At 41.7% G+C, this 52,210-nt stretch carries 39 protein-coding genes and 1 pseudogene (1 of these 40 running past the window's edge); 21 read left to right on the top strand and 19 right to left on the bottom strand.

Going from position 1 to position 52,210, the window contains the following annotated elements; all coding sequences use genetic code 11:
* Window positions 1-223: 223 nt before the first annotated feature.
* Window positions 224-754 carry a hypothetical protein gene (locus V7L31_RS03560; RefSeq protein ID WP_334694974.1) on the bottom strand — a complete coding sequence of 177 codons (531 nt, stop codon included), beginning with the start codon at window positions 752-754 and terminating at the stop codon, window positions 224-226.
* 484 nt (window positions 755-1,238) lie between these two features.
* Between V7L31_RS03560 and V7L31_RS03555 the strand changes: the two genes are divergently transcribed.
* The 3 genes from V7L31_RS03555 (at window position 1,239) to V7L31_RS03545 (ending at window position 3,674) form a co-directional block, all read left to right on the top strand.
* Window positions 1,239-1,592 (top strand): hypothetical protein, encoded by a 354-nt coding sequence (locus tag V7L31_RS03555; RefSeq protein ID WP_334694973.1) that lies wholly within the window; start codon window positions 1,239-1,241, stop codon window positions 1,590-1,592.
* A 78-nt stretch (window positions 1,593-1,670) separates the two neighbouring features.
* Window positions 1,671-3,182, top strand: a complete 1,512-nt coding sequence (gene ycf46, locus V7L31_RS03550; protein ID WP_292853888.1) for a stress-responsive protein Ycf46 — start codon at window positions 1,671-1,673, stop codon at window positions 3,180-3,182.
* 141 nt (window positions 3,183-3,323) lie between these two features.
* Window positions 3,324-3,674 (top strand): DUF1257 domain-containing protein, encoded by a 351-nt coding sequence (locus V7L31_RS03545; RefSeq protein ID WP_015136553.1) that lies wholly within the window; start codon window positions 3,324-3,326, stop codon window positions 3,672-3,674.
* 407 nt (window positions 3,675-4,081) lie between these two features.
* Here V7L31_RS03545 and V7L31_RS03540 read toward each other — a convergent pair whose 3' ends face one another.
* Entirely contained in the window at window positions 4,082-5,179 is a 1,098-nt protein-coding gene (locus V7L31_RS03540) for a hypothetical protein (protein ID WP_334694972.1), read from the bottom strand.
* Window positions 5,176-5,421, bottom strand: coding sequence for a helix-turn-helix domain-containing protein (locus tag V7L31_RS03535; protein WP_334694971.1), 246 nt, complete (start codon window positions 5,419-5,421; stop codon window positions 5,176-5,178). Before V7L31_RS03535 ends, V7L31_RS03540 begins: the two co-directional genes overlap by 4 nt.
* A gap of 324 nt (window positions 5,422-5,745) precedes the next feature.
* Here V7L31_RS03535 and V7L31_RS03530 point away from each other — a divergent pair, with 324 nt between their 5' ends.
* Window positions 5,746-7,782: an N-6 DNA methylase gene (locus V7L31_RS03530; protein ID WP_334694970.1), complete on the top strand. Its 2,037-nt coding sequence runs from the start codon at window positions 5,746-5,748 to the stop codon at window positions 7,780-7,782.
* A 141-nt stretch (window positions 7,783-7,923) separates the two neighbouring features.
* Here V7L31_RS03530 and V7L31_RS03525 read toward each other — a convergent pair whose 3' ends face one another.
* The 5 genes from V7L31_RS03525 to V7L31_RS03505 all read right to left on the bottom strand — a co-directional run bounded on the left by V7L31_RS03525 (window position 7,924) and on the right by V7L31_RS03505 (window position 13,755).
* On the bottom strand, window positions 7,924-9,300 hold the full coding sequence (locus tag V7L31_RS03525) for an alkaline phosphatase family protein (protein WP_334694969.1): 1,377 nt from the start codon (window positions 9,298-9,300) through the stop codon (window positions 7,924-7,926).
* Window positions 9,301-9,315: 15 nt separating this feature from the next.
* Window positions 9,316-10,542 carry a metabolite traffic protein EboE gene (gene eboE, locus V7L31_RS03520; RefSeq protein WP_334694968.1) on the bottom strand — a complete coding sequence of 409 codons (1,227 nt, stop codon included), beginning with the start codon at window positions 10,540-10,542 and terminating at the stop codon, window positions 9,316-9,318.
* A gap of 242 nt (window positions 10,543-10,784) precedes the next feature.
* Window positions 10,785-11,717 carry a UbiA-like protein EboC gene (gene eboC / locus V7L31_RS03515; RefSeq protein ID WP_334694967.1) on the bottom strand — a complete coding sequence of 311 codons (933 nt, stop codon included), beginning with the start codon at window positions 11,715-11,717 and terminating at the stop codon, window positions 10,785-10,787.
* A gap of 89 nt (window positions 11,718-11,806) precedes the next feature.
* Window positions 11,807-12,808 (bottom strand): TatD family hydrolase, encoded by a 1,002-nt coding sequence (locus V7L31_RS03510; RefSeq protein WP_334694966.1) that lies wholly within the window; start codon window positions 12,806-12,808, stop codon window positions 11,807-11,809.
* Window positions 12,809-12,873: 65 nt separating this feature from the next.
* On the bottom strand, window positions 12,874-13,755 hold the full coding sequence (locus V7L31_RS03505) for an EboA family metabolite traffic protein (RefSeq protein WP_334694965.1): 882 nt from the start codon (window positions 13,753-13,755) through the stop codon (window positions 12,874-12,876).
* A 492-nt stretch (window positions 13,756-14,247) separates the two neighbouring features.
* Here V7L31_RS03505 and V7L31_RS03500 point away from each other — a divergent pair, with 492 nt between their 5' ends.
* From V7L31_RS03500 to V7L31_RS03490, 3 genes and pseudogenes are all read left to right on the top strand, one after another.
* Entirely contained in the window at window positions 14,248-15,450 is a 1,203-nt protein-coding gene (locus V7L31_RS03500; protein WP_334694964.1) for a 3-dehydroquinate synthase, read from the top strand.
* 150 nt (window positions 15,451-15,600) lie between these two features.
* Window positions 15,601-15,843 carry a type II toxin-antitoxin system Phd/YefM family antitoxin gene (locus V7L31_RS03495; protein WP_334694963.1) on the top strand — a complete coding sequence of 81 codons (243 nt, stop codon included), beginning with the start codon at window positions 15,601-15,603 and terminating at the stop codon, window positions 15,841-15,843.
* A gap of 49 nt (window positions 15,844-15,892) precedes the next feature.
* Window positions 15,893-16,084, top strand: a pseudogene (locus tag V7L31_RS03490) (Txe/YoeB family addiction module toxin); the annotation flags it as partial.
* A 1-nt stretch (window position 16,085) separates the two neighbouring features.
* Here the strand turns inward: V7L31_RS03490 and V7L31_RS03485 are convergent.
* The gene (locus V7L31_RS03485) at window positions 16,086-16,784 is read right to left on the bottom strand and encodes a YdcF family protein (protein ID WP_334694962.1); all 699 of its coding nucleotides are present in this window, start codon (window positions 16,782-16,784) and stop codon (window positions 16,086-16,088) included.
* Between the two features lie 311 nt (window positions 16,785-17,095).
* Here V7L31_RS03485 and ctpB point away from each other — a divergent pair, with 311 nt between their 5' ends.
* The 3 genes from ctpB to V7L31_RS03470 all read left to right on the top strand — a co-directional run bounded on the left by ctpB (window position 17,096) and on the right by V7L31_RS03470 (window position 22,320).
* A complete protein-coding gene (gene ctpB, locus V7L31_RS03480) occupies window positions 17,096-18,436 on the top strand; it encodes a carboxyl-terminal processing protease CtpB (RefSeq protein ID WP_334694961.1) in 1,341 nt (446 codons plus the stop codon).
* 95 nt (window positions 18,437-18,531) lie between these two features.
* Window positions 18,532-19,521, top strand: a complete 990-nt coding sequence (locus V7L31_RS03475) for a glycosyltransferase (RefSeq protein WP_334694960.1) — start codon at window positions 18,532-18,534, stop codon at window positions 19,519-19,521.
* Between the two features lie 813 nt (window positions 19,522-20,334).
* The gene (locus V7L31_RS03470) at window positions 20,335-22,320 is read left to right on the top strand and encodes a sensor domain-containing protein (RefSeq protein ID WP_334694959.1); all 1,986 of its coding nucleotides are present in this window, start codon (window positions 20,335-20,337) and stop codon (window positions 22,318-22,320) included.
* 82 nt (window positions 22,321-22,402) lie between these two features.
* Here the strand turns inward: V7L31_RS03470 and V7L31_RS03465 are convergent, their stop codons facing one another.
* Complete coding sequence (locus V7L31_RS03465; protein WP_334694958.1) at window positions 22,403-23,482, bottom strand: lipase family protein; 1,080 nt, start codon at window positions 23,480-23,482, stop codon at window positions 22,403-22,405.
* 309 nt (window positions 23,483-23,791) lie between these two features.
* Here V7L31_RS03465 and V7L31_RS03460 point away from each other — a divergent pair, with 309 nt between their 5' ends.
* Entirely contained in the window at window positions 23,792-27,445 is a 3,654-nt protein-coding gene (locus tag V7L31_RS03460; protein WP_334694957.1) for an NB-ARC domain-containing protein, read from the top strand.
* Here V7L31_RS03460 and V7L31_RS03455 read toward each other — a convergent pair.
* Window positions 27,428-28,003, bottom strand: a complete 576-nt coding sequence (locus V7L31_RS03455) for a Uma2 family endonuclease (protein WP_334694956.1) — start codon at window positions 28,001-28,003, stop codon at window positions 27,428-27,430. The genes V7L31_RS03460 and V7L31_RS03455 overlap by 18 nt on opposite strands.
* A gap of 163 nt (window positions 28,004-28,166) precedes the next feature.
* Between V7L31_RS03455 and V7L31_RS03450 the strand changes: the two genes are divergently transcribed.
* Window positions 28,167-28,862: a response regulator transcription factor gene (locus V7L31_RS03450; RefSeq protein ID WP_179065030.1), complete on the top strand. Its 696-nt coding sequence runs from the start codon at window positions 28,167-28,169 to the stop codon at window positions 28,860-28,862.
* A 558-nt stretch (window positions 28,863-29,420) separates the two neighbouring features.
* On the opposite strand, the gene V7L31_RS03445 is transcribed toward V7L31_RS03450, so the two are convergent.
* Window positions 29,421-29,705 (bottom strand): Npun_R1517 family heterocyst differentiation transcriptional regulator, encoded by a 285-nt coding sequence (locus V7L31_RS03445; protein WP_334694955.1) that lies wholly within the window; start codon window positions 29,703-29,705, stop codon window positions 29,421-29,423.
* 868 nt (window positions 29,706-30,573) lie between these two features.
* Between V7L31_RS03445 and V7L31_RS03440 the strand changes: the two genes are divergently transcribed.
* The 4 genes from V7L31_RS03440 to V7L31_RS03425 all read left to right on the top strand — a co-directional run bounded on the left by V7L31_RS03440 (window position 30,574) and on the right by V7L31_RS03425 (window position 36,598).
* Window positions 30,574-30,933: an NAD(P)H-quinone oxidoreductase subunit M gene (locus V7L31_RS03440; RefSeq protein WP_334694954.1), complete on the top strand. Its 360-nt coding sequence runs from the start codon at window positions 30,574-30,576 to the stop codon at window positions 30,931-30,933.
* Window positions 30,934-31,641: 708 nt separating this feature from the next.
* Window positions 31,642-33,906 (top strand): protein phosphatase 2C domain-containing protein, encoded by a 2,265-nt coding sequence (locus V7L31_RS03435; protein ID WP_334694953.1) that lies wholly within the window; start codon window positions 31,642-31,644, stop codon window positions 33,904-33,906.
* Window positions 33,907-34,228: 322 nt separating this feature from the next.
* Window positions 34,229-35,803: a CHAT domain-containing protein gene (locus V7L31_RS03430; protein ID WP_334694952.1), complete on the top strand. Its 1,575-nt coding sequence runs from the start codon at window positions 34,229-34,231 to the stop codon at window positions 35,801-35,803.
* 147 nt (window positions 35,804-35,950) lie between these two features.
* A complete protein-coding gene (locus V7L31_RS03425) occupies window positions 35,951-36,598 on the top strand; it encodes a hypothetical protein (protein ID WP_334694951.1) in 648 nt (215 codons plus the stop codon).
* 618 nt (window positions 36,599-37,216) lie between these two features.
* On the opposite strand, the gene V7L31_RS03420 is transcribed toward V7L31_RS03425, so the two are convergent.
* The 5 genes from V7L31_RS03420 to V7L31_RS03400 form a co-directional block, all read right to left on the bottom strand.
* Entirely contained in the window at window positions 37,217-38,599 is a 1,383-nt protein-coding gene (locus tag V7L31_RS03420; RefSeq protein ID WP_334694950.1) for a PrsW family glutamic-type intramembrane protease, read from the bottom strand.
* A 493-nt stretch (window positions 38,600-39,092) separates the two neighbouring features.
* Window positions 39,093-39,545 (bottom strand): nitrate reductase associated protein, encoded by a 453-nt coding sequence (locus tag V7L31_RS03415; protein ID WP_334694949.1) that lies wholly within the window; start codon window positions 39,543-39,545, stop codon window positions 39,093-39,095.
* A gap of 42 nt (window positions 39,546-39,587) precedes the next feature.
* The gene (locus tag V7L31_RS03410) at window positions 39,588-40,046 is read right to left on the bottom strand and encodes a phosphate-starvation-inducible PsiE family protein (RefSeq protein WP_334694948.1); all 459 of its coding nucleotides are present in this window, start codon (window positions 40,044-40,046) and stop codon (window positions 39,588-39,590) included.
* Window positions 40,047-40,332: 286 nt separating this feature from the next.
* Window positions 40,333-42,546: a molybdopterin oxidoreductase family protein gene (locus tag V7L31_RS03405; protein WP_334694947.1), complete on the bottom strand. Its 2,214-nt coding sequence runs from the start codon at window positions 42,544-42,546 to the stop codon at window positions 40,333-40,335.
* Between the two features lie 147 nt (window positions 42,547-42,693).
* Window positions 42,694-44,190 carry a NarK family nitrate/nitrite MFS transporter gene (locus V7L31_RS03400; protein ID WP_334694946.1) on the bottom strand — a complete coding sequence of 499 codons (1,497 nt, stop codon included), beginning with the start codon at window positions 44,188-44,190 and terminating at the stop codon, window positions 42,694-42,696.
* A 63-nt stretch (window positions 44,191-44,253) separates the two neighbouring features.
* Between V7L31_RS03400 and V7L31_RS03395 the strand changes: the two genes are divergently transcribed.
* The gene (locus V7L31_RS03395; RefSeq protein ID WP_334694945.1) at window positions 44,254-44,529 is read left to right on the top strand and encodes a hypothetical protein; all 276 of its coding nucleotides are present in this window, start codon (window positions 44,254-44,256) and stop codon (window positions 44,527-44,529) included.
* A 32-nt stretch (window positions 44,530-44,561) separates the two neighbouring features.
* On the opposite strand, the gene V7L31_RS03390 is transcribed toward V7L31_RS03395, so the two are convergent.
* Window positions 44,562-46,178, bottom strand: a complete 1,617-nt coding sequence (locus V7L31_RS03390; RefSeq protein WP_334694944.1) for a ferredoxin--nitrite reductase — start codon at window positions 46,176-46,178, stop codon at window positions 44,562-44,564.
* 727 nt (window positions 46,179-46,905) lie between these two features.
* On the opposite strand from V7L31_RS03390, the gene V7L31_RS03385 reads away from it, so the two are divergent.
* From V7L31_RS03385 to V7L31_RS03370, 4 genes are all read left to right on the top strand, one after another.
* Complete coding sequence (locus tag V7L31_RS03385) at window positions 46,906-47,319, top strand: QcrA and Rieske domain-containing protein (RefSeq protein WP_334694943.1); 414 nt, start codon at window positions 46,906-46,908, stop codon at window positions 47,317-47,319.
* Between the two features lie 45 nt (window positions 47,320-47,364).
* A complete protein-coding gene (locus V7L31_RS03380) occupies window positions 47,365-48,687 on the top strand; it encodes a HEAT repeat domain-containing protein (protein WP_334694976.1) in 1,323 nt (440 codons plus the stop codon).
* A 729-nt stretch (window positions 48,688-49,416) separates the two neighbouring features.
* Window positions 49,417-50,268, top strand: coding sequence for a WGxxGxxG-CTERM domain-containing protein (locus V7L31_RS03375; protein ID WP_334694942.1), 852 nt, complete (start codon window positions 49,417-49,419; stop codon window positions 50,266-50,268).
* Between the two features lie 514 nt (window positions 50,269-50,782).
* Window positions 50,783-51,760 (top strand): LysR family transcriptional regulator, encoded by a 978-nt coding sequence (locus V7L31_RS03370; protein WP_334694941.1) that lies wholly within the window; start codon window positions 50,783-50,785, stop codon window positions 51,758-51,760.
* On the opposite strand, the gene V7L31_RS03365 is transcribed toward V7L31_RS03370, so the two are convergent.
* On the bottom strand, window positions 51,728-52,210 hold the 3' portion of the coding sequence (locus V7L31_RS03365) for an eCIS core domain-containing protein (protein ID WP_334694940.1). The gene runs 333 nt beyond the window's last position; only the last 483 of its 816 coding nucleotides appear in the window; its start codon lies beyond the right edge, outside the window — the gene reads right to left on this strand; its stop codon occupies window positions 51,728-51,730. The two genes, V7L31_RS03370 and V7L31_RS03365, sit on opposite strands and share 33 nt — an antisense overlap.

The following is a 52,210-nucleotide window of genomic DNA, read 5'->3' as shown; positions in this document are numbered from 1 at the left end:
TAAGCTTTTGCTTTGTTCGTATTGCATATTCTCTCAAAATAGGTACTGGCAAACCCTTAAACATACCATAAAATATTTCTGCAAGAGGTCTATTGAGTAAGGAGTAATGAGTGGATGAAAAATGGGTATTTACTCATTACTTATTACTTATTACTCATTACTCTAGAATCACCGTGCGTTCACGGTGGTGAGGATGTCAACCCCATGCCCCATGCCCCATAACTTAAGACTTCGTAATCCGATACTGTTGGGCAATGTAATAAAACAAACGATAGTAATCTTGAAATTTTTGGCTCTTGCTTCGTCCCCGCAAATAGTATTTCACTTGACCCTGAGTTAGTGTCAGTGTCATGGAACCTACTTGTTGATCAACTTCTACAACTACCACCCCAGACACTCCTTGGGTGGTTTGAAAGTTGGGTTTTATCTTTTTCACAGACTCTTGATCTGTAACAATCGAATTTGGTAACTGATGACTTGCCCATCCCCGAATTTCCACTGAATTATCCTGTGCTGAAATAAACGCAATTCCATCATCATTTGCTGGGGCTGCTAAAGGAGTCCAGTTACTCGGATATAGAAATTCAAAGCCATAACGAGAGTTAGTATAAGTCTTCCAAGTGATCGCTCCGGCGTTAAAATCATTTGCAGTACAACCCCACAGGATTATTAGCAGGGCAATGACTCCGCTAACGCTGGCGGCAAACCGATAAATTCTTCGCCCCAAACTACAGGTTTTATTAGCAGTAGCCATTTATATTACACATTTTGCCAAGATCAATACCTCGCACTAAAAAAGCACTCATTAAAAGTTCAATATTCTTTCAGGATATTTACCATTCTCTTTTAAGCTCTCAGTAGAGAAGCTTATAAAGAGTGCTTTATCAGACAGCTTATGTACAGCGCATCTCAGACAGCCGAGCTAACTTTAGAGCTTTTTCACTTCCAAACCAACACATCTTTCAATTTCCAGCCATGTTTATAACCGGAAAGGTGTTCAACTTTAATCCGCTGAGGCTCCAAATCACTAGAAAATAAGCCAAGTCCGGCAATCATTACTTTATTGTTGTTGGTTTAGCGATCGCTAATTCCCAGTTTCAACCTGATTCATTAGCATCTCATCTCCACATGTAAATAAATGTAACGAAACTGCCGTTAAAACGTTTTACTGTCTTGACAAGCAAGAAAAGAACCGATAAATTGATATACATACCCGGGTAAGACCGTTAAAGAGTTATATGCAAACGCAAACTAAGCAAAAGGTCACTTTGTATTTATCGTCAGAGTTGCACAGAAAACTGAAGATTCGTTCAGCAATCGATTCCGAGCCAATGTCAGAACTTGCCGAGCGTGCCCTTGGTTTTTACCTGTCTAATCAAGAATTAGTTGAAGAGTTAGAAGATTCTAGTTATGGGCGGACTCATAGAGTTTATTCATGCCCGACTTGTGATAGCTCACTAGTATTACGTGATGGGGAACTGGTTACTTTAGGCAATCAACCAGGAGTAGTTGGTCAAGAGCATCTTTCTATTGATGAAATGGATGAAGATGAAACCAATCCCAAGGGCGAGGAAGAGTTAGTTCCTTGCTAAATAGATATTCATGATTTGGTTGTCTTTACCAGAAGCAATGTCTCTACTGTCTCTATAAGGTCTCAAGTAGGTCGAAGTATGAAAGAAGAGCTCAGTATCCTAATTCAAGCTCAATACCCTTTAATCTACCTTGTGACCTCCGAGGAAGAGCGGGCCGAGCTAGCAGTTTCCACAATCGCCCAGGATTTAAAGCCCCAGCGCCGAGTATTTATTTGGACAGTAACACACGGGATTGTCGAGTATGGTCAACCCCGAAATGTCACCCAACATAATACCGTGTCTCCAGAGGCAGCGATTGAGTGGATAATTCGGCAGAAAGAACCAAGTATATTTATTCTTAAAGATTTACACCCCTTTATAGATGCGCCTGCAACAAACAGATCGTTACGTGATGCGATCGCTAGCTTTAAAGGTATGCAAAAGAACATCATTTTGATGTCACCGATGCAACAAGTACCAATAGAGTTGGAAAAAGAAGTTGTTGTTATCGATTTTACACTGCCAGATATGGCAGACTTGAATAAAGTACTGACTTATCATATAGACCAAAATCGTGGTCGGCGGTTAACAACAGAAGCCAGAGAAAAACTTCTCAGAGCAGCTTTGGGTCTAACTAAAGATGAAGCTGAGAAAGTCTACCGTAAGGCACAGGTAACTAAAGGGCGTTTGACGGAAGATGAAGTAGACATCGTTTTATCTGAGAAAAAGCAACTAATTCGGCGCAATGGAATCTTAGAATACATCGAAGAAGATGAAACCATTGATGCTGTAGGTGGCTTAGAAGAGTTAAAAAGATGGCTCAAGCAACGCTCTAACGCTTTTACAGAAAGAGCGAGAGAGTATGGTTTGCCTCAACCAAAGGGGATGTTAATTTTAGGAGTTCCTGGTTGCGGTAAATCATTAATAGCCAAAACTACTTCCCGACTGTGGGGTTTACCACTGTTGCGGTTGGATATGGGGCGAGTTTACGACGGCTCAATGGTAGGACGAAGTGAAGCAAATCTGCGAAACGCCCTGAAAACAGCAGAATCTATTTCCCCAGCCATTTTATTTATCGATGAATTGGATAAATCCTTTGCTGGTAGTGGAGGTTCATCTGATTCTGATGGGGGGACTTCAAGTAGAATCTTCGGCTCCTTCCTTACATGGATGCAGGATAAGAAATCACCAGTGTTCGTGATGGCAACCGCCAACCGAGTCGAACGCTTACCTGGCGAATTCTTGAGGAAAGGACGCTTTGATGAAATATTCTTTGTCGATCTGCCAACACCGGAAGAACGGCAACACATTTTCAATATTCACCTGACGAAACGCCGTGAAGACATCTCTCGATTCGATCTTGAGCAACTAGCCAAGATGTCTGATGGCTTTTCTGGGGCAGAAGTTGAGCAAGCGATCGTTGCGGCAATGTACGAAGCTTTTGCCCAAGATCGGGAGTTCACCCAACTAGATATTATTGCTGCACTGAAGGCAACATTGCCGCTGTCTCGAACGATGCAAGAACAAGTAACGGCTCTGAGAGATTGGGCCAGACAGCGCGCCCGCCCCGCAGCATCCTCCGTAGCTGAATATCAGCGAATGGAGTTTTAAAAGCTTTCCTCTGCCATCCCAGGGGGAAAGGCTAGCTGAAAATGCTAGCAGTTATAAGAAAAGCCGCATCCTGTTAAGCGCGGCTTCGCCCAAAACAAACCGTTGTCGTTTTTCTCAATCTTCTCATTGGAGGAAACCCAAATGTCTCACTTTAGCACCCTGCGTACCAAAATCACCGATGCCGAAATCCTCAAGGCTTCCTTGCGCGACCTCGGTATCAGCGTAAAGACTGAAGCTGATGTCCGTGGTTATAACGGTCAGCGTGTCCGTTCGGACATCGTTGCCGTGTTGGAAGGCGAATATGACCTCGGCTGGTCTCGCAACAGCGATGGTTCTTTTGACCTAATTGCTGACTTGTGGGGCGTTGCTAAGAAGCACAACCAAACCGAGTTGATCAACTCAATCAACCAAAAGTATGCTGTTAACAAAACTTTGGCTGAAGTAAAACAGCGCGGTTTGCAAAACGCCAATGTGAAGTTGGTATTGCAATAACAATTTCTCTGCGCGTTCCCAAAGCTGCACGGGTTAACCATATAAATAGCGGTTAGCCCGCTTTTTTATCGGGACTGAGATTTATTTCTCAGTCCCGATTTTTGATGAGTCTAGTCAATACTAATTTCAAATTAGTAATTTTATTTCATCGTAGTAACATTGATGTATTCAGCATGACAACCAAGCTTATTTTTAATTAACTTAAGAAGTTCTGCTTTATGGTGAAGCAACCATTCAGGATTGTTACTAGGGTACAAATATATGTTGTAAGTGTAAGTATAATACGCACTAACATAACCCCTTTTCGGTGGCGGAGAGGGGTTATGTTTTTACAAGAGCATGAGTTGCAAATGCTTAACCGCACTCATCTAGCAATAAATGTATTTTGGCACTAAGCTAATTTTTAGCTAATGAAGTTTAAGTTTTTGATAGTTATCTGCGATTTGCTTAAGCAGCTTTCGGATGCTGTCCAGACTTTTGCTTCCTTGAATGCGGTTCCCGTCGTCTGAAATCCAGCTTATGTTGTCAGCAGTATGTCCAGATGTAGCGCTTGCAGGATCGTCAAGTTTCAACGGGTTAAGATGACCAACTTGGAAGCTTGATTTGCCGTGCGTTCGGGTTGTTAGCTCCGCCTCAAATTTTTCAAAGGACATAGGAATAAGTGTGATCGGGCATTGAAATACTGGCTGTGTATTAAAGAGAACTTTCTCTTTTTCAAGTGCTTGTCTTGATGTAGCTGGAAAACCATCAAAAGTACAAAGTTGTTCAATTAAAACGTACTCAATTTCCATGCAAGTTCGGCGATTAGCAAATTGAACTGAGTGCGGATGTGTTTCCCATCGCTTTTCTCTGTTGGTTTTGAAATTCCCAGTTAAAGCACGGTCAGTCAGATAAGTTTTAATTTTGATCTTATCGCTCAGAACCAATTTGAAAAATTTTGCATCCGGGCTGGTTTCGCCTTGAGTCAGAAATTTTCGCAGCTTTAACGTGCGTAGAATTGTCTCAGTGTATGTCCAAGCAACATTACCAAGTCGATGTATCCTTGTAGTTTTGTCGGATATGTCAGGCTTTACAAGATAGTCGATAGGTGCTTCGTAGGGAAGTTGTGGGTGTTTGAAAAACAGTTCCAGGGTTTCTCTATGTTCTGGCGTTTGTAACCACTGATCTAATTTTGAAATAAGGTCTATGGCAATTTCAAGACATTCATCAAAAGAGCAATATCGTTGATCGCCATTCAGTTGCTCGAACCAGCGTGTTCGGAATTTAGTGGAATCTATTGTTGGAACCTTGACAAGTTCAATGAGGAACACATGTCGTAAAATCGCCCCACTGACAAAAGAGAGATACTTTTCACTGCCCAACTGTGCAGTCATAGGAATCATAAGCTGTGATATTCTGGAATCACTGCTGAACAATGGCAATGCAGCCTGATACAGATTCGTCATATTGAAGCGCTCTGCATTACAAGCCTGCTCAATAGACGTTTGAAGAGGATGCCTATTCATTCGGTCAAACGTTCCTCGAAGTCAACAATGAAGTTGAGCAATCCAATCCCAACTGCGCTGCACCACCGACGCAATTCAACAATATCCAATCTTCTTTCACCACGTTCACACTTACTAATGACCGATTGAGTTGTGCCAAGGCGTTCGGCTAGTTGTTCTTGCGTCAACCCAGCTTTTTTCCTGCTTTCTATGAGAACTTCTAGAAAAACTGCGTAATCCTTGGAAAACAAAGACTTTGGCATGTTTTGAAATACATTGCCTCATATCTTAAAGTCTGATTGTGAATAGTCCAAAATCGACTTTTTTAACGGTCTTAGTATCAGAATTATCTGCACTCGTTTTCAGAGCCAGTAAATTCGAGTGGTCATGGCTTACAGCAAATTGCAATCAAACGTGCCACAAATAAAAGCAATACTGGGCTTTGTTTTATGATTTATTTTTGTGGCGGGTTTGATCGAAAACTGCTGTAAAAATACAAATATTTTATGAAGACTTGTTGAATAACAGTATCTGTTTTATTATTTAATTCAATCAGAATATGAAAATCAAAAGCTTTATCACATAAAATGAAAAATAGGCTTCAAAACCATGAGCAGTTGTCATTTCTAGCATCAGAAGCCAGTGAGGGCTTGGATTACAAAGAAGCTTACCGCCAAATCCGCAACTACCTTGCTGGTCAATATGTAGGAGCAACTCGTGATGAAGCATTGCTAACAGAGGTGATTAAGTGCCTCTTTTGCAAGTTGTATCTTATAAAACAACAAGTGCAGTTTGATAATAACGATGCCTTTTTAGTTGCCAAGCAGTATAGAAAAGCATTCTCAGAGCTACGTGATTTATTACCCAACTTGTTTGGTATACAGGCTATTTTTAGCCATGAAGAAGAATTATTGCTCGACCCCGCAAGCATCACGTATATCGATCAGAAACTAGATAAAATCCACCTCAATAACTGGAGTCGTGACCCTTTTGGAGATGCTTACGAAATTTTTATTGGTTCTACCATCAGAGGACAAGAGGGACAGTTTTTTACACCTCAGAATGCCGTTGAACTTTTGGTTTCGCTTGTAGCTCCCAAGTCAGGGGAAAGATTCATTGACCCAGCTTGTGGAGCAGGCGGGTTTCTCAATGCCATAGCACGTAGTCTAGTTACTGCTGGTGTTTCTCCAAAAGATGTCTCTAACAGTGTTTTTGGAGTAGATAAAGATAGCTATCTTGTTAATCTCGCAGCAGCTCGCTTATCGCTAGTTACGCTCTCACCCGCCAATGTTTTCTGTGCAGACTCGCTTGCTTGGGTAGCAGAAAGAGAGAAAAATTTCGTATTGAAAGACAGTTTGGGTACTTTTGATGGTATAGTAACCAATCCTCCCTTTGGCTCTCGTATTGTGTCGGTGATCAGCAATGTACAGAAAGTGTTTGATCTGGGTTATAAGTGGAAAACAGATAAGAAAACATCTAAATTTGTCAAATCTGATATACTTCAAAACTCCGTTCCACCACAAGTACTCTTTGTTGAACGCTGCCTCTCTCTGGTAAGAGCTAATGGACGCATCGGTATGGTTGTTCCAGAAAGCCTTATATCCAGTAAAAACTATCGGTATGTTATTAATTACATTAGAGAATATGCACACATCAAAGCAGTATTGGGGATGCCAGAGTCTCTTTTTAAAATCTCAGGGAAGGGAGGAACTCACACTAAAACCTGCTTAGTTCTTTTTCAAAAGAAGTCCGAGAGGGAATTAGATAGTGGCAAGATCAGAATCTTCATGGCAGAAGCCAAATGGTGCGGACATGATAGCAGGGGACGACAACTTGGATGTGATGAACTACCTGAAATTGGTAGGAAATACCATGAATTTTTAAGCAATATACCAAAAGAGTATACTCATCTGGGATATTGCATCTCTGATACTCAAATCGTAGATAACGTTTTAGCTCCTAGATATTACAACCCCGAAGTTAATGATTCGCTGCAACTGCTTAAGGATACTCATCACTTAATAAAGTTTGGAGATCTAGTATTATCAGGAGTAATAAAAATTAGTACAGGAGACGAAGTAGGTAAGCTCGCTTACGGAAATGGAGATATACCTTTTATTCGCACCTCTGACATATCTAATTGGGAAATAAAAGTAGATCCAAAGCATTGTATTAGTGAAGAAATTTATACGAATTATGCCAAAAAACAAGATGTTCAAGAAGGGGACATCTTGATGGTGCGAGATGGAACTTACCTGATTGGCACTTGTGCATTTGTGACAAAATATGACACTCGTATTATTTACCAAAGTCACCTATACAAACTCCGTGTAACTGATCTTTCTAAACTATCTCCTTATCTACTGCTTGCGGCATTAAGTTCTGTTCCTGTTCAACAGCAGATTAAATCGAAGAGATTTACTCAAGACATTATTGATTCTTTAGGAGATCGGATTAATGAACTCATATTACCTATTCCAAAAGACAAATTGTTGCAGGAGAAAGTAACAAAAATGGTGCAGCAGGCTATTCATGAAAGAATTGAAGCACGAGAGCTAACAAGGAGAGCATGCTTAGAGTTACTAGGTAACAATGCTATTAATTTTGATATCAGTGATGATTAGTGCGTAGGCGTAGGCCGTCGTAGACATTGCTGGACTTCTCTAAAACTCTAAAATCTAGCTAATCCCCACATTCCGCCCAGAAGTTAACTTCTGGGCTAATAGATCCATCTGCAAATTATAGATTCTTACCAAGATATGTCCCTACTTCTGATTTAAATGTTTGAGAATCAACGAGAAAACATCTGTCGCCTCAATTCGATTTTCATCAACTAGGTCAGTTTGATGGGTGATAAATAGAGGCCCTTCATTGGGAGAGGTGCTAATAGTACCATGAGAGCCACGCACCAGGGAAGCATCCAAAGGAATCACGTCCATGAGGTAGCGAAAACCTAGTTGTTTCTGAAGTAACTTGAGAGCAACTTTTACTTGAGGAAATTTAATTTGCGGATCGAGGAAAAGTTCTACAGGATCGTAACCAGGTTTGCGGTGAATATCTACAGTTTTAGCAAAATCAGGCGCTTTTGCATCATCTAGCCAATAATAATAGGTAAACCAAGCATCAGATTGTGCGATCGCTACCAACTCTCCCGATCTAGGATGATCGAGATGGTAGGCTTGTTTACCTTCGTCATCTAATACTTGGGCTATACCTTCAGTCGCTTCTAAAAGCGATCGCACTTTCGAGATATATGCTGGATCGTTCACATATACATGAGCAATTTGGTGATCGGCAACAGCAAAGGCAGTACTAGCACCAAAATCGAGTAATTCTCGCCCCAATTCTTCTCTTACAGCAATTAAACCATTTTCCCGTAATACACGGTTCAAATCTACAGCTTGAGAAACTGGCGTAATGCCATACTCCGAAAGAATAATTACCTGAATATTACGTGCTTGATAATATTCAATTAAATCGCCACAAACAGCATCAATTTCTCGCAAATCTGCTTGAATCTGTGTTTGATTATTACCAAATTTTTGCAGACAGTAATCTAAATGTGGTAAATAAACTAGTGATAGTGTCGGGCTATAACGTTCCTCAATCCATTTTGCAGAATTGGCAATCCATTGGCTAGAACTAATGGAAGTTTTTGGCCCCCAGAAATCGAACAGAGGGAAGTTTCCTAAGTCAGATTGAATTTGCGATCGCACATCACTAGGATGGGTATAAATATCAGGTAATTTTCTCCCATCGGCGGGATACATTGGGCGCGGCGTAATGGCATAATCTACAGACGAATACATGTTGTACCACCAAAAAAGGTTGGCACAAGTGAAGTTTGGATCGATTGATTTAGCGATTTCCCAAACTTTGGGAGCCTGCACTAGTTTATTAGATTGTCGCCAAAACTTCACTTCACATTCGTCGCGGAAGTACCAACCATTAGCGACAATCCCATGTTCATCAGGCAATTTTCCTGTTAAATAAGTAGCCTGAACAGAACAAGTTACAGCAGGTAACACTGTTGCGATCGGAACTACTTGCCCTTTCGCAGCCCAAGAAGACAAAAACGGTGTGTTTTCTCCTATTAAGTTAGGTGTTAATCCTACAACATTTAGAATAACTGTTTTTTTCATAAACTTAGTTCCTTATTAATTTGCAGCGAGTTCTTTTAATACCCACTCATATTCACGCTGAATAGAAGTCAGCAAATCTATCTTCATTTCTGATGGCAATACATCCCAAGTGTAAGTCTCAATTTCTAAATGTGAGCAAGCATTGTTTGTCTGAAGTAGATGCAAAACAGTAGCAATGTCATCTTGGGTAGATTGCAAAATTTGATAATCATGAATAAAAATTGGGACATGAAAGTGAGTGCGCCATTCTTCAGCTAGAGATTGCTCTAAATGTGGTAATGCAGTTATTAAGTCAGGATAGTGATGGAGTGTACCATCGCTGCGACGTTCTATTACCTGGTGAAGATAGGTAGATTCAGCAAAAGGACGTAAACGTTCAACTATCAAACTACGCTTCTCAACATCAGCAGGTATTTTTACTTGAATTGCAGCGCTGATTTGAATCTTGCCAATCTTAATTCCTGCCGATTGCAAACGTGTAAATACAGACTTGGGCTGCTCATATTCCACTGAAAAATGACAGGTATCATAGCAAATACGAACATGTTCTAGCAATTTAATCTCTGCTAAACTCTGTTCAATATTTAGCTTTTCTGATAAATAATTACCACCAATTGGCAATAACCAATTTTGATAGAAATCAATTATTTCTGAGGTATTTTCAATTAAACCATCAGGCTCAGGTTCTAAATCAATATGGAGTATCTTTCCTGTTTCTTCGCAGATGCGAATCATTTCTACAACAACTAGTGCTATATTCAAACAACTCTTTTTCAAAACTATCTCGAAAGTTGCTTGGTCTTTTTCCCACCAAGGTTTATAAGATAATGGTAGTGTGGAAATTCCACCGTCAAGTTCTTCTGGTAATAGAGTAGCTAAAATTTGTGCCAAGTTTAATGTATAATTAACCCGTTCTTCGCTAGACCAATCTGGTAGATAAACTTGGTCTTTTACTACCTGTCGATGAAATCCGCCAAAAGGGAATCCGTTTAAAGTAAAAACATATAAATCTTGTTGAATCAACCAAGTTTGGAATTGATCTAAGTTATTACTTTCTAAAAGTTGTTTTGCGGCTATATCTGCTAACCTCAAGCCAATACCAAAAGGTTCTGTAGGCGATAAACGCGATTTTAGTTCGGGAATATACTTTTCTAAATTAGCGAAAACTTCTAGCCAACTTTCACCAGGATGAATATTACTGCAATAAGTTAAGTGAAAATTATTGTTCTTTGTAACTTTCATTTTTTAGCTCTATCCCTTGTATACATAATCTATTTTCTCTGGCTTAAACTATTTCACAAAATACTTGCTATATATTTATGGGTAGTGATTTAACAGGAAACGGGCGGTTAGAAACCGCGTCTATACAAACAGAACCCACCTCCGTGGGTTTCAAACCCTTAATTTGACTTTAGTCCGCGGAGGCGGACTTTGCCTGTGTAGCCGTGAATTATATTCGCTTAATTGGATGTGTACATTCAAGTTTAAGTAACAGCAAATACTTGTGCTAATTTCATCGAAATTGGTAACAAGATTAGCACTAATAAACCGTAATAGAAACCAGCAAAGCCAGATGCAACAGTTGCATCCAAAACTATTAGAGATAAAACACCTATTTTCACTGCATTTCTAATATTTTCGGCTATTGGTTCACGTGCAGCTTTGAGAAAATTTGGCAAGATTCTGATAGCTAAGAAAACAGCAAATGGTAGTGCTGCGATCGCTGTATACTCTCCTAATAATCCTAAAGCTAAAACTGCTGTCAAAACTATTGCGATTAGCAGTAGTGCTAGTACTCCCGTAATCTTCTTGCCTCCGTGAACTTCACCCTGACTAATTGCGGTGATTGCAGCAATATAAAGAACAGGAATCAGCGCTAAATACCAACGTTCTCCGACGATTTCGGGTACAGCACTGACACCTAATAATAAGTTACTACCACGGCATAAACCCATATTTAAAGGGCCAAAAAAAGGATGATGTTTGGCGAGTGAGTTATAGAGTAGGCATGAAAGAGTGATAAAAATAGCGATCGCAGCACTCAACAACGATACTTGAAAAGCAGCTATAATCCCGATCGCAAACAGTATACTCCCCAACAAAGCAGCATTTTGACGAGATACACGACCACTCGGAATTGCTCTATTTGGTCGCTCTTTTGCATCTAATTCTGCATCAAAAACATCATTAAAAACTATACCACCGCCGTATAAACCAGTTGTAACTAATAACAACCAACCTAATGGAGTTAGTACGGCAAAACTTGCTTCTCCGTTAATTAATTTAGCAAAAATAACCCCAGAGCCAGAAGCAGCAAAACCAACAAGAATATCTGCCCAAGCAGTAACAATATTAGCAGGACGCATCAATTCTAGATAACCCCGCCAGCCTTGCAAATTTAAGCTTGCAACATTCACTTATCTGCCTCCTTATCTAGTAATTTCTCAAAATAAACTGCATATTACAGATAAATCAGATATTTATGCAATTCACGACTCCCTACTCCCTACTCAATCAATACAAAATCTGAAACTGATTTGATTCCTGGTTCCTGTCCCCGCAGCACAGAATTACCACTGAACATTTGACGCTGATCGACAGATTGGGGATTGAGCCAATCTGAAGCTTTCATCTGCCCAGTTTGACTGTAAGCAGCTAGGGCATTTTCATAACAAACTGCTCGGACATGTTCTTCTGGAATGCCTCTATCTAGCATCAACTGAGCCGTTTTTGGAACTGCTAAAGGATCGCTAATACCCCAATCAGCACTACTATCTACGATGATGCGACGAACGTTCTCACGTCCCGCTACGCTATCGCGTCCATACTTACGAACAACTTCTACCATTCTGGCGTTACCCATTTTCGTCTGTGGGTAAATCGTGAAAGCTGCCCAAAAACCGCGTCCTAATACTTCTTCAACGGTTTCTTCGTTGTTGTGATCGATAATTACTTGTGAAGGATCTAAGCCATATTCAATGCAGCGATCCATACTCCGACTAGCACCCGCCTTTTTATTGCGGTGAGGAGTATGAATTAGTACTAACATATCGAGTTCTTTAGCTAGTTCTAACTGCTGACAAAAGTACTTATCCTCTGCTTCTGTCATATCGTCATAGCCAATTTCGCCAATGGCAACAACTCCTTCTTTACAGGCATAAAGTGGTAGCAGTTCCATAACTTCTTTTGCTAGTGCTTCATTGTTAGCTTCTTTCGGATTTAGTCCGATTGTGCAGTAGTGCTGGATGCCAAACTGACTAGCACGAAATCGTTCCCAACCCACAAGGCTACTGAAGTAGTCTTTAAATGAGCCGGCGTTGGTTCGGGGTTGTCCTAACCAAAAGGCTGGTTCAATGACAGCGACAATACCATATTCCCGCATTACTAAGTAATCGTAAGTAGTACGGGAACACATGTGAATGTGAGGATCGATAAACATCATGGTTTTAATGATTGGGAATTGGGCATTGGGCATTGGGCGCATTGGAAATTGGGTATGGGACATCATTGTTTATTTTCCTTGTCCTCTTCGTCCCCAGTCCCCAGTCCCCTCTATTTGTAGACAAAGAGTCGTTAGCGCAGATCGCCGCAAGCATCGCGGCTAAAACTGCTCCAAGTCAGATTACCTTGTTGAATGGATGACTGTAAATCTGGGTAATGAGAAAGTAATGCTTGCGCTTGGGGTAAAGGAGACTCAGCACAAGCTAATGCTGCTGCTTTTTGCTCTTCTATAGCCCCATTAGCCAGTACTTTTTCTAAATCTGTAATGATGGCGCTATCGGCAAACCGCCCTACAGGTCGCCAAAGTTCTGGTGTCACTGAGCGTTTAGCTGCCCAGCGCTCATGGGCATAGGCTGCTAACATCTTCGCCAATTCTGGGTTAGCACGCCGATCTAGACCCCAAATTAGATGCAACGGACTGCCGACAAACACAGCCTTCAGCACCATTTGATTCCAAGCAGCATTATCTAAATAATTCGCAGGATAGGGATTGCGTAATGCTATGGCTTGAAATACATTACTCATATTGCTGCGAATTCCCTCAGCAGTACGGTGGCGATGTAATTCTGGATGTGGTAGTAATGGCAAACTTTGATAAAGAACAACTAACTCCCCCATATCGGCAGTGGAGAAGAATTGATCGAGCGATCGCAAATACCCCTGAGTATCATCGTGGGGCAAAGCTAAAAGTAAGAGTGTGCGACCTGCTTGATCTACACTCCAATGACCAGGATACCAACCGGGAATTACATCCTGTGCCGCCTCTAAGTCCTGGAATGTTAGCTGCAAATCCTCTTTACCGAGATAGCGGGGCACAGCACTAAAAGCCGTAAAAAACACTCGTTCCACAGCACCGTTAGCAATCTGTGCCTGCTTCTGTTCCAGCCAAGCAAAAGATTTTTCTGAAACAGACTTTAACAGCCATTGATGCAGTAACTTGTTTACTTTACTCATGATAAATTCAGGAGAAGTTGCCCAACTTTTTTATGACAACTAAGTATAAAATCTACCACTAAACTTGATACTTTGGGATTGAAGTAGTTAGCTCGTATTCTACTGAGATCATAAATTCACTGAATCTATAAAAATCTTCCGACTTTAAAGAAGATATTGTAAAGATATCATTTTAATTAGATGAACACTGAATTATCTTACGGAAAAAATTTAGAATCCTATGTAACAATGATCTCTATTGCATTGCCAACATCAGATACAATATAAAGCTCAGGTATTGATAATAATTGCAACCTAATGCTATTTTGACTTTATTTACTAAGGTAAAAGCACTTCATAAGTGTGATTATTTTAATAGTTAAATTGGTGTAGTAAATCATTTAATTATTGAAGTATTTAATGGATTTATTATGTCAATTCTGCCATCAGCTTCAATTGTCTAATTGCAGCAATGTATTTATTTGCAGTTATTTCAAAAACAATAATATTAAAATGGCTATTCAACAAAAAACCGCTCTTAATCTGCAACCAATTAAGCAATGTGTTCGTGTAACTTTCAATTATGATGTTCACTTCACGAAAGGTTTGTTTCAGTTAGATAATCCTTTACTTGCACAAGTTATTGCCGCAGATGGGGAAACAACCCCAAAGCAAGTGCTAGCAGTGGTAGATGGAGGATTTTTACAGTACCAAGATGGATTGCTAAAAAAATTATCAGCCTATGCCCAGCGTTATGAAGATGTGCTAACACTAAGCGGTGAACCGATAGTAGTGCCGGGTGGAGAAACAGTCAAGAACGATTCTCGATTTATAGAGCAAATTCATCAGCAAATTAATGCATCTGGATTGTGCCGTCACTCCTACGTGTTAGCAATTGGAGGTGGAGCCGTCCTAGATATGGCAGGATACGCAGCAACAACAGCTCACCGAGGAATTCGATTGCTACGAGTACCAACAACAGTACTAGGGCAAAATGATTCGGGTGTAGGGGTAAAAAACGGAATCAATGCCTTCGGCAAGAAAAACTTTTTGGGTACATTCATGCCACCTTATGCTGTCTTGAATGACTTTGATGTTCTGACTAGCCTTGACGATCGAGATTGGCGATCGGGTATTGCAGAAGCGGTGAAAGTAGCGCTGATTAAAGATGCAGATTTCTTCGATTTCATTATGACTAATGCCGATAAATTGGCTAATCGAGACATGGACATAATGGAAAGGCTAATCTATCGCTGTTCTCAGTTACACTTAGAGCATATTGCTGGTAGCGGCGATCCCTTTGAAATGGGTTCATCGCGCCCTTTAGATTTTGGACACTGGGCGGCTCACAAACTAGAGCATTTAACTAATTACAGCCTACGTCATGGTGAAGCTGTAGCGATCGGCATTGCTTTAGATACGACTTATTCATATTTAACAGGGCAACTCTTGCAATCAGAATGGCAAAGGGTTCTAACTACACTCAAGAAATTAGGCTTTACTTTGTACGCATCAGCACTGACAGAGCAATTAGATCAACTAGACCATCCGCATTGTATATTTAGGGGGCTTACCGAGTTCCGTGAACACTTGGGAGGACAATTAACCATTACCCTTCTACAAGGAATTGGAGAGGGAATAGAAGTTAACCACGTGGATTTGTCTTTGTATAAAGATGCTATTTTTATACTGGAAGATTGGGAACTTTTGCATTAATTATCCCTAGCTTATTTTCTCAAAAGCAGCTTACAAAACCTTAGAGTTTGTTTGAAAAGTATTAGTTTTAGCCTTAAATGCAACTCAGAGAAGCGATCGCAAGTTCTCAACTTTTATACTAAATTAAAGTTATCGTGAGCTAAAAAAGTTATGATGTCCTCGGTTCCCGTCAACGACGCTCAAAATAATTTGCAACAGCTCATCGACCAAGTTGCACAGGGTAAACCTGTGATCATTCGAGGCGATCGCGGTAATGCAATTCTGCTTGCGGAAAAAGATTGGTCTGCAATTCAGGAGACTCTTTACTTATTATCTGTCCCTGGAATGCGAGAATCTATAAAAGAAGGACTAGCAACCCCAATCCAAGAATGTGATGAGGAGTTGGATTGGTGAGTCAACAAGCTTCTGAGGAGCCACTTGCAAACCCCGAAGGAGCGAGAAGAAAAAGGCCGAGGAATTACTCACAGTCCTTGAAGAAAATCCTTTTCAAAATCCTCCACCTTATGAAAAGCTGGTTGGTGACTTATCAGGTGCTTATTCTCGGAGGATTAGTATACAGCATCGGTTAGTATATGAGGTCATCGAATCCGAGCAAGTAGTCAAGAGAATTCGCATGTGGACGCATTACCAGTAAGTTATCTCCTCAACCCACCTTGATGTTCACAATGAAAACCTCGATTCTCCCAAGCTGGCATATCTACTTCAGTAAGTTTTGTGACATTTGAGCATTGCGGTTGAATAATTTGACTTAAAATCGCCCAAAATAAGCTGCGTGTTACATCTAACCCAGTTTTAAGCCAAGATTCATTATTACCAGGGACGCCCAACTCCTGAACAATCTCTGACTCTACCCAAATACCATGAGCGCCCAAAAGAATCTGTGCGATCCATACGGCTCTAGGTAAATGACTCGGTGAGGTAATCAACATGACTTTATGCACTCCCCAATGTCGCAAAATTGGAATACCATAATAAAAATTTTCAAAGGTAGAATTCGCGCAGTTTTCTAACCAAACGTTTTGTAACTCTGCCAATTCCGCCTCAAAAATTAACCGTATACAGGGATCGGGGGAACCATGAGAAATTAAAATTGGGGTTTGTGGGTATTGTTTTGCTTGTTGGGCGACATAAGTCTCTCGACGAATACTGCCACCAAGCACAAAGAAGGCATCTACAGGCTGCAAGGAAGCAAAAACTAAGGTTATAGTAGTAAAAATCAGCCAAACACCCAAGATAACGTACAATCCGCTAGTTAGTTTTTGTAACAATTGCCACAGATTAGCCGATTTTTTTTTAATAGAAATTAATGATTTGATGGTAAATTTGCGTTTCATGACTTAGGTAAGAAAAGCTGATTTAATGGCTATATAACAGTGCTGCAATTCAGTGAACAAAGTGCTATCTTATAAAAGTAATCGAGAATGCAAATATGACGCTAATCAAAGTGTCATAAGGTCAGTATGTCCTTCCGGAGAAGGCTAACAAACTGAGAAATGGTTGTTAATAACTAATGCGGTATTTTGGCATCATTTACCCATAAAAATGATGAAGGAGCATAGTTTATTTTGGGGTATAAAAACTTAAAAATTTCTGGAAAGCCTGATTGCTAAACTGTCAACAACACAATTATTCCAGCTAAGTATACATGAACCAATCTGCGAAAAGTTACTCACCGCTCCAAGTAGCCTTGATTGGTGGAGCGATCGCCACGACTGCTACGATGTCTGTATTCGGCCCTGCTTGGACTCGTGGTGTCCGTGCTGCTCTAGCCCTACAAGACAGTCCAAAAGTGATAGTTGACCAAGTTTGGCAACTGGTAAATCATGAATATGTTGATGGTAAATTTAATCAACAAGATTGGCAAGCAACCAGGCAAAGCCTGTTGAGCAAAGACTACTCTTCTCGCGAAGAAGCATACACCGCCATCCGCGAAGCTTTACAAAAGTTGGGAGATCCTTACACTCGATTCATGGATCCCCAACAGTTTGAAGCCCTGACAAACCAAACATCTGGAGAAGTCTCTGGCATTGGCGTTCGGATGGAAGTAAACGAAAAAACTCAGCGGCTAACTGTTGTCGAAGCCATCGAAAATTCTCCAGCACTGAAAGCTGGGATCAAGGCAGGCGATGAAATTTTGGCAATTGATGGCAAACCCACTCTCAAAATGAAAGTGGATGACGCCTCCAAGTTAATCCGTGGCAAAGCGGGTACTCCCATCAAACTGCGACTGGGACGGACGGGGCAAAATGCCTTTGATTTGAAGCTAACAAGAGCAAGTATTGAAGTACCAACAGTACGCTATACCCTCAGACAAGAAGGGAATCGCCGCGTTGGCTATATTCGTTTGCGAGAATTTAGCGCCCACGCCGCAGACCAAATGCAACGAGCCATCCGCGATTTGAATACTAAGAAAGTTGATTCTTATGTCTTAGATTTGCGGGGAAATCCTGGCGGTTTGTTGCAGGCGAGCATTGAAATTGCTCGGATGTGGTACGATAATGGCGGCATTGTCAAGACAGTAGACCGTGTGGGCAGCAGTGAAGAAACTAAAGCCAATCGCACTGCTTTGACAAATCGTCCTTTGGCGGTCTTAGTAGATGGTAATTCCGCTAGTGCTAGCGAAATCCTCACAGGGGCACTCAAGGATAACAAGCGGGCGGTAGTCGTTGGTGGTCAAACCTTTGGCAAAGCCTTAGTGCAGTCAGTTCATGAACTCGCAGATGGTTCTGGCTTGGCTGTCACCATAGCTCATTACTACACCCCAGCAGGAACGGATATCAACCATAAAGGGATTACGCCAGATATCAAGCTAGACTTGACAGAGGCACAAGAGCGTCAGTTGGCTTCTAATCCAGATTTAATCGGCACTAAGAGCGATCCGCAATATGCCCGTGCGATCGCAATTTTATCAAATAATAACTTTGCCCAGCCGCCGGCAAATCAACCCACTCAACCTATGAGTCGCGCTGGTGACTTGAAATTTTAGTTTCAATCCCTCACTAATTCTGATTCCTTTTAATTGTTCCAGGATTTGGATTTGGGCATACTAGCTAGTAATCCCATCTCCCAAATCTCAGATTTATGAATCATCAGTCAGTTGATGCAGCCACCGCCACCAGCTTTTTACCAATGGTGTCGGTGGTTGTTCCTATTTATAACGGTGAGGCGGATTTACCAGAGTTAATCAATTGTCTATTGTCTCAAACTTACCCAAAAGAACGGGTAGAGTACTTGTTGGTGGACAATAATAGTAGCGATCGCACTCTCACCATCCTCAAAATATCTGCCGAAAATTGCCCAATTACAATTCACCCATTGAGTGAAACCCAAATTCAAAGCTCTTATGCTGCTCGTAATACTGGGATTCGCGCCGCTACGGGTGAAATTATCGTTTTTACCGATGCAGATTGCCGTCCACAACCGCAATGGTTAGATGCACTAATTAAACCTTTTGTCAATAAAGAAGTGGTAATTGTTGCTGGTGAAATTGTGGCACTACCAGGCACAACACTGCTAGAAAGACACGCAGAACTTCAGGAAACTTTATCGCAAAAGCATACCCTGAACCATTCCTTTCGTCCCTATGGACAAACGGCTAATTTGGCGATTCGACGCATAGCCTTAGAAAAAGCGGGTTTATTTCGTCCCTATCTTACCACTGGTGGCGATGCCGATATTTGCTGGCGGATTTTGGGGGAAAACATCGGGCGTTTGGAATTTGCTCCCGATGCGATCGTTCAGCACCGCCACCGTACTACACTCAAAGAACTGCAAAGTCAATGGCGGCGCTATGGACGCTCAAATCGCTATCTGCACGAACTGCACGGTGTAGATTTGATGCGAGAGATGACACCCAAAGAATACGGCTATCGTTTGACACGTTGGTTATTGAAAGAAATACCAAGAGATATTAAAAAGGCGTTGGCGCAGCCTAACCCAGGCATTGCGAGTCAAGCCACCCTTGTAAATTTATTAAATACTCCTATTGGTTTGTTCACAGCGAGAGCGCGTACTGCTGGGCAAAGAGACGCCAAGCTACCAGATAATGCCAAGATAATTGATCGACTGTAACAATATTACTAGTACAGCACGGCGAAAATAAACCACCCCTTCGGGTTCAGCAGTTCCTCATGGGGGGAACCCCCAAGATCGGACTGCCTCACCATTCCAAATCAATGAAACGCTTACGTCGTATTCATTTTTAATTTTTAATTCCGCCTTGCAGTACTAGTCTGTTAAGCTAACAATGCTTGGTGAGGGCGGCAAATAGGGAAAGATTTTTCGGCGTTGGGCGTTGCTGATTAGATATATGAATATTGGTATAATATGGAGTACAAGGTCTCTACAAAGATTTTGAAATTACGTAAAATTAATTTTTATACCTAATTCAGCAATGCCGAAAAAAAACAAGCGCTCTTGTCAGCATAAAAGCATTGACTGAAATCCTTATTTTTTCTTTAATTAATAAAAGCGAATCTATCTTAAGAAGTATTTTCAAAAATAGAGAAAGCAAATATGCTGTTACTGATCGAGTTTTAACTTTGACATCTTGTATTTAATAAAATAAAAATTTCAGTAGGTAGGGCTTGCTGCAACTTTGCACTTTTGTGATTAATAGACAAGTTTGTGGCACTGAAATAGGGCAAATATTTGATTTGAGCGTGTACAAATTTGATTGCTCCCTCATCATTAATAGATAAGTTAGTAAATCAATAAAACAAGTTCTGCCACATTTATTTTATTTACAATGTGTCCGCTCTTGTAAGTAACCCGATCCTTGCCTGCTCAATAGGGTCTGAAGCCTTGAGGAAAGTATGGGGTTTGTTTCTCCTGCTTTCTTCATTCACAGCTAGCTACGCTTCATAGTTTTGTGAGTTGAGCAAAATGAAAGTGGATGAATTTAGCCAACAGATAGAGCAATTGCGCTCACAGATACAGGAAATCTTGCAATGTGATGGAACTAAGCCAAACTCACAACAGGAAATTGTAACCGGGGCTTTTGAGGAACTTAATACCGCAATGGAAAAACTATTGACAGCTTCCGATAAGTTAGAAGAAGCGCGAGCGGCAATAGAGAAAGAGCGCCAACGTTACCAAGATTTGTTTGAGTTTGCACCGTATGGTTACTTAGTAACTAATACTGTTGGGACAATCCAAGAGGCAAACCATGTAGCAGCAATCTTGCTCGGTATCCCACAAAAGTATTTAGTAGGTAAACCATTAATAATCTTTATTGCTCAACAATACCAGCAGTCATTTAGCTCTCAAATGAACAATTTGCAAGAGCTAATAAACTGGGAAATTAACCTACAACCAAGCAGAGGAAAGCCTTTTCCTGTTAGTGTAAAAGCCTCAGTCATATACGATCTTGAGGGAAAACAGCTTGGCTGGCGTTGGCTGCTGTGCAACATTAGCGAACGCAAACAAGCTGAAGAAATGTTACATCAAGCTTACAGTGAGTTAGAAATACGGGTAGCGGAACGGACAGCAGAACTGGTAAAAGCAAATCAGAAATTGCTAAGTGAAATTACAGAGCGTAAACGAGTCGAGTCACAACTGTTGCACCTTGCCTTTCACGACGCGCTGACAGGTCTAGCAAACCGCGCTGCATTTATGAACCGACTAAAACATGCGATAAATTTTTCAAAACGGCATTCAGATTATCTATTTGCTGTGCTATTTATTGACCTAGATCGGTTTAAGGTGATCAATGACAGTCTTGGACACCTAAATGGAGACCAACTTCTGCTTGCTACTGCAAGTAGGCTAGAAGTATGTGTACGCTCTATAGATACAGCGGCACGGCTTGGGGGAGATGAATTTACAATCCTGCTTGAGGGAATCCAGGATGTGTCAGATGCTATCACAGTAGCAGAACGGATTCAGCATGAACTGGCGTTACCCTTTGAGCTTGATGGACAAGAAATGTTCATCACGGCAAGTATTGGCATCGCGTTGAGTTCGACAGTAGATTATCAACACCCAGAAGAACTGTTGCGGGATGCTGATACAGCAATGTACCGAGCCAAGCTACTAGGCAGAGCGCGTTATGAGCTATTCAACTCAGAGATGTATGCTAGCGCTCTAGCAAGATTGCAGTTAGAAACCGATTTGCGCCGAGCAATTGAACGCGAAGAATTTCGAGTTTATTACCAACCGATTGTTTCACTCGCTAGTGGTTCTATCTTAGGTTTTGAGGCTCTGTTGCGCTGGCAGCATCCAGAGCGTGGTCTGCTTCATCCAGCAGATTTTATTCCCTTAGCAGAGGAAACTGGACTAATTTTCTCTATTGGTAACTGGGCGTTGCATGAAGCCTGCCGACAGATGCAGGCTTGGCAGGTGTGTCATCGTTCCAACTTGTTAGAGAAAATTAGTGTTAATCTCTCCGTCAAGCAATTTTCTCAGCCGGATTTGATTGAGCAGATTGGGAAAATTTTGCACTCAACTGGTCTTGATGCTGGCACTCTAGCGCTAGATATTACTGAAAGCGTAATTGTGGAAAATGGCGACCAGGCAACTGCTGTAATTTTACAACTTCGAGAGATGGGCATTGAGTTATCAATTGATGACTTTGGTACGGGCTACTCTTCATTAGGTCGTCTTTATAACTTTCCGATTAGTATGTTGAAGATCGATCGTTCTTTTATCAGCCCGATGAGCGCCAATAGTAAAAATTTAGAAATTGTTGAGATAATTATCACCTTGGCACATAAGTTGGGTGTCGATGTGCTTGCTGAAGGAGTAGAGACAAAAGAGCAACTAGCACTTCTCAGAAAGTTGAACTGTGAATATGGCCAGGGACATTTTTTTTCACTTCCATTAAATAACTTGGCTGCTGAGGCATTAATTATGCAAAATCCTCAATGGTAAGGGTTATTCAACTACTTCTTAATTCGTAATTAGTGAATAGAAGTTAAACAAAAGATTTTAATTACTCATCAGTAACCTTATCTTAAATTTTATCAACGGCTTTATTAACCACACTATCTGTTACAAGAATAGGGTTTTGTGAAATTCCAATCATGTACACCTCATTTAGATTATGATGCTTCTCTAAAGCCGCTTCATGAATGGTAAAGTAAATGGGCGTACCAGTATGCACGTAGTCTGGCATCCTTCTTTTATTTCTGTCATACATTGCTTTAAAGAAGCCAAAAACTGGATTTGGATTTTTGTCTACTCCAGCTACTCCACCAATTCCAAGTTCTCCTTCTGGTGCTTTATTAGCTGGTGCTGGTTTGATAACGTTTCCCGTTGGAAATGGCAGCATAGTTACAAAATCTTCCGTGTTTGCAATTCGCCAGTGCCGAACTTTTAGAGCTTCAAAACTCGCTGCAAATTGTCTATCCCCGCATCGTGGGCTAGCAAAGGTGTACAGTGTAACGTCATCAGGATTTTTAAATGGAGTATTTTTGAGAATATCTGGAATTGCTAATGTTGCTAGCGCTCCACCTAAACTGTGCCCTGTGACAAATACTTTAGCATTCTGCGAATTCTGCCACTTTTCATTAAGTGCATTAAGAAGTTTCTGCCGTAGACTTACATAAATGCCTCTAAAACCTGCTGTTACAAATCCGAAATTATGATCGATATTCGGGATAATAATTGAACCTTGATTTTCCTGCACAACCCCTTCGGCAATTGCCTCCTCTATCTCTACTATTTGATGATTTCTGTTAGTACTATCCTTGAAAGAAACAAGCTGAATATTCACATCCTTGAACCATTCAAGAAAGCCTCTAGTGCCACGAAATATTACATATATATTGCTAGTATCAGTTTCAGAGGCAACATATCCAAAAGGAACACCTTTTTCGGAGAATTCACTGTGTAGTATAAACGGCTCCTTAAGGTTAAATATTTGTGATTTATTTTTTAGTTCAAATAAATCGAACTGATTATATGCATCCTGCGTTAGCTCTGCCAGCTTTCGAGCTATTTCAGCATCAAAACCCTTAGGGTAGGTATTGGTATCCAGTTGAGAAATAATTATTCTGTCTGTTGACTGGTTTGTAGCAGTTGAAGATTGCATTAGTTCTACCTCAAGCTTAGAAAAATAATTAAATAATTACGAGAATGCGTGCAACAAGTCCTGTAATATTTTTGATTGTGAGTTATTTGCATTTATGCCGTAATAAATAGCCATGTCTTTGTCCTGGTTATTGGTTAGATTTTTGATCGCTGCGACCTTCCAAATACTCTAACGGGCTGGTATAAAGTCTGTCGGTAAGAAAAGGTCGGGAAAAGTTTGGATATTTTTGGTAGATTTACGTAAACTTTTACGAAAAAATCAAGTCGCTCGTGGGAATATTGTAGTTAAGCTGTATTACTACGGAAATAAATGACGGTTGAAGAAGCGATCGCACTTGTTGAGCAATTATTGAAACGAGGACGCTTAACGAGAACGCAAGAGATTGTATTTCGCTATGCTTGGGAAGGGAAAACTTACCTAGAAATAGCGCGAGAAGTCAAATATGACTACGGTCACATCAAAGATGTTGGTTCGCATCTGTGGCGATCGCTTTCTCAAGCTTTAAATGAAAAAGTTACCAAGAATAATCTGCATAGAGTCCTGAAGGGAGCTACACAGCAGCAGAATGGTGTAAACATCTCCCCAAGATTAAACCTCCAACCCTTGAGCGATCGCACTGATTGGGGAGAAGCGATCGACGTTTCCCGCTTTTATGGACGTACTACTGAATTAGAAACCTTGAGCCAATGGATTGTTAGCGATGCCTGCGGCGGTAAACAACGCACTCGTCTGATCACTTTACTGGGGATGGGTGGTATTGGTAAAACCAGCCTTGCAGTTAAGGTTGCAGAAAATAACCAAGATGCCTTTGAATATGTTTTTTGGCGTTCTCTACGCAATGCACCGCCAATACAAAATATCCTGTTAGACCTAATTAAATTTTTATCTAATCAGCAAGAAGTAAATTTACCCGACACCGACGAAGCTCAACTAGCGTTGCTAATGAAATATTTAAGTTCATCACGATGTTTGCTGATCTTAGATAACGTTGAAACAATTCTCGCTAGTGGTGTAAATGCTGGCAATTATCGAGAAGGGTATGAAAGTTACGGACAGCTATTTCGGTATATTGCCCAAGCATCTCATCAAAGTTGCTTGTTACTAACTAGCCGTGAAAAGTTAAAAGGTTTAGCATTGAATGAAGGAGAAAATTTACCAATTCGTTCTTTACAAGTTACAGGGTTAAGTGAATTAGAGATACACGAAATTTTTATAGACAAAGGTTTTTCTGCTTCACCAGAACATGAGCAGTTATTAACAGAAATTTATAGCGGTAATCCCTTAGCTTTAAAGATAGTTGCAAATACAACCCAAGAATTATTTGCTGGAAACGTGTTCCAATTTTTAGACTGTGATACCTCTGTTTTTGGAGATGTCTGGGAACTTCTAGACCAACAGTGTCAACGTTTATCTCCCTTAGAACGGCAGGTGATGTGCTGGTTAGCAATTAATCGAGAAGCCGTTTCTTTAGCTGAATTGCAGAAGGATATTATACCACATATATCGACACGAGAACTCATTGAATCACTAGAGTCTTTAAAAGGAAGGTCACTAATTGAAACAAGTCATCATATTGCTAACCATAGCGTAACTTTTACTCAACAACCTGTTGTGATGGAATACACAACAGAAAAAATAGTTACTGCTGTATTTAATGAAATTACTACAAATAGCATTGCGATTCTTAACTCTTATGCCCTAATTAAAGCGACTGCTAAAGATTATATTCGAGAATCACAAGTATGTTTGCTATTAAAACCATTAGTTGATAAACTATTTGCACATTTTGAAAATAAAAATAGACTCGAAAGATATCTTTATCAAGTTATTGCAAACTTACAAAATCATCCTGCGATTACACCTGGATATGCGGGAGGAAATCTTTTAAATATACTCTGCCATATTTCAGCAAATTTAAAAAATGCCGATTTTTCAAACCTCACTGTTTGGCAGGCATATCTGAAAAATCTGAATTTAAATCATATTAACTTCCAAAATGCTGATTTATCAAAGTCGGTTTTTACCGAAACCTTTGACAGTATTTTGGCAGTAGCATTTAGTCCCGATGGAAAAATTTTAGCGGCTGGTGGCGTAGCGGGTGAGGTGCAATTATGGCAAGTAGCTGACGGGAAACCACTTTTGAGATGGAAAGCACATTCCTCTTGGATTATTTCACTAGCTTTTAGTCCCAATGGTCAAATACTAGCGACTGGTAGCGACGATCAAAGTGTAAAATTATGGGATGCTAACACAGGCATTTGTTTAGAAACCTTTCAAGGACATACGAGTTGGGTCTTTGATGTAGCATTCGCTCCCCAACGCTGCGCGAATAGTCCAGATAGCCAAACACTTGCTAGCATCGGCGATGAACACACGATTAATTTATGGGATGTTCGTCAAGGTAAACTATTAAGAACTTTTATCGGACACAGCACTCAACCTCACTCCATCGCCTTTAGTCCTGATGGTCAAATGCTAGTTAGTAGTGCGAATGACAGCACTATCAGGTTATGGAGTGTACCTACAGGTGAGTTACTCAAAACTTTCCCAGGACAAAGCAATTTTGTACAGGGTGTTGCTTTTAGTCCTGATGGAACAACTATTGCGAGTGTGGGCGATGACTATATTATCCAGTTATGGAGTGTAAGAACGGGCGAACTACTTAATACTTTCATCCAGGGACACGTTTCTTTTGTACAATCAATTGCTTTTAACCCTGATGGGAAAACCTTAGCCACTGCTAGTCATGACAAAACCATCAAGTTATGGGATGTGACTGCCGGTATCTGCAAGAAAGTTTTGCAAGGACACACTAGCCAAGCTTGGGCAATTGCTTTTAATCCTGATGGGAAAATAATTGCTAGCAGCAGTCAAGACCACACTGTTAAGCTATGGAATACTGCGACTGGGGAATGTATCAGAACTTTCAAAGGATACACTAATGCCTTTAGATTAATTGCTTTTAGTCCCGACGGCAAAACCTTAGTAAGCGGTAGCGGTGACTGTCAGGTGCGATTGTGGGATATTCAGACAGGTATATGTCTTAAAACTTTATCAGGACATACCAGTTTAGTTGTATCGGTTGCCTTTAGTCCCAATGGTAAGACTTTAGCAAGTAGCAGTACCTTAGTGAAGTTATGGGACTCAACTACAGGTGAATGTCTCTTGACTTTGCACGGACATAGCAATTGGGTTTGGTCGGTAAATTTTAGTCCTGATGGCAAAACTTTATTGACTGGTAGCGCTGATCGAACTTTAAAATTATGGAATGTGCAAACGGGTGAGTGTTTAAAAACATTACAAGGTCATACTGATTGGGTTTGGTGTACTGTTTTTAGTCCTAATAGTCAAACTTTGGCAAGCACCAGCGGAGATTATACGGCGAAAATCTGGGATATAAATACAGGTGTATGCTTGATAACTCTTAAAGGGCATCGCAATGGTGTATGGTCGATCGCTTTTAGTCCTGATGGTAAAATTGCAGCTACCGCCAGCGACGATCGCACTATAAAATTGTGGGATTTAACGATAGATAATAGCGATCGCTTACCATCTGGTGTATGTATCAAAACCTTAGAAGGACATACCAGTGGCGTTTACTTTGTAGTATTTAGCCCCGATGGTTCGCAGCTTGCTACAGCTAGTGATGACCAAACAGTGCGGATATGGGATGTAAATACTGGAGAATGTCTTAAAATTTTAACAGGACATAGCAATCGAGTGTGGTCAGTGAAGTTTAGCCCCGATGGTGAAATGCTTGCAAGTGCGAGTCACGACGAAACAATTAAACTGTGGAATGTCAGAACTGGCGAATGCTGCAAAACGCTTCAAGCCCCACGACCTTATGAAGGAATGAATATTGCCGGAGTCAGAGGGTTAACTGAGGCACAAAAAGCTTCGTTAAGAATGCTAGGCGCAGTTGAAGTTGATTCAAAAATGAAGTTACTAGAAAATTCCTTGTAAATTCAAGGTAAAACCTGGTAGTGTATACTCCCCCGATAACTGATTTGGTGATAGTAGCACTTCCTTCTCTTTTCCCTGGCGATAAATTTCCACTTGCTTACCTTTGGGGTCAATTAGCCAGCCTAACCGCGCACCATTCTTTATATACTCCTGCATTTTGTCTTGAAGGGACTTGAGGGTGTCGGAATCAGACCGCAGTTCTACTACGAAGTCTGGACAAATGGGAGGAAAAGTCCTTCTTTCATCAGGAGCCAGTGCTTCCCATCGCGCTAAAGGAATCCAAGCTGCATCAGGTGAACGTAAAGCTCCGTTGGGAAGTTGAAACATCGTTGAAGAGTCAAAAGCTTCTCCAGTCCCGTCTTCATCTGTCCAAGTTCCCAAGCGTTGAGTTAATCTGCGATTTCGACTACCAGTTTCTCCACCAGTCGGCGTCATAACTACTAATTCTCCTGATGCGGTGCGCTCTAGTTTAGCATCAGGGTTGATTTGACATAGCTGATAAAACTGCTCAGAAGTCAGATTAATTAATGGTTCTAGGTTCAGGATAATAGCAGTCATAGCTTCTCCCATCTTGATGATCGCATAATAACTGGAAACATCGGGGATGAGGGAGCAGGGGAAGCATAATTACTCCTAACTTCTAACTCCTAACTCCTAACTCCTGATCAATGACTCTCAACTTTCGCTAAATTGGAAAAAGGAAAACTCAAGGAAATCTTAAATGTCAGCACAATTGTTACTGGTGGATGATGAACCAGGGATACGGGAAGCCGTGAAAGACTATTTGCAAGAGAGCGGTTTCAGCGTTCAAGTCGCCAGTAACGCCCTTGAAGGTTGGGAATGGATGCAGCTGAATACACCCGACTTAGTGATTTCCGATGTGATGATGCCTCAAGTGGATGGCTATCAGTTCTTAAAGCAACTGCGAGAAGACCCCCGCTTCCAAACACTACCAGTAGTATTTTTAACAGCTAAAGGTATGACAGGCGATCGCATCCAAGGCTATCATGCTGGTGTTGATGCCTATCTACCCAAACCCTTCGATCCAGACGAGTTAGTGGCTATAGTCGAAAATTTGCTAGCCCGCCGCGCCGCTAAGGCTGCAAGTACCGGAGATGACTCTGAAACCCCCGATCTTGCTGAACTAGCTAATCAGATTGCCCAAATTAAGGCCTTGTTAACTCAAAGAAATGCCATTTCCCAGTCGCCAGCCCCTTTTAAAATAGATTTGACACCGAGAGAGCAAAGTGTTTTGAATTTGGTTGCTGAAGGGTTGATGAACAAAGAAATCGCCCGCCGCTTAGAAACCAGCGTCCGTAATGTAGAAAAATACGTCAGCCGTTTGTTTAGTAAAACCGGCACCAATAGCCGTACAGAGTTAGTTCGTTTTGCTCTAGAACACGGACTTGCTAAATAGGGATTGGGGATTGGGGATTGGGAATGGGGCATTAGTTATTAATTCTTCTCCCCCTGCCTCCCCTGCTCCCCACTCCCTACTCCCCCCTCCTGGGTAATAGATAACTGGCCGCTAAACCATTACCTGTTACTAGTAATAGATAAAACATAAGTATTTCAGCAAATCAGGCACTTAGCTTCAGCAAAAAGCTAAAAGAAAGGTTATTTATTTTTACTTTGGTCTTTTAGGTTTTCATTATGATTCGCGCCTATTGTCCAATTCCCCATCTGTAAAGACACAGGGTTTTGTTCTTCCGGCAATGTTTTGATAAAAACTCGGTAAAATGCACCCGGCTGAATTTGCTCTTAGATTCTACCAGTACCCTTTGCTACAAAGTTTTTAATAGCGGAAACTGTTCCTGGGACTTTGTGCTGCTAAATAAGACCTTCACAAAGCAGAAATCACAATATTTTAATTTTATGAATTCTACTTGCTGCTTAGTTTTTATGGCAACGGGGGTAGGGGATCAACATTTGATTTGATGCCCAATTCACGTTTTTCAGTAATTAAATTACACCTTTATGCCTGAGGATTTTCAGCAACATTACGCAAGCGCATTAGCTGTCGTCGCATTTGAGGAGAGGCTTTAAACTCAGACACTTCCTGCGCTTTAACAGACGCTTGCAGTGTCTCTAGAAAGTCATCAGACCCTTCGGTTAAAGCATCAAGTAGCACCTGTAAAAGCTGCTCGCGATCACTCAATAAACTCTTTTCCTCAATCAACCGGAATTTAAGATGGATTTCGCACTCATAAACACCTACTTCGAGATTATTTATCTGGCGTGGTAATGCTTTGGAGTTCATAGCTATTGAGATTCCTTTACTTGGTTGTCATGAGGGCAAGGAGGTAGATGTCTAGCAAAAATTCTTTATATCTCTTTTGAATCCAAAGTGCTTGAATTAAGAATTTTTCTTCATCAATCACCTTTGTATTCCATTTCACTCTCCTATGGTGTATTTTCAACCTAGATTTTCAAGTGTCTAGATTTTGACGTTTCTGTACCCGATGTAGCTTATGGTAAGCCATAACTATTATTCAGTTTTTAAGATTCTACACAATAAAGTTTCTGTAAGAAGTTGCTCAACCTTTTTAAAGGTTTTTACATCAACTTTATGTGAACGTCAACAACAGTTTGACTTGTTACTCTAATTTTGGTGTTTATACGTAAGTAAAACCGCTTAACTTTTTGGATTTTCTTAAAGCCAGCAGTCGATGTAGCGGTATTCAGTGTAATTACTTGATGTGCGTTTTTTGCAATATAAAATTCAGGAGAAATTGATGAGCAGAATTATAAATGTCAAAACTTTTGTTCTTCAAAAAAAATGTACACAGATCAAATTATTCCTAGTGAGTGCCTTATCCTACGGTCTTTTGAGCTTGATTGAGTAGAAAAAATTTAGCAGTAAGTCAGATTAGTACACTAAATTAAAATACTCTCTCAATTAATTTTTACAGGAAAATAATTCGACTACTGTCAGTACTAGCAGTTAATTATGTCTTTAACTCATAACAGAAGTAACAAACTAATCAGTAAAGGTGATATTTTTACTTATGCCCATTCAATATACCCTTTGAAAACTGCATTCAAAGCTTGTAAATTGAGAGCATCTAAGCTCAGAGATAGCGTTTACAATAATTTCAGTGTAATTCACGCAAATCTTACACCTTTTTATGGATAACCCGATGCTGCTCAAGTCCACAACCCGGCATATCCGCATTTTCGCAGGTGAAATTGACCGGGATGGCGATCTAGTTCCTAGCCAACAAGTCTTAACGTTAGATGTTGACCCAGATAACGAATTTAATTGGAATGAAGATGCGCTGCAAAAAATTTATCGAAAATTTGATGAATTAGTAGAAGCATCTAGTGGCCAAGACCTCACAGATTATAACTTACGCCGTGTGGGGTCAGATTTAGAGCATTATCTGCGATCGCTCCTACAACTCGGAGAAGTCAGCTACAATCTTTCTGCCCGTGTTACCAATTACAGCATGGGAGTCCCTCAAGTTGCCACTGACGACAAACAATAAGCTAATGAGTCGTTTGCGAACTGGCTGAACCAACCATTTTGGATGAAAAACTCCATCCCGCAAGTGACGTGGAGTTTTTAGTCACTAGTCAATCCAATTAACTCTTGTGGGGTGGGCGACACGATAGCCCTATAAACTGGGCGCTCATGCCACTCCACAAAATTGGATAATTTATTTCTTAGAGTTCCCTTAGGCAGAGAGAGGAATGGTTACAAGTCTACTTCTTAACTCAGCACTGGCTCAACCCTAGCTATCCGCTAACAGCAATCTGAAGAGATTCTTAGAGCCATTGCATTTATCCGATACTTTTGCCAGAATCAATATTTGCTATTCTTAATTCTTAATTAAAGTTAATTCTTGCTATCCTACTTATAAACTAAATAAATACCAACATTATCCGCCTCTTGATGATGGATAATTTAGCAAAAGCAAATCGTGCAGTTATGCTTGGGTTATGCTTTGGTGACAGGGTTGGGTTAGTTGCTTTGGCGATGGAGAGTCACAGGGCAATAGAAGCTATGATTAGGCTGTAGGGTTGACTTAGGAGCGTATTTTTTGGATAAGTTTTGTATTAGCACCTGCTGATATCCGCCAGCTAAAATCATCATCTAAAGTCTGGGTATGTCAAGTTTAAGAAAGATGAGCGGTCTAGATTGTCCCTACTAATGCTATTAAAGAAATTGCCAATCGCTGATCGGTGCGAAAACTATGGAAAATGACGCGGCAACGCTCTACTGTCCAAACGAAAATTGTCAGGCTGCCAACCCCCTGACTCACAAGTTTTGCCAGCGATGTTCCACGCCCCTACCCAAAAATTATCTCTGGGCTGTGGTAGATGCCCCAAACGTGGGTAGCCCTGGAGAAATATTAGCCGATCGCTATTTAATCCTTGATAAATTTGTTCTTTTAGATACGAAGCCTGGTTTATTAGCGCTAACGCCGGAGTTAGATAATCTTCAGCCCCTAAAAGCTTACCTGAGGCTCATTCCCTACCGCTTACACGTACCGCAGGTGTATGGAGTGCTGTTTGTTGCTGACGGATCTTCCGAGCGAGAAATATTACTCTTAGAAAAACCGCCACTCTTAGTAGACGATACTATTCAAAAAGTGAGTTTGGGCAGTGAGTTAACCATTGCTTGGCGTGATGCAACATCGATGCGCCAACTCAATTGGTTATGGCAAATAGCTCATCTGTGGCAACCTCTTGCAAGTGAAGGTGTCGCCTCTAGCTTACTTGACTCTTATGTACTACGAGTAGAAGGATCGTTAGTACGTTTGTTGGAATTGCGTTTTGATGGCGCCACACCAGAATTACCCCAATTAGGTAAATTTTGGCAGCAGTTGATCGGTGATGCCAAACCAGCCATAACTGAATTTGTCGATCGCGTTAGCCTTGCTTTAATTCAGGGACAGATTAACTCCACCGATCAATTAATCGGAGTTTTAGATCAAGGATTGGCTGGGTTAGGGCGATCGCAAACACCCACAATCCAAATTATCACCAAAACAGACACCGGGCCCAGTCGCCAGCGTAACGAAGATGCCTGTAGCCCACCCAGTGGAACTCTAGTAAGCAAACCACCCCAGCCAACCGCCTTAGCAATTGTCTGTGATGGCATCGGTGGCCACGAAGGCGGCAATGTCGCCTCAAATTTAGCCATTGAAACAATCCAACAGCAGGTACAGCAACTAACAAAAGTTCCCTACGACCACATAGACCCTTCACTGCTGCTAAATGACTTAGATAAGGCAGTGGCAATGGCCAATGACAAAATTAGTCAGCGCAATGACGGTGAAAATCGCCAAGGGCGTCAACGTATGGGCACGACTTTAGTCATGGCATTGCCTGTTGCTCATGAAATGTACATTACCCACGTCGGCGATAGTCGTGCCTACTGGATTACACGCCAGGGCTGTTATCAAGTTACCCTCGATGATGATGTCGCCTCCCGCGAAGTGCGGCTAGGTTATGCCATTTACCGCGAGGCTGTACAACAAAGTGCTGCTGGCTCTCTCGTCCAGGCTTTGGGAATGGGGCCCAGCACTTCATTGCATCCCACATCGGGACGGTTTATGCTCGACGAAGATGCAGTTTTTCTGCTTACATCCGATGGTTTGAGTGATTTCGATCGGGTGGAGGAGTACTGGGAAACAGAAATCTTGCCGATTCTACTTGGGGAAGCAGATATAGCAACTGTTGCCAATAGATTAGTCGAACTTGCTAATACTAAAAATGGACACGATAATGTCACCGTCGCTTTAGTTCATTATCAAGTCCAATATTGGGAACCAGAAATCACCATCAAAGCAGTGATTCCAGAGAGTTATTCTGCCAAAACCGTTGATTTGGCATCCAGGGCGACAGCTCCGACAGTTTTAGGTAGCCCAAACCAAAAAACTCAGGTAATTACTGAAGAGGAGCCAGTCAAAACGCGCATACCGCTACAGTGGATTGTTCCATTACTACTTGTAGTAGCCGCAGGTGTTTTAGGATTGTTCGTAAAGCAACTGCGATCGCAATCAGGGGTATTTCCAATTTTTGCCAATCCTACCCCAACTGCCAACCCTACCACTGAAGCAACACCCACACCGCGATCGCTGGCTAATCTTTCTCCTGGTTGGGTAATTAAAACCAACAATGACATCTCTTTGGGAAACAACCAATCACTTCCTCGTGGGACTTTTTTAGAAGTTATTGAGAAAAAATCAAATCCCAAACCGGCTTCTGGGAATTTTTCGGTGTCTATGCGAGTCTGTGCCAATAAAAGTACACAAACTCCAGCTAATACTAATACCCCAGCCGTAACTACTTCAGTTCCACCAAATTCCAAACCTTTGCCAGCAACAATATTGCTAGACTTGTCCCAACTCAACCGTTTTGGCGTCTCTGTTTTACAATCAGATGCACCAAGTCCATGTACAACTGTTACCCAACCGCCAGTTACCGAACCAGCTGACACAAGTCCAACTTAGTCAAATACTCGATAAACTTGTAAAAACCTGGAATAATAACAGGTAACAACCAAAGTAAAAAATTTACAAGGTAAAAAAGTAGAAAATTTTCACCTTGGAGGATTTTTATTTGAAATTATCAAGAAAATCAAGAGGTCAAGGGCAGTTCTTACTGAAGGAAAGGGTCTAAGACTCCCACTGTTGCGTCAGCTTCCCACAGCTACAAGAGTTCAGTAGCTCCAAATCAGGAGAAGTCAAATCCTATAGCTGATTTCTCCCCTGCCTCCTACCCCATACCCCCTACCCCATAACAATTGTTTTTAGCTTTTAGTTTAATGAATCCATGCCATCCCTGAATTTGGCGATCGCCCGTCTCCTAAACACTGGCACTGACAACTTCGCCATTTGGGTGGTCAAGGCTCCCTATCCCAGTGGCTACGTTTTACGTGACTGTGTATGGCCTGTTGAACTGACCCAAGTCTGGCAAGAATGGCAGCAGATGTTTGCTGGTCATGGTCGCCTTGATATTTCCCCTAACTCAACATCTCAACACGCCAAACCATTGCCCATAGATTTGATTTCACCCCCTTCAGGTCAGACTACTGGCCCCTACAGCAGTCGTCTGATGCAATACTTGGGAATGAATTTATGGCGCTGGGTATTTGACGGACAAATTCTTGGGAGTCTAGAACGCAGTCGCGGCATTGCTATGGGTCAGCATACACGTTTGCGCTTTCGACTAGAAATTCGCGACCCGGATCTCATCGCTTTCCCTTGGGAAATTATGCAGCGTGAGCCTGGTCAATCAGCGATGTCTCTCTCGCAAGATTTGCTATTTAGTCGTACCAGCACTGAAGTTGATGCTTTACCCTATTTGAAAACTGACCAGGCTTTAAGTATTTTGCTAGTTTTAGGTCATGATGACAAACTGCAACTAGAACAAGAAGCCGCCATCTTACAGCAAATTCTTGCAGATACCCCTGGTAATTCCCAAAGATACGCGCCTTGTGTAGTCAATCAACTCATTCAACCAACTCCACAGCAGTTGATTGATGAATTAGAAACCAAAGCATACAATGTTTTCTTTTATGCTGGACATGGTTTGCCAGATCCAGATGGAGGGTTACTGTTTTTGCGACCAGAGATGCCCCTAAATGGCATAGAATTGGCGCAAGTATTGACGCGTACAGGTGTGAAGCTAGCGGTTTTTAACGCCTGTTGGGGCGCACAACCAGCCGCAATCAACCATCAAGCGATCCCTGCCAGCAGTTTAGCAGAAGTACTAATTCGTCATGGTGTGCCTGCGGTTTTGGGGATGCGCGATGAAATCGCTGACCACGAAAGCCACAGTTTTATTCAAGCTTTTACCGAAGCTTTGCGATCGCACAAGCCAATTGATGAAGCCGTAGCCCAGGCTAGGCAAGAGTTGTTAACACTGTATAAATTTAATCAACCTGCTTGGACTTTGCCTGTTCTCTACCTGCATCCAGATTTTAATGGCGAACTCATTAAGAATCTGGATGAAGGTATTACCGAACTACCAGATACAGCCATTCCTGATGTCGGTTCCTCACTTCCAATTGCAAGTTTGCGATCGCTTACTCCCAAAGGTAAAACCTGGTTACTGCGTTATGGAGTTACCCGCATCGGCCGCACGAAAGATAATGATATCGTCATCCCCGAACCATCTGTATCCAAACGCCACGCCGAAATCTTTTGTCGCAATACTCTTACAGATGCTACATTGGTGCGAACTTATTACTTGCAAGATTTTTCTACCTACGGCACAACCTGGTTTTTAGGGCCTAATGGTTGGCAACAAATCCTCCGAGAGGAAGTCCCATTGAAATCGGGAATGCAGGTAAAGTTTGGAAGTGCGAGGGGTGAAACCTGGGAGTTTGTGATTCAAGACTCCTAGCGGAGCTATTGTCCAAATGGATTTGTATGTTAAGCATCAGCTTTTAAAATCTGTTTTTTTGGAGAAAAATTCAACTTTTTTTTGCGGAAATCTCCGCTTAAAATTTGTAGTTGTCAATACCACCAAATAATCATCAGGTAAGAAAATATGGCTAACAAAATTAACGGTTCAGACACTTTCTCTTCTTTGCCATCTCAAATAGACTTAGAGTTATTAGAAGCGTTGCTGGAACCAGAAGATGCTACCTATCCTTGGAATCCAGGTGATGATGAATCAGAAGCTTATTTTCAAGAACTAGAACAACAGTTCGGAATGGACGATTTGCTTGATGAAGAATTAACAAGGCGATCACAAGATTTTTACGGGCATCTAGACACACTTTGGGCTGATATTAATTCGACGCCAGACTACAATGACACCCGGCAACAGGTAGTAGTGCTTAATCTTCAAGAAATATTACGTAATAATTTTGCTGCCTGTGTTCCCCAAACATTGCTCAACACCATTGCCACTAAAGCTGCTGAAATATTTGCGGCTCGTCAATTAATCAGCGATCAACTGGTTGAGTGCGTTCAGACAGTGCTACCAGCTTGGGAAACAGAGGATCTTCTAGTTTTGGCTCGTCCTTTTGCTTATGCTATGCGAAGTAGCGAATCGCAAAATGCGGCATCTGCACTCAGTAATCTTCAAAATAGCGAGTGGACAGCTTTATCAGAAGTAGATAAAGCAAAGGTTAGTTTAGCGATCGCTTCTTATGCTTTCACACAACTCAACAACTCTCAGTCTGAGGTATGAATGGGGAATGGGGAGTAGGGAGTAGGGAAAACTTTTCATCATGGGTTGTGTTCGCGTAACCCGCACTTTGCGTTCTCTCTGTTTAGAGGCATCTTTTCAAAAGATGTTGGTTTACCTATGCAGAAGTGCTAAATAAAAAGCCAAAAATTAGAATTTTTATAATAAATCTAATGGTTTTTACTTTTGTATTTACACTTAACCCATACTAAATTAACTTTAGGCGAATTTTTAAACTAGGCCATCTATCCCAAGAGGTAAAGATTGAAGCATTGGGAATTGGGCATTGGTTAGTAGTTATTCTTTATCGTAAATTAAAGGGTTTAAGAACCTGCAATCTATATGTAGCAACCATTTCAGTCGGGGTTTGTCTTGATAAATCGCTCCACTTGGGCAAAGCCCAAGACTGCGTTTCTCGCTAAATCCTCGTCTGAAATGTCTTTAATTTTGAATTTTGTTAGCGCAGTGTAAAGCCTTCTCTACAAGAGGCTGCGCCAACGCTTAGAGCGAGTCTACGTAACCCTCTGGGGATCTTGCTACGCGCAACGTCTCGTAGAGAGCGTCATTTTTAATTTTTAATTTTTAATTTTTAATTGTTAACCCCCTCATTTCCCCCTACTCCTATTTTGGGCCTAGAAATCGGGTAGCAAAATTTTGCGATCGCGTTGGTGACAGCGCTCGTGCTTTGAGAATTGCCGCCATCAAAAAGGCGTAAGATAACACCCCAACAACTACTAACAGCAAGGCATTGATTGACCCTGTAGCATTCCAGAGAGCGTGGAGCGCAGAGGCACTCAGATAACCAATAGAAAGAATTTGCCAACTCCTACTAGGTTTGAGGACAGCCAACCCAATAAAATAACCAAGGTAGCCACTATAAGCCATGTGTCCGGCTACAGAGCCTAAAATTCGGGGAATTAGCAGTTGTAAACCTGCCAGTTGACCAGCAGCGCCTATACCCACCTGTTGCGTGACATTTTGAGTGATATCTGGCACATACTGACCGAGAGTTTCCAAGAGAGTGAAACCTACAGCAGAAGCCGTTCCCAAGAGAATACCATCTAGAGGTTCCCAGATACCGATGCGTTCCCGCCAAGGTGAAGATAACATTCTACCGATGGCAAAGGCCCCTAGTACAGGTAATGCCTTGAGTAATTCTTCCATCAAGCCAGCGCCAAAAAACATCCGCACCAGCAACTCTGTGAAGGTGATCGATTCTTGAGGTGTGGGCAAGCTTCCAGGCAAGATGCCGCGAAATACGAAGATAAATAGATCCAACACCGGACTGAGCAAAATCAGCGTTGTACCCAATGCTGTAGCCATTAATACCCACCAAGGCTTCTGTTTACCGCAAAGTTGGTAAACAAAATAGTAGGCAGCGAAAGCGATATAACTTGCTACAATCACTTGATTAGCTTGGGGACGACCGACTGTAGCGAACATTAACACTACAAAGACGACGGTCAGTATTCCCGGTACGAGGTAAGCTTTACTAGTTAAATCTTTACCAGTAGAAATAATCGGAAAAAGCTGGGTGAAGCTAACAGAATCCGGCTGCTTTAATTGCGTGTGGTTGTGGTAGTTCGTCGCGGAAGGCAGTGGTGTAACTTGATTTAGTGTCGTCGCCGGAGTAATTGAGGTATACTCATACTCAAAAATATATTGCGGCCCATCAGCACCTAGAGAAATGCGATCGCCTGGGTGCAATTCCTGACATTCATACAAGCGTTGTCCATTCAAATAAGTGCCATTAGCACTATTCAAGTCACAAAGCACCCAGCTAAATTTGCTATCTGGGGATAGAGAGAGGGGACGAACTACTGCATGACGACGAGATACCATTCGGTAGATCATGGCATCCAAGACAACTTGGCAGCTGGGGTCGCGTCCAATTACCATCTCTTTACTGGGGGGCAATGAGTAGCGAGATTCTGCTCCAGAAGTTGCCCCATTACCAGACACTAGCCGCAGAAATGCATTATGTCTTGCGTTTTTGCCTGTCATCGATAAGAAGTGCGTTTCTAAACTAATTCTTCACCTAATTGGGCGGCAGGACTAACCTTGGCCACATTAACAGCAGCGTTGCTAAATCCACTATAGCTTCACTTACTGCTAAGAAATTTAAAATTCTTGATGCAAAATTTCAAATTGTTTTACCTAATGTAAATAAGTATTCCATCTACTGAGAGTTTGTCATAAAGCTGACTTATTCGGCGGATAAATCAGATTGTATCAGTAGTGTACTTTTGATATCCTATCGGCAAATTAAACCTACGGCAGTTTATCAAAAAATAGTAGTTTTTACTGCATTCAGTCTCATTACAGAAATATATAATTTTCTGCCGTCTGTTGTCGGTTGTTTTTGCTACTGATAATTGACTAATCTTGTTTGGAATAAGGAATTGGGGAAAAAACTGCCTTGAAGATTGGGCTATTCCCGATGAATTGGGAAGTTCCGTCCGTCTTACGGCACAGTAGTTCACTGACTATTGACTAATTAAAGCAGATGGAATTCTGCGATCGCTCTCTTAAAATTCTTGTTTTCATGTCCTGGCTGGCTGAGTTTAATCAAGGCAAAACGCTGTAATGGCGTTAAAGCTGCCCAATTTTGTTGTGTCAGATTTACACCTATTTCTTGAGCTTTTTCTTGAAGGCTAATTGGTACTATGCCAGAGTCTAGCCATGCGGGATGAGGCTCGATGGGCAATTTTTTTGCTGGTATACCAGTACGTTCGATAATTAACTGCTGGATATGGTCGTGATAAGACTGAATTTCCGTTTCTGTAGTGCAAGGTAATTCAACTAAAGCTTGACGCTCATCTGTAGTCATTTGGTTCCAGTCGGGCAATTTTAACTTGATGCCACAGGTATCTAATTTACAGCGTACCTGCATAGGAATGCAACGCAGGGAATCAACAAAATCTGCTTCAAATTGAAAGAAATCTGTCACGTCGTTTCGCTCCAAATTAAAAATTAAAAATTACGAATTATTTCAACCTGCATCTTTGGAATTACTGAGACGAATTATTAAATAACTAATCGATAAGGCCAAAATAGCTACACCTAGACCAATTATATCAAGACCTCCAATTTTTTCTAAGTCAAGAATAATAATTTTTCTGGCAACAGCAATTAAAGAAGTAACAATAACTAATTCAACTTGAAAAACGTGTCTTCGGAGATAGGCTGTAATATTTTCTAAGATTTCTAAGGCAATTAAAATATTTAAAAATAAACCAAAAACCTTATACAGGGTTGTGTTAAACTTCCCATAAGGTATTGTAAATAATTCTTTAAAAATAAAGATTCCTAAATCTGTAATCGCTACCAAAATTACAATTACCATGAAAATAGATAGAGTTTTAGAAACTAGAACTTCTATGTTCTCGATGATGTGCATAAAGCTCTCATCTTTGGTAGCTCCTATAATTCGCCTCATTAACTTTTTCATCTGCTGCACCTGATTCTAAGATAAAATAAAATCCCATAGATAAATCTAGAGGATTAAAAATTACTTACTGATACTTTGTAAGTTTGCTATCTATTTTTTTATTCTTCATCCATATCTAAAAAGTAAAACTTCTAGTTTATAGAAATTGTACTTCTTTAGATATAGTAATTGGTAACAGTCAAAATTAGAGAGTCATAAAAAATGATAATAACTATTGACTATTGATTATTGACGAAATTACCTATTGCTGGTTATAAAATACCAGTTTCGAGCAACACTTTGCAGCTTACCATTGTGAAGACTGGAGTTGATGATTTTTGATTGGAATTTCTACAGAAATTGGTATCAATTGCACTGCACAGGCTTTTAATTCTGGTTGGAGTGAATCGGGGCACGCTTCTGGATGGGTGAGGGCGTTAGCTTCGGCATTGTCTGCCCACAGTGAACCCCAGTGCATAGGGACAAAAACTGTACCAGGTGCGATCGCTTTTGTCACTTTAGCAGGAAACTTCCCTTTACCGCGACGCGATCGCACTTCTACACACTGATTATCTACAATACCTAACTTAGCAGCATCACGGGGATGAATTTCAATAAACGGTTCGGGATGCATTTTGCAAATTTTTTCAATTCGACCAGTGCGTGTCTGCGTATGCCAGTGTCCGTAAAGTCGTCCATTAGTTAGCACAAAGGGATAATCTGGGTCTGGTGGTTCTGCCAATCCCTTGGAGTAATATGCCCCAAATCGAGCGCGTCCATCAGGGGTGTGGAAACGCAAGTTAGTGTATAAACGCTTTCCAGAGGTTTTTCCCCCTGCCTCCCCTGCTCCTCTGCTCCCCCTGCTCTCTTCTGGATGGGGCCATTGCGTCGGGCCTTCTGCTTGTAATTGCGTGTGACTGATACCTGTCATATCGCAGGGGAGATTTTTAGTTAGTTTGACAAACTCAGCGTAAACTTCCGCAGAGTTAGTAAAGGCAAATTCTTTCTCAAAACCTAATCTACGTCCAACTTCGGCAAAAATTTCCCAATCTGCTTTCGCTTCTCTTGGCGGTTGGCGAAATGCTGAACATAGAGTTACCACCCGTTCTGAGTTTGTCATCACGCCAGTTTTTTCACCCCACTGGGCTGCTGGTAGCAAAACATGAGCGTAAGCAGAGGTTTCTGTGGGATAATATGCGTCTTGGTAAATAGTGAAAGGCGATCGCAACAATGCCTTTTTAGTCCGCTCTAAATCTGGCATACTCACAGCAGGATTAGTAGCCGCAATCCACAGTAACTCTACAGCGCCATTTTCCAACCCAGTAATCATATCCCAAGCAGTCAAACCGGGATTGGGCGAAATCTGTCCCGGCTTAAGTCCCCAAAACTCCTCAACTTCTGCGCGGTGCTGAGGATTTTTCACCGTCCGATAACCTGGTAATAAATGCGCCAAACCTCCGGCTTCCCGTCCTCCCATTGCGTTCGGCTGACCAGTGAGGGAAAAAGGGCCAGCCCCAGGTTTGCCAACTTGTCCAGTCATCAGGTGCAGGTTAATAATAGTTCTAACCTTAGCCGTCCCTTCTGAGGATTGATTCACACCCATTGACCACAAAGACAGTACCCGCTCAGATTTACCCCAGTAGCGCGCGGCTGTTTCTAAATCTTCAATGCTGATTCCACATTGACGAGCTACTACTTCCGGCGGATAGTGGCGAATTACTTCAGCATAAGCCGGAAAGTTGATGGTGCAATCGTCCATGAACATCGTATCAATGTAGTTCCAGCGCATCAACAAGTGAGCGATGCCATTCAACAAGTCGATATCTGTACCGGGACGAATGGCTAAATGTAAATCAGCGGCTTCTGCGGTTGGTGTGCGACGGGGATCAACCACAATCATTTTGACTTTGCGGTTTTTTTTATGATATTTTTCTAGACGGTTAAAAACGATGGGGTGACATTCGGCTGTGTTAGTACCAATTAAAAATGCACAGTCGGTTAACTCCAAGTCTTCGTAACAGCATGGAGGCCCATCTGAGCCAAAGCTTTGAATGTAGCCAGCCACAGCACTAGACATACATAAACGTGAGTTGGCATCAAAATTATTAGTACCCAGACAGCCTTTCATGAGTTTCTGGGCTATATAATAATCCTCAGTTTGAAACTGACCGGAACCATACATACATAAGGCTTCTGGCCCTTGGGTGAAGCGGATAGTTTGAATCCGTTTGGTGATGAGATCAAAAGCTTCATCCCAACTAACACGCCGAAACTCTTGATCTAAGGAGTCTCGCACCATTGGGTAATGTAATCTATTTTTATCTAAAGATTCTGCGATCGTTGCGCCTTTGACGCAAACCATTCCCTGACTGGATGGATGAGCTTTATCGCCACGCACTCGCCAAGTTGGATTTCCTTGGTTATCTCGATTAGTGGCTTTGCCAAGTTGGGCTGGGGGTGAAACTTCTAAACCGCAGCCAACACCACAGTAGGGACAGAGGGTTTTAGTAAATTCACTCATGGCAGTTGTACTTGTTGTTTTGATTGTGCAACCTCAGATGTAGCGACAGGTTGAGGGTTTGTAGTAAGCACTGAGAGGCTCAGAGCGCGGACTTCTTCAAGAAGTTCGGGATCTTTTTGTTTACTTACTATAAGGATTGCTATAGTTTTATTCTTCAGTTAAGAAGATAGTAGTTGAGGTTTCTGGTAATTCACCTTCAGATGTAGCGGCAAAGGAACCTTTTGGTTCTTTGAGGAAAAAGGCACACATGAAAGCGCAAACTAGGGCAGCTAAACCCATTGTGCTAAATAGCGTTGGAGCGTCGGTTAAGCTAAAAATTGTCAGGTAAACTACGCCGCCGAAATTACCGTAAGCTCCCACGTTACCAGCAATTTGTCCAGTGGCTTCTTTCTTAATTAGCGGGACGATGCTGTAGGTTGCACCGCAGCCAGCTTGAGCAAAGTAAGCGGCAAACATTGTCACTGCGATCGCTACTGGAATTGGCCAGCTACTACTAATAAAATGTGCCATCAAATAACTAACGCCAATGCCAGCACTGATAATTGTCATTGTCCACTTACGGGAGTTAAATTTATCAGAAATTAAGCCACCACTAGGACGAGATATCAAATTTAAAAAGGGATAAGTAGCAGCAATCATCCCAGCAATAACATGCTCCAAGGCAAAGGTTTTTTCAAAAAATGCCGGGAGCATGGACACGGCTGCTAGTTCGCTACCAAAACTAGTTATGTAAGTGAATTCTAGTAAGGCTACTTGACCAAATTGAAAGCGTTCTGATGGAGCGTAAGTTTTCTTGCCAATTAGTAGTTCTCGGTTTACTTCCCAAGCTTTGTAACTTTGGTAAGCAAATAATCCTGCTAATAGCAACCAAGTCAGATACATTTGGTTCAAAGTTAGGAAGCGAATGTTCTTCTGTTCTAAACGCCAAGCTAATAAACCTAGAGCGAAAATCAAACCAAAATTCGAGACAATCATCGCCCAAAAGCTTTTAACACTGGTTACTTCTAGAGAACCATTTTTCTTAGGTTTTTTGTAGACTTTACCTGTGGGCGTATCTTGGACGCTATTGTAATAAATTACGCCGTATATGGCTGCAATAATCCCTGTAAGTGCGATCGCAAATCGCCAGTTAGAAGCACCACCAGCGAAAAAGCTCGTAGAAACTGCCAGTATCGGCAAGGCAAACTCTGCACCAAATGCCCCAAAGTTGCCCCAACCGCCATAAATACCTTGGGCAATTCCCATCTCCTTCGGCTGGAACCATTCGGACACCATGCGGATACCAACCACAAACCCAGATCCGACAATTCCCATCAGCAAACGACTGATGACTAGTTGGTTAAAATCTTGCGCTAGTGCCGTCGCCAAACAAGGAACCACCGTAAACATCAGCAAGATTGAGTAGGTGATTCTGGGGCCAAAACGATCCAGAAGCATCCCAATAATTAGCCGTGCGGGAATTGTGAGAGCGAGGTTACAGATGCCTAAAGTTTTAATTTGCTCTGGTGCTAAATGTAGTTCTCTACCAATGGTTGTAGCGAAGGGGGCAAAGTTAAACCAACAAACGAAGGTGAGAAAGAAGGCAAACCAAGTCTGATGTAAGATGCGGTAGCGATCGCTGAATGAAAATAAGTTTTTAAGCATTCTAATCTTTCTAATTGAAGAAAATACGGAGAAGTTGCGCCTTTGAACTCGGAGGTTGCGCCTTTGAACTCGGACGTTGAGCCTTTGAACTCGGAGGTTGCGCCTTTGAACTCGGACGTTGAGCCTTTGAACTCGGACGTTGCGCCTTTGAACTCGGACGTTGCACCTTTGAACTCGGAAGTTGCACCTTTGAACTCGGAAGTTGAGCCTTTGAACTCGGAAGATGAGCCTTTGAACTCGGAAGTTGAGCCTTTGAACTCGGAAGTTGCACCTTTGAACTCGGAAGTTGCACCTTTGAACTCGGAAGTTGAGCCTTTAAGGTTAAAATCTGAGTTTTAACCAATGACAAATGACCAATGACAAATGACAAATTAGTTACTAACGACTAAGGCTTCTTTATTGAGTTTTGCCCCAAACTTTTGGATGAGTAAATCTTGCAATATTGGTTGTAAGTCTTCGCATGGTATGCCTTTGATGATGCAGGTTCCTAAATGAGCATCTTTGCCGACTTTGCCACCCATATATATGTCAACGCCTTCGAGAGTTTTACCATTTTTGCGAGTTTTAGTTCCCATCAAGCCGATGTCTGCAACTTGGGGCTGTCCGCAGGAGTTGGGACAACCTGTCCAGTGAATTCGCACTGGTTTGGTGAAGGTTAACTCTTCTTCTAAGGCTTTAATCATTGCCAAGGCGCGGTTTTTGGTTTCGATGAGGGCAAAGTTGCAAAATTGTGCGCCCGTGCAAGATACTAGCGATCGCGCCAGCAAACTAGGGTTAATCGAAAATCTTTGTAGCAACGTTTCTGTTAAAAATGTTGCTAAATTCGAGTCAGCAATGTTGGGAATAACAATGTTTTGCTCAACGGTAAACCGGATTTCGCCAGTACCGTAAACCTCTGCTAGACGAGCGATTTCAAACATACCTTCGGCATCCAGCCGACCGACAGGAATATGCAGTCCTATGTAATTTAATCCTGCTTGTTTTTGTTTATATATCCCGATGTGGTCGCGTTTTTCCCAGTCGATCTCGTCTTTAGCTGCTGCGGATATTAATGATTTACCCAAACGGCTTTCTACTTCTGCTCGAAACTTATCTAAACCCCATTCATCGATTAGCCACATCAAGCGGGATTTTTGCCGATTAGCACGTGGCCCATGATCGCGAAATACTTCCAAAACCGCTCTACATAAGGCTACTACATCTTCTGGAGCCACCCAAGCATTCAGAGGAATCGCCGCCTCACAGCGTTTAGCGGAGAAAAAGCCACCGACTAAAACGTTAAACCCGAAAATGTTGTCGTGGGAATGGCTAGAGGGAAAATTTTGCTCCCCTGCTCCCCTGCTCCCCTGCTCCCCTGCTTCCTTAAATGCTGGAACAAAAGCCAAATCGTTAATTTCAGCGTGAACCGAATTGTCTCTTCCACCTGCGATCGCAATATTAAACTTCCGTGGTAAGTTGCTAAACTCTGGGTTCCCTTCGCCTTTGTTGGTGAGCATATCTTGAATTTGTTGTACTAACTCTCGCGTGTCGTACAACTCATCTGCATCCAACCCCGCCACCGGATCGCCTGTGATATTGCGGACGTTATCCATCCCTGACTGCACAGTGGTTAAACCAACTGCGTCAAATCTATTAAATATATCTGGTAAATCTTCAATTCTAATTCCCCGTAATTGAATATTCTGTCTGGTAGTAATATCAGCGCAACCATCATCACCGTAACGCTGCACCACTTGCGCCAAAACCCGCATCTGTTTGCTGGTAAGAATACCGTTAGGCATCCGCAACCGCATCATAAACTTGCCTGGAGTAACTGGGCGAAAAAACACGCCTACCCATTTCAGTCGATGGTCGCGATCTGTTTCGTTCATCGCCTCCCAACCCAAAGCGGCAAATTTATCTATTTCACTCTTGATGGCAAGTCCATCTTTTTCTGCTTTTAATTTCTCAAATTTATTGAGGCTGGTGGTAGTTATTGTGTCTGTCATGAAGCTGAATCTTGTTGTAAATTACTGATATGCTGAGGATCTGTGCTGGTAATTTCCCAATACCAATCAATCCGTAGTTAGATCGGGTGATGTATCTACGAAGGTTAGGGAATAAAAACTAAAAACTTAATACTTAATTACGGCTGATTATTTTTACTCAAGACCATTCCAACGCGAAACTTTAAATCCGTGGTTAGTTAAGGAAAACTTGTCGCCATTTACATCTTGGGAATTTGTCAACAGGTTTAGATAAAAAAGAATTCAAAGGTCAGAATGGGCTAAACGCCCCGCTATCGCTAACAGGAGTCAGAATCAAGACGCGACTCGAAAAGACTCGTTACCGTTGCGCTATCCGCTTTTTCGGTCAAAATTCATCCTGTTAGCGGATAGCTAAGGTTTAGCCCATTCTGACCGGAGGCGGAGCGTCTCCGGCTCCGCTATTGAATTCTGTTCGATAATGTTCATGTAACAATTTCGATACTCATAACTTAAGATGAGATTTTTGTTAAAATCGTATAAAATGTTACGTTTTTTGGTATAATCTGCAATAAATGCACAAATACTATGCATTTTTTACATTAAAGTCACCAATGAACGATGTAAAACGCTTAATCAACGGTATTTGAGATGACTAAAGCAATTTTGGGTCGCCATAGATTCATCCCAAATCTAAAATCCAAAATTGAGTGGCAGATGTTAGTTAAAACTTAGATATATTTCAACAGCTATGAAACGTCGTGATTTTATTAATTGGGTAGGTTTGGGTTTGATTGCGAGTTCTCTACCTGTAGCGATCGCAGCTTGTTCTTCTCAAACAACTCCAGCATCTAAAGATTGGCAAACAGTAGGTACATCAACAGAATTAGATAAAACAGGTCAATTGCTGGCGAAAGACTCACCCGCCGGGCCTGTGCTGGTAGTGGGCACATCTAAAGCCGCCAATTTGACTGCTGTTAACCCTACCTGTACTCACGCAGGTTGCACTGTAGTATGGAAGCCTGATGCGAAAAAATTCGCTTGTCCTTGTCATGGTTCGGAATTTGGGGCTGATGGTAAAGTGCAAAAAGGCCCAGCAACAGAAGCGCTGAAAACTTATGCTGCCAAAATTGAGGGTAATTCTGTTGTAGTCAAACCAAGCTAATGGAGGCGGGAGCAGGGAGCAGAAGATGATAATTAATAGCAGGATATTGTGAGTAATATCAAACAGCTTTTTGTGCAAGTTGAGACAGCATATAATGCAGCTGATTGGTCATCATTAATTCAATATTTGCAACAGTTAACTTTGGGGACAGACTCGGAAAATTTAGAGATAATTAAAAACCGAGAATATCTTCTGAAATTAACACTTTCAATGTTAGAAATGGGGGATTTTCAGCAACGCTGGGAAATTAGCAAAGTGTTGACTAATTTGGGAAATATTGCCATTCCACCACTCATTGAGATATTAGAAGATGAAGACGCAGAAGAAGAATTACGCTGGTATGCAGCCAGGACTTTGGGCGAATTTCAACACCCAGAAGCCATCGCAGCAATAGTTGAATTGTTAAAAACCGATGAAGATGAAGAATTAAAAGCGATCGCAGCTACAGCACTAGGGCAAATGGGTACTGTTGCTATTACTTCACTCTCGGAACTGCTATTAGATGAAGATACACGATTGTTAGCAGTGCGATCGCTTTCATATATTCGCCAACCAGAAACCATCACACCACTCTTGAGTGTAGTACAAGATCCACAAGCAGCAATCCGCGCCGCCGCAATTGAAGCCATCAGTAGTTTTCATGACGAACGTGTAGCACCAATCCTGTTGAACGCTTTGGATGATATAGCCGCCACAGTGAGGCGTGCAGCAGTGCTTGGTTTAGGTTTTCGCCCCGATTTACACCAAGCATTAGATTTAGTAACGAGACTGCAATCCAAGCTTTACGACTTTAACCTTGAGGTTTGTTGTGCAGCCGCAGCTTCCCTTTCTCGCATGGGGAGTGATGACGCTGCCAAATGCTTATTTGATTTGCTGATTTTACCTGATACACCAATAAAGCTGCAATTAGAAACCATCCGCGCTTTAAGCTGGGTGGGGACATTATCGAGTTTGGAATATTTACAAACAGCACTGAATCAAAGTACATCAGAAACAGTGTGGCAAGAAATTGTCACAGTTTTGGGACGAGTCCAAAAACCGCAGTTAACTACACCAGCCGCAGAAATATTATTGCAAATACTACGATGCCTTCGGCGAGCTTCGCTAACGCCATACCCAACCACAGAGATTACCAACATTAAAAGTGCGATCGCCTTATCTTTAGGACAGTTAGGCGAAATGCAGGCAATTGAACCATTGATTTCGCTGTTAGGCGATTCTAATGCATCGGTGAGACTACATGCGATCGCTGCACTGAAAAATCTGGATAGTGAAGCCACACATCAACAATTGCAGCAGTTAGCAAACAACGATGCAACCACGCCAGATTTAAAACAAGGAATAGCGATCGCTTTAGCCGAATGGTAGATTTTAGAAATAACTGATAATAAAAGTATTCCTTAAGTCGCAAGCAAGACACACCTGGAGTATGAAGTTATAAGTTATCACGTGAAATAATATTGTGAAGTATTCTTAATAGAATAGAGCCTCAAGCGTTATTAGCATCTGGCTGCTTATAGTTCCAAGTTCATTTATATCCAAATAACGAAAAGTTAAAGTTTGTAGTATTTTCTTTATTTTGGCTAAGTAAGCTAAGTTTCACGGTTTTTAGATACTAATTGCAAACTCTAAAATAGTTTTTTCACACTCATAGACTAAAATGCCAAATTAAGTCCTGCGATATAAATGGTTTTACACTTAGGGTAGAAGTTAGATAACAAACTATCAGCTATCCTGTGTACAAGCAACAAAAGAATTCACAATAAGTAATTAAAAAAATAGATAGAATTAAGAGAATATAATTTGTTTTAAATAAATATTATTCTTTATCATCTATCAATTGTGAGCAAGCGATTTTGGTCGTGCGTTCTTAATTATGAATTAGTAATTACTGATTATGAATTATTTTACTTTTTCTGATCAATAGTCAGCCATTGTGAGATGTTCAAATGCTTTCAATTTTTCCAAAATAAGCTAGATCAAATACTCCTCAACAACTGGTCGATATTTACCTATTTAGCAGTGGATTGAATAGACAATATCGGTTTTGGAAATCAATCACCCACACAAATCTAGAACATACAAGGAACCATAAGTATGAAGCCTTTGAATTTATCTAAAGCTGTTTTAGCTACTGTCTTTGCCATCAGTTTCGCCTCTGTGTCCTTACCTCCTTCTGTTTTTGCCCAGAGTGGAGGTTCTAGCAGTGGTGGCTCTAGCTCAGGTACTGGCACAACGGGTAGTGGTACAGGCACTGGCACAACGAGTGGTACAGGTACTGGCACAACGGGTAGTGGTACAGGTACTGGCACAACGAGCAGTGGTACAGGTACTGGCACTGGTACAACGGGCAATGGTACAGGTACTAGCACAACGGGTGGTGGTCTTGGAACTGGCACAACGGGCGGTGGTCTTGGTACTGGCACTGGTACAACGGGCAATGGTACAGGCACTGGTACAACGGGTAGTGGTACAGGTACTGGCACAACGGGCGGTGGTCTTGGAACTGGCACTGGTACAACGGGCAATGGTACAGGTACTGGCACAACGGGTAGTGGTACAGGTACTGGCACAACGGGCGGTGGTCTTGGAACTGGCACTGGTACAACGGGCAATGGTACTGGTACTGGTACTGGTACTGGTACAACAGGCTCTGATTCCACAGGTACGGGAACTGGTACAACAGGCTCTGATTCCACAAGTACGGGAACTGGTACTGGTACAACAGGCTCTGATTCCACAGGTACGGGAACTGGTACAGGCACTGATGCTACAGGTACTAATAGGAATGCAGGCATCACAACATCTGAAAGAACTAGCGATCGCGGTTTCAATTGGGGTTGGCTAGGTTTGTTTGGTTTAGCTGGTTTAGCAGGACTAACTCGTAATCGTGAAAAAGTCCGGGCTTATAGCGATCCTGATGAAGTAACAGGTTCTCGCAGAAAATAGTATTCACAATACTCTAGGAGGGTACAGCTGTAGTTTGTGCCCTCTGTGCCTCTTGCAAATCTGACGCGATCGCAGCCGTATACGCAAGTGTACGGCTATCTGCTTGAGGTTCTACAAAACCGTGTGTTGTTCAACAGTTGCATAAGATAGCGATCGCTGATTGTGATTAGGGATGATTGCAAGGAGTTCATGTTTGCTGATAGCTTAAAAAGCCTGAAATGATTATCTGACAATTATTTCAGGCTTTTTACTATTCAAATTCATAATTATCCAATCTGCTTCAATATCTGCGGAATCTGGGTTAAAACACACCTCTACTTGCCGCTTTGTTAACATTTAGATGTGTTTGCTCTGTTATTTACCTTCTTTAAACTCACAAAGAGGGGTTGGGGGTGATGTCTTAACATGATTACTTTATGCACTTGGGAACCCCTATGTAACAAACTCTACTAAATTATGGTTAAAAATCCGTTAACTTAATGAAACCAATAAATGTAATTCAGGCTACATAAAAATGCGCCTAGAGCAGTTGCAAGCCTTTTTAGCGATCGCCCAAACCGGCAGCTTTCAACAAGCAGCGCGAACATCTGGTGTTACCCAATCGACGATTAGTCGGCAAATCCAAGCATTAGAAGCAGATTTGGGGATAGAACTATTTCACAGAAGCAGTCATGCCAAACTGACGCTAGGAGGTGAACGTTTGCTACCCCGCGTCCGCAAAATCTGCCAAGAGTGGCAGACTGCGACAGAAGAATTAGCCGATTTAATCGCCGGAAAGCAACCAGAACTTTGCATTGCCGTGATTCACTCTCTATGTGGATCTTACTTACCACCAGTGTTACAAAAATTTTGTCATGATTATCCAGATGTGCAATTGCGGGTGACTTCATTGGGAAGTGATCGCGCCCTGAAAGTCCTCAAAGATGGGTTGGTAGATTTAGCAATTGTGATGAATAATCGCTTTTTAACCACCAGTAGAGAAATGGTGGTAGAAGTGCTTTATGATGAACCGATAGAAGTTTTAACCGCAGCCAATCATCCCCTGGCCCAATATGAATTCATCCCTTGGTCGGAGCTAATTCGTTATCCCCAAGTGGTTTTTAAAGATGGCTATGGGATGCAGCGCCTAATACAAGATAGATTTGAGCGCATGGAAGCTACACTCCAATCGGCTTTGGAGGTAAATACCCTAGATGCCTTTCGGGGAGTTGTGCGCCAAGGAGAACTAATAGCTTTGCTACCTCAATCAGCATTACTGGAGGCACGTCTTGACCCTACCCTAGCGATTCGTTCCTTAGCCAGCAATCATACTAATGGTTTAGCAGATGGTTCCAGTTTGACTCGTCGGGTAGTGATGGTGACAACTCAAGACCGTCTACAAATTCCACCCATCAAACACTTTTGGCAACTGGTGCTAGAAAATATACCACTACAAATTGACCAGCAGCGATCGCCTTTGTCACCTGCCATTTTGTTGGACAACGTGAGTTAACTCATGGGCAAGTAATTCCTTCCCTCCGTTACTCTCTGGAGCATATTCTCCTTGACGGAAAAATATATCCTGCCCTGTGGTGAAAGCACGAGCCTGGATGGACTGGTTGAGTTGGTCAGAGCGGCTATCTGTGTGGATTTTGACACCACTAAAGTCAGTCCCAAAAGATTGTTCCATTGGTTGCCGGATATCGTCTGAAAGCGGCTGTCCGCCTCCGCGTTCTTGTTGGATTGAAGTTTCCAAGTCAGATGTGGCTGCAACTCCACCACCCTGACGTTGCAGCGAAATATTGGTATCCACCAGAGATTTCATTTGTAATTCTTCTTCCTCAGGTAATGCTTCCCGTTGTAGTGAAATATTGGTATCTGCCAGAGATTTCATTTGTAATTCTTCTTCCTCTGGTAATGCTTCTCGTTGTAGCGAAATATTGTTATCCGCCAGAGATTTCAT

It is taken from the genome of Nostoc sp. (assembly GCF_036916655.1).
In the GTDB taxonomy this organism is placed as follows: domain Bacteria; phylum Cyanobacteriota; class Cyanobacteriia; order Cyanobacteriales; family Nostocaceae; genus Nostoc.
Note: the sequence above shows the minus strand (reverse complement) of the source record. Positions and strands in the feature narration are given on the sequence as shown.

Excerpts from the sequence above, each read along its gene's own strand:
- V7L31_RS03560 (WP_334694974.1), bottom strand. The coding sequence starts at position 754 with ATGGCTACTGCTAATAAAACCTGTAGTTTGGGGCGAAGAATTTATCGG.
- V7L31_RS03555 (WP_334694973.1), top strand. The coding sequence starts at position 1,239 with ATGCAAACGCAAACTAAGCAAAAGGTCACTTTGTATTTATCGTCAGAG.
- ycf46 (WP_292853888.1), top strand. The coding sequence starts at position 1,671 with ATGAAAGAAGAGCTCAGTATCCTAATTCAAGCTCAATACCCTTTAATC.
- V7L31_RS03545 (WP_015136553.1), top strand. The coding sequence starts at position 3,324 with ATGTCTCACTTTAGCACCCTGCGTACCAAAATCACCGATGCCGAAATC.
- V7L31_RS03540 (WP_334694972.1), bottom strand. The coding sequence starts at position 5,179 with ATGAATAGGCATCCTCTTCAAACGTCTATTGAGCAGGCTTGTAATGCA.
- V7L31_RS03535 (WP_334694971.1), bottom strand. The coding sequence starts at position 5,421 with ATGCCAAAGTCTTTGTTTTCCAAGGATTACGCAGTTTTTCTAGAAGTT.
- V7L31_RS03530 (WP_334694970.1), top strand. The coding sequence starts at position 5,746 with ATGAAAAATAGGCTTCAAAACCATGAGCAGTTGTCATTTCTAGCATCA.
- V7L31_RS03525 (WP_334694969.1), bottom strand. The coding sequence starts at position 9,300 with ATGAAAAAAACAGTTATTCTAAATGTTGTAGGATTAACACCTAACTTA.
- eboE (WP_334694968.1), bottom strand. The coding sequence starts at position 10,542 with ATGAAAGTTACAAAGAACAATAATTTTCACTTAACTTATTGCAGTAAT.
- V7L31_RS03510 (WP_334694966.1), bottom strand. The coding sequence starts at position 12,808 with ATGATGTCCCATACCCAATTTCCAATGCGCCCAATGCCCAATGCCCAA.
- V7L31_RS03505 (WP_334694965.1), bottom strand. The coding sequence starts at position 13,755 with ATGAGTAAAGTAAACAAGTTACTGCATCAATGGCTGTTAAAGTCTGTT.
- V7L31_RS03500 (WP_334694964.1), top strand. The coding sequence starts at position 14,248 with ATGGCTATTCAACAAAAAACCGCTCTTAATCTGCAACCAATTAAGCAA.
- V7L31_RS03495 (WP_334694963.1), top strand. The coding sequence starts at position 15,601 with ATGATGTCCTCGGTTCCCGTCAACGACGCTCAAAATAATTTGCAACAG.
- V7L31_RS03485 (WP_334694962.1), bottom strand. The coding sequence starts at position 16,784 with ATGAAACGCAAATTTACCATCAAATCATTAATTTCTATTAAAAAAAAA.
- ctpB (WP_334694961.1), top strand. The coding sequence starts at position 17,096 with ATGAACCAATCTGCGAAAAGTTACTCACCGCTCCAAGTAGCCTTGATT.
- V7L31_RS03475 (WP_334694960.1), top strand. The coding sequence starts at position 18,532 with ATGAATCATCAGTCAGTTGATGCAGCCACCGCCACCAGCTTTTTACCA.
- V7L31_RS03470 (WP_334694959.1), top strand. The coding sequence starts at position 20,335 with ATGAAAGTGGATGAATTTAGCCAACAGATAGAGCAATTGCGCTCACAG.
- V7L31_RS03465 (WP_334694958.1), bottom strand. The coding sequence starts at position 23,482 with ATGCAATCTTCAACTGCTACAAACCAGTCAACAGACAGAATAATTATT.
- V7L31_RS03460 (WP_334694957.1), top strand. The coding sequence starts at position 23,792 with ATGACGGTTGAAGAAGCGATCGCACTTGTTGAGCAATTATTGAAACGA.
- V7L31_RS03455 (WP_334694956.1), bottom strand. The coding sequence starts at position 28,003 with ATGACTGCTATTATCCTGAACCTAGAACCATTAATTAATCTGACTTCT.
- V7L31_RS03450 (WP_179065030.1), top strand. The coding sequence starts at position 28,167 with ATGTCAGCACAATTGTTACTGGTGGATGATGAACCAGGGATACGGGAA.
- V7L31_RS03445 (WP_334694955.1), bottom strand. The coding sequence starts at position 29,705 with ATGAACTCCAAAGCATTACCACGCCAGATAAATAATCTCGAAGTAGGT.
- V7L31_RS03440 (WP_334694954.1), top strand. The coding sequence starts at position 30,574 with ATGGATAACCCGATGCTGCTCAAGTCCACAACCCGGCATATCCGCATT.
- V7L31_RS03435 (WP_334694953.1), top strand. The coding sequence starts at position 31,642 with ATGGAAAATGACGCGGCAACGCTCTACTGTCCAAACGAAAATTGTCAG.
- V7L31_RS03430 (WP_334694952.1), top strand. The coding sequence starts at position 34,229 with ATGCCATCCCTGAATTTGGCGATCGCCCGTCTCCTAAACACTGGCACT.
- V7L31_RS03425 (WP_334694951.1), top strand. The coding sequence starts at position 35,951 with ATGGCTAACAAAATTAACGGTTCAGACACTTTCTCTTCTTTGCCATCT.
- V7L31_RS03420 (WP_334694950.1), bottom strand. The coding sequence starts at position 38,599 with ATGACAGGCAAAAACGCAAGACATAATGCATTTCTGCGGCTAGTGTCT.
- V7L31_RS03410 (WP_334694948.1), bottom strand. The coding sequence starts at position 40,046 with ATGAAAAAGTTAATGAGGCGAATTATAGGAGCTACCAAAGATGAGAGC.
- V7L31_RS03405 (WP_334694947.1), bottom strand. The coding sequence starts at position 42,546 with ATGAGTGAATTTACTAAAACCCTCTGTCCCTACTGTGGTGTTGGCTGC.
- V7L31_RS03400 (WP_334694946.1), bottom strand. The coding sequence starts at position 44,190 with ATGCTTAAAAACTTATTTTCATTCAGCGATCGCTACCGCATCTTACAT.
- V7L31_RS03390 (WP_334694944.1), bottom strand. The coding sequence starts at position 46,178 with ATGACAGACACAATAACTACCACCAGCCTCAATAAATTTGAGAAATTA.
- V7L31_RS03385 (WP_334694943.1), top strand. The coding sequence starts at position 46,906 with ATGAAACGTCGTGATTTTATTAATTGGGTAGGTTTGGGTTTGATTGCG.
- V7L31_RS03375 (WP_334694942.1), top strand. The coding sequence starts at position 49,417 with ATGAAGCCTTTGAATTTATCTAAAGCTGTTTTAGCTACTGTCTTTGCC.
- V7L31_RS03370 (WP_334694941.1), top strand. The coding sequence starts at position 50,783 with ATGCGCCTAGAGCAGTTGCAAGCCTTTTTAGCGATCGCCCAAACCGGC.